The sequence below is a fragment of the Amycolatopsis orientalis DSM 43388 genome, from assembly GCF_000411975.1.
Taxonomy (GTDB): Bacteria; Actinomycetota; Actinomycetes; order Mycobacteriales; family Pseudonocardiaceae; genus Amycolatopsis; species Amycolatopsis orientalis_D.
Window position 1 is genome coordinate 1 of record NZ_ASXG01000114.1, and the last position, 50,125, is coordinate 50,125.

Annotated in this window: 40 protein-coding genes, 1 tRNA gene and 2 pseudogenes; 17 read left to right on the top strand and 26 right to left on the bottom strand. The window is 69.3% G+C overall.

What is annotated here, in order from left to right; genetic code table 11:
• The 5 genes and pseudogenes from L942_RS21935 to L942_RS21955 all read left to right on the top strand — a co-directional run.
• Positions 1-802: pseudogene (locus L942_RS21935) on the top strand (cell division protein FtsK); the annotation flags it as partial.
• 235 nt (positions 803-1,037) lie between these two features.
• On the top strand, positions 1,038-1,409 hold the full coding sequence (locus tag L942_RS21940) for a hypothetical protein (RefSeq protein ID WP_037363504.1): 372 nt from the start codon (positions 1,038-1,040) through the stop codon (positions 1,407-1,409).
• Positions 1,409-2,791 (top strand): DUF3631 domain-containing protein, encoded by a 1,383-nt coding sequence (locus L942_RS21945; protein ID WP_037363506.1) that lies wholly within the window; start codon positions 1,409-1,411, stop codon positions 2,789-2,791. Before L942_RS21940 ends, L942_RS21945 begins: the two co-directional genes overlap by 1 nt.
• A gap of 188 nt (positions 2,792-2,979) precedes the next feature.
• The gene (locus L942_RS21950; protein ID WP_037363507.1) at positions 2,980-3,213 is read left to right on the top strand and encodes a helix-turn-helix domain-containing protein; all 234 of its coding nucleotides are present in this window, start codon (positions 2,980-2,982) and stop codon (positions 3,211-3,213) included.
• Positions 3,197-4,384, top strand: a complete 1,188-nt coding sequence (locus L942_RS21955) for a site-specific integrase (RefSeq protein ID WP_037363509.1) — start codon at positions 3,197-3,199, stop codon at positions 4,382-4,384. The genes L942_RS21950 and L942_RS21955 overlap by 17 nt, the downstream gene beginning before the upstream one ends.
• Positions 4,385-4,456: 72 nt before the next feature.
• Here the strand turns inward: L942_RS21955 and L942_RS21960 are convergent.
• From L942_RS21960 to dnaA, 9 genes are all read right to left on the bottom strand, one after another.
• A tRNA-Ile gene (locus L942_RS21960) sits at positions 4,457-4,530 on the bottom strand.
• 50 nt (positions 4,531-4,580) lie between these two features.
• Positions 4,581-5,231, bottom strand: a complete 651-nt coding sequence (locus L942_RS21965) for a DUF3566 domain-containing protein (RefSeq protein ID WP_037363511.1) — start codon at positions 5,229-5,231, stop codon at positions 4,581-4,583.
• Positions 5,232-5,266: 35 nt separating this feature from the next.
• Positions 5,267-7,867, bottom strand: a complete 2,601-nt coding sequence (gene gyrA / locus L942_RS21970; protein ID WP_037363513.1) for a DNA gyrase subunit A — start codon at positions 7,865-7,867, stop codon at positions 5,267-5,269.
• Between the two features lie 50 nt (positions 7,868-7,917).
• The gene (gene gyrB, locus L942_RS21975; RefSeq protein ID WP_037363516.1) at positions 7,918-9,885 is read right to left on the bottom strand and encodes a DNA topoisomerase (ATP-hydrolyzing) subunit B; all 1,968 of its coding nucleotides are present in this window, start codon (positions 9,883-9,885) and stop codon (positions 7,918-7,920) included.
• Positions 9,886-10,082: 197 nt separating this feature from the next.
• Positions 10,083-10,718, bottom strand: a complete 636-nt coding sequence (locus tag L942_RS21980) for a DciA family protein (RefSeq protein WP_037363517.1) — start codon at positions 10,716-10,718, stop codon at positions 10,083-10,085.
• 109 nt (positions 10,719-10,827) lie between these two features.
• Positions 10,828-11,982: a DNA replication/repair protein RecF gene (gene recF, locus L942_RS21985; protein WP_037363519.1), complete on the bottom strand. Its 1,155-nt coding sequence runs from the start codon at positions 11,980-11,982 to the stop codon at positions 10,828-10,830.
• 18 nt (positions 11,983-12,000) lie between these two features.
• Positions 12,001-12,891 (bottom strand): phosphogluconate dehydrogenase (NAD(+)-dependent, decarboxylating), encoded by an 891-nt coding sequence (gnd, locus tag L942_RS21990; RefSeq protein ID WP_037363521.1) that lies wholly within the window; start codon positions 12,889-12,891, stop codon positions 12,001-12,003.
• A gap of 49 nt (positions 12,892-12,940) precedes the next feature.
• On the bottom strand, positions 12,941-14,074 hold the full coding sequence (gene dnaN / locus L942_RS21995) for a DNA polymerase III subunit beta (protein ID WP_037363523.1): 1,134 nt from the start codon (positions 14,072-14,074) through the stop codon (positions 12,941-12,943).
• 909 nt (positions 14,075-14,983) lie between these two features.
• Entirely contained in the window at positions 14,984-16,663 is a 1,680-nt protein-coding gene (gene dnaA / locus L942_RS22000) for a chromosomal replication initiator protein DnaA (protein ID WP_037363525.1), read from the bottom strand.
• A 599-nt stretch (positions 16,664-17,262) separates the two neighbouring features.
• Here dnaA and rpmH point away from each other — a divergent pair.
• The 5 genes from rpmH to L942_RS22025 are packed head-to-tail and all read left to right on the top strand — an operon-like array spanning position 17,263 to position 19,917.
• A complete protein-coding gene (rpmH, locus tag L942_RS22005; RefSeq protein ID WP_037363527.1) occupies positions 17,263-17,406 on the top strand; it encodes a 50S ribosomal protein L34 in 144 nt (47 codons plus the stop codon).
• A 22-nt stretch (positions 17,407-17,428) separates the two neighbouring features.
• On the top strand, positions 17,429-17,860 hold the full coding sequence (gene rnpA / locus L942_RS22010; protein WP_043831387.1) for a ribonuclease P protein component: 432 nt from the start codon (positions 17,429-17,431) through the stop codon (positions 17,858-17,860).
• A gap of 6 nt (positions 17,861-17,866) precedes the next feature.
• Positions 17,867-18,193, top strand: coding sequence for a membrane protein insertion efficiency factor YidD (yidD, locus tag L942_RS22015; protein WP_037363529.1), 327 nt, complete (start codon positions 17,867-17,869; stop codon positions 18,191-18,193).
• Between the two features lie 4 nt (positions 18,194-18,197).
• A complete protein-coding gene (gene yidC, locus L942_RS22020) occupies positions 18,198-19,349 on the top strand; it encodes a membrane protein insertase YidC (RefSeq protein ID WP_037363530.1) in 1,152 nt (383 codons plus the stop codon).
• A gap of 28 nt (positions 19,350-19,377) precedes the next feature.
• Positions 19,378-19,917, top strand: coding sequence for a Jag family protein (locus L942_RS22025; RefSeq protein WP_037363532.1), 540 nt, complete (start codon positions 19,378-19,380; stop codon positions 19,915-19,917).
• 410 nt (positions 19,918-20,327) lie between these two features.
• On the opposite strand, the pseudogene L942_RS45505 reads toward L942_RS22025, so the two are convergent.
• A pseudogene (locus tag L942_RS45505) lies at positions 20,328-20,471 on the bottom strand (IS30 family transposase); the annotation flags it as partial.
• 328 nt (positions 20,472-20,799) lie between these two features.
• On the opposite strand from L942_RS45505, the gene rsmG reads away from it, so the two are divergent.
• The 3 genes from rsmG (at position 20,800) to L942_RS22040 (ending at position 23,502) form a co-directional block, all read left to right on the top strand.
• A complete protein-coding gene (gene rsmG, locus L942_RS22030; protein WP_037363534.1) occupies positions 20,800-21,480 on the top strand; it encodes a 16S rRNA (guanine(527)-N(7))-methyltransferase RsmG in 681 nt (226 codons plus the stop codon).
• Between the two features lie 85 nt (positions 21,481-21,565).
• Positions 21,566-22,489 (top strand): ParA family protein, encoded by a 924-nt coding sequence (locus L942_RS22035; protein ID WP_037363536.1) that lies wholly within the window; start codon positions 21,566-21,568, stop codon positions 22,487-22,489.
• The gene (locus tag L942_RS22040) at positions 22,486-23,502 is read left to right on the top strand and encodes a ParB/RepB/Spo0J family partition protein (protein WP_037363538.1); all 1,017 of its coding nucleotides are present in this window, start codon (positions 22,486-22,488) and stop codon (positions 23,500-23,502) included. The genes L942_RS22035 and L942_RS22040 overlap by 4 nt, the downstream gene beginning before the upstream one ends.
• 131 nt (positions 23,503-23,633) lie before the next feature.
• Here L942_RS22040 and L942_RS22045 read toward each other — a convergent pair whose 3' ends face one another.
• Positions 23,634-24,584, bottom strand: coding sequence for a D-alanine--D-alanine ligase family protein (locus tag L942_RS22045; protein WP_037363542.1), 951 nt, complete (start codon positions 24,582-24,584; stop codon positions 23,634-23,636).
• A 30-nt stretch (positions 24,585-24,614) separates the two neighbouring features.
• Positions 24,615-25,934 carry an aminotransferase-like domain-containing protein gene (locus L942_RS22050; protein ID WP_037363544.1) on the bottom strand — a complete coding sequence of 440 codons (1,320 nt, stop codon included), beginning with the start codon at positions 25,932-25,934 and terminating at the stop codon, positions 24,615-24,617.
• A gap of 183 nt (positions 25,935-26,117) precedes the next feature.
• Between L942_RS22050 and L942_RS22055 the strand changes: the two genes are divergently transcribed.
• Positions 26,118-26,762: a GNAT family N-acetyltransferase gene (locus L942_RS22055; protein WP_106964977.1), complete on the top strand. Its 645-nt coding sequence runs from the start codon at positions 26,118-26,120 to the stop codon at positions 26,760-26,762.
• An 800-nt stretch (positions 26,763-27,562) separates the two neighbouring features.
• Here the strand turns inward: L942_RS22055 and L942_RS22060 are convergent.
• The 9 genes from L942_RS22060 to L942_RS22100 all read right to left on the bottom strand — a co-directional run bounded on the left by L942_RS22060 (position 27,563) and on the right by L942_RS22100 (position 38,717).
• Entirely contained in the window at positions 27,563-28,711 is a 1,149-nt protein-coding gene (locus L942_RS22060; RefSeq protein WP_037363547.1) for an N-acetylmuramoyl-L-alanine amidase, read from the bottom strand.
• A 267-nt stretch (positions 28,712-28,978) separates the two neighbouring features.
• Positions 28,979-29,302: a thioredoxin gene (gene trxA, locus L942_RS22065; RefSeq protein WP_009085330.1), complete on the bottom strand. Its 324-nt coding sequence runs from the start codon at positions 29,300-29,302 to the stop codon at positions 28,979-28,981.
• Positions 29,303-29,330: 28 nt separating this feature from the next.
• Entirely contained in the window at positions 29,331-30,323 is a 993-nt protein-coding gene (gene trxB, locus L942_RS22070) for a thioredoxin-disulfide reductase (RefSeq protein ID WP_037363553.1), read from the bottom strand.
• 95 nt (positions 30,324-30,418) lie between these two features.
• Positions 30,419-31,216, bottom strand: a complete 798-nt coding sequence (locus tag L942_RS22075) for a hypothetical protein (protein WP_037363556.1) — start codon at positions 31,214-31,216, stop codon at positions 30,419-30,421.
• Positions 31,213-31,878, bottom strand: a complete 666-nt coding sequence (sigM, locus tag L942_RS22080; RefSeq protein ID WP_037363559.1) for an RNA polymerase sigma factor SigM — start codon at positions 31,876-31,878, stop codon at positions 31,213-31,215. The genes L942_RS22075 and sigM overlap by 4 nt, the downstream gene beginning before the upstream one ends.
• 31 nt (positions 31,879-31,909) lie before the next feature.
• Positions 31,910-33,511 (bottom strand): protein kinase family protein, encoded by a 1,602-nt coding sequence (locus L942_RS22085; RefSeq protein WP_037363560.1) that lies wholly within the window; start codon positions 33,509-33,511, stop codon positions 31,910-31,912.
• A 79-nt stretch (positions 33,512-33,590) separates the two neighbouring features.
• Complete coding sequence (gene murJ / locus L942_RS22090; RefSeq protein WP_440201335.1) at positions 33,591-35,393, bottom strand: murein biosynthesis integral membrane protein MurJ; 1,803 nt, start codon at positions 35,391-35,393, stop codon at positions 33,591-33,593.
• A gap of 637 nt (positions 35,394-36,030) precedes the next feature.
• Positions 36,031-38,196 (bottom strand): DUF6049 family protein, encoded by a 2,166-nt coding sequence (locus L942_RS22095; RefSeq protein ID WP_037363561.1) that lies wholly within the window; start codon positions 38,194-38,196, stop codon positions 36,031-36,033.
• A 14-nt stretch (positions 38,197-38,210) separates the two neighbouring features.
• Complete coding sequence (locus tag L942_RS22100; protein WP_037363565.1) at positions 38,211-38,717, bottom strand: NUDIX hydrolase; 507 nt, start codon at positions 38,715-38,717, stop codon at positions 38,211-38,213.
• 101 nt (positions 38,718-38,818) lie between these two features.
• On the opposite strand from L942_RS22100, the gene L942_RS22105 reads away from it, so the two are divergent.
• From L942_RS22105 to L942_RS22115, 3 genes are all read left to right on the top strand, one after another.
• Positions 38,819-40,264, top strand: coding sequence for a CCA tRNA nucleotidyltransferase (locus tag L942_RS22105; protein WP_037363568.1), 1,446 nt, complete (start codon positions 38,819-38,821; stop codon positions 40,262-40,264).
• 110 nt (positions 40,265-40,374) lie between these two features.
• Positions 40,375-41,700 (top strand): sensor histidine kinase, encoded by a 1,326-nt coding sequence (locus L942_RS22110; protein ID WP_037363571.1) that lies wholly within the window; start codon positions 40,375-40,377, stop codon positions 41,698-41,700.
• Positions 41,685-42,518: a hypothetical protein gene (locus tag L942_RS22115; RefSeq protein WP_037363573.1), complete on the top strand. Its 834-nt coding sequence runs from the start codon at positions 41,685-41,687 to the stop codon at positions 42,516-42,518. Before L942_RS22110 ends, L942_RS22115 begins: the two co-directional genes overlap by 16 nt.
• On the opposite strand, the gene L942_RS22120 is transcribed toward L942_RS22115, so the two are convergent.
• The 5 genes from L942_RS22120 to L942_RS22140 form a co-directional block, all read right to left on the bottom strand.
• Positions 42,504-44,396: a TNT domain-containing protein gene (locus L942_RS22120; protein WP_037363575.1), complete on the bottom strand. Its 1,893-nt coding sequence runs from the start codon at positions 44,394-44,396 to the stop codon at positions 42,504-42,506. The two genes, L942_RS22115 and L942_RS22120, sit on opposite strands and share 15 nt — an antisense overlap.
• A gap of 124 nt (positions 44,397-44,520) precedes the next feature.
• Positions 44,521-46,749, bottom strand: coding sequence for an ADP-ribosylglycohydrolase family protein (locus L942_RS22125; protein WP_037363577.1), 2,229 nt, complete (start codon positions 46,747-46,749; stop codon positions 44,521-44,523).
• The gene (locus L942_RS22130; protein ID WP_037363592.1) at positions 46,750-48,120 is read right to left on the bottom strand and encodes a TNT domain-containing protein; all 1,371 of its coding nucleotides are present in this window, start codon (positions 48,118-48,120) and stop codon (positions 46,750-46,752) included.
• A gap of 20 nt (positions 48,121-48,140) precedes the next feature.
• A complete protein-coding gene (locus L942_RS22135; protein WP_037363580.1) occupies positions 48,141-48,443 on the bottom strand; it encodes a hypothetical protein in 303 nt (100 codons plus the stop codon).
• 80 nt (positions 48,444-48,523) lie between these two features.
• The gene (locus tag L942_RS22140) at positions 48,524-49,837 is read right to left on the bottom strand and encodes an MFS transporter (RefSeq protein ID WP_081655167.1); all 1,314 of its coding nucleotides are present in this window, start codon (positions 49,835-49,837) and stop codon (positions 48,524-48,526) included.
• Positions 49,838-50,125 lie beyond the last annotated feature (288 nt).

Consider the following 50,125-nt stretch of genomic DNA (forward strand, 5'->3'; position numbering starts at 1 on the left):
CCGCAACCTGCCGGAGTCGGTGTGCCCGGACAACAAGGTCACCCCGGAACTGGCCGCCCGCAAAGACTTGCGGCTCGCGCCGATCGTCGTGGCGGTGGACGAGTGCCAGGTCTGGTTCGAGCACAAGGAATACGGCGAGGAACTGGAGTCCATCTGCACCGACCTGGTCAAGCGCGGCCCCGCCTTGGGCATCATCACCATCCTGGCCACCCAGCGCCCGGACGCGAAGTCGCTGCCCACCGGGATTTCCGCCAACGCCATCCTGCGCTACTGCCTGAAAGTCCAGGGACAGACCGAAAACGACATGGTCCTCGGAACCTCGCAGTACAAGAACGGCGTCCGGGCAACGATGTTCGCCCGCACCGACCTCGGCATCGGCTACCTCGCCGGTGAAGGCGACGACGCCAAGATCGTGAAGTCGGTCTACAAAGACGCCACCGACACCAAGAAAATCATCGCCGGAGCCCGCGCCCGCCGCGAAGCGATCGGCAACATCACCGGCTACGCCGCCGGGGAAGAGGTCGACGTCGAAGCCGCCCGCCTCGACCCGCTCGCCGACACCCTCGCGGTGTTCCAGCGCGGCGAGGACAAGCTGTGGTCCGACGTCATCGTCGGCCGCCTGGCCGACCTCCGGCCCAGCCAGTACGGCGGCTGGACCGCGCAGAACCTCGCCACCGCGCTCAAGCCCAAGGGCGTCAAACCGAAACAGGTGTGGGCCACCGACCCCGAGACGGGCAAGGGAGCCAACCGCAACGGCTACACCCGCGACGCCCTCACCGACGCCAAGAACAACGGACAGTAACCGAACGGAGTGGCTAGGGGCGGGCCGCGCTCTAGATCCGAGCCCCTCTAGACCTAGACCCCGCCCCTAGACACCCGCAACCATTCTGACCAGGACTCTAGCGGCCTAGACCGCCCCCGCGCCGACCAGCGGAAACACCCGCAAACCCCGGCTAGCCGCCGACACCGCCCGGCCCTAGCCCTGGCCGAACGCACCCAAAAACAGGCACGCAGAGTCACGACCCAAGAGGTGCACCTTGACCACCCACGCCACCCGCGGCCCGGCCCACGGACCGGCCCGCCCGCCGGTCACCATCCCGTTCGCCGACTACCGCGCCCTCGTCGCCGACGCCGCCGCCTGGCGCCAACTGACCACCAGCCCGCACGTCGCCGAACTCCTCGCCGAATGGGTCGAGTGGGACCGCCGCCGCACCACCCGCCAGACCTCCAACGCCGTCTCCGCCGCCGGGAACTGGCGCGCCAACGCCGCCACCCCGACCTACGCCGAACTCGCCCGCCGCCGCGCGACCTTCACCCGCCCCGCCCTCACCCCGCAGCAGATCCGCGCCACCGCCGCCGCGTCCTGGGCGCGGGTCGACGCCTGGACGACACAAGGAAAGGCAGCCTAATGACCACAGTGGACAGCACCGTGTCCGCGATCGACGCGGCGATCGGTGCTCCCGGCGCTGCCGACGGTGGCGGCTCGTGCTGTCAGTGCGGCCGTTCGCTGGACGGGTCGCCGTCGGACGACTTCTGTTCGGAGAACTGTCAGAACATTTGGCGCGCTGCCAACGCAACGGTGTTGCCTGGGCACGAGGTTCTGGATCGAGTGCGGGACTTCATCCTACGGTTTAACGCCTTCCCATCCGAGCACTGCGCGCCGATGCTGGCGCTCTGGTACGCCCACACTCACGCCGCGGACCACTTCTATGTCACGCCGCGGCTGATCCTGTCCAGCGTCGAACCTGGCAGCGGCAAGACCCGCGTCCTCGAAGTCGCACAGCACCTCGTGCGCGCACCGGAAATGACGATCTCCGCGACCACGGCCGCGCTGTTCCGCATGGTCAATGACGGCCCGATCACCATCCTGTTCGATGAGGTGGACACGATCTTCAACCCGAAGAACGGCGGCAACAACGAAGACCTTCGCGGTCTGCTCAACGCTGGATACAAGCGCTCAGCCACGATCGCCCGATGCGTCGGCGATGCCCGTGCGATGAAGGTCCAACGGTTCCCGGTGTACGCGCCCGCTGCGCTTGCCGGCATTGCCGGAAACATGCCCGACACCATCACCACCCGCGCGATCACGATCCACATGCAGCGCCGCCGCGAGGATGAGGAGGTCGAAGAATTCTGGGAGGAGGACGTAGAAGCCGAGGCCACCCCGCTGCGCGAACAGCTCGAAACCTGGATCGGCAGCGTCACAGACAAAATCAGCCGTGGCCGACCAGAGATGCCCGACGGTGTGCGGGACCGGTCGGCGGAGATCTGGCGGCCTCTCATTGCGATCGCTGATGCTGCCGGTGACCACTGGCCTGCCACCGCACGCGCTGCCTGCTCACATTTCGTTGCCGCAGCCAGCGTCGACCGCAAAGGTGGCGGCCTGCGCATCCGCCTGCTCTCCGACCTGCGCGATCTCTTCGCGGCCCGTGGCGTGCGAGAACTGCCGTCAGCGGAAATTGTGACCGCGCTTTGCCAGCTGGACGAAGCACCGTGGGGAGACCTCGACGGGCACGGCAAAACCCTCGATTCCCGCCGCCTGGCCAAGGAACTCGAGCCGTATGGCGTGAAGTCGAAGAACGTTCGAATGCCCGGTGGCAAGGTGCCCAAGGGATACCACATCGACGGAGAAGGTGGGCTCGCTGATGCCTGGAGCCGCTACCTGCCCGCCCCCGCTACATCCGCTACAAGCGCTACAGCGCAGGTCACGGGCGTAGCGGCGGCGCGGTCTGTAGCGGACACGAGCGCTACAGCCGCTAGCAGCAGCTCGCCAGCAGCCGAACCGTTGTAGCGGACACGAGCGCTACAACCCGCGTCGCCGCTACGCCTCTGACCAGGCAAGTAGCGCTTGTAGCGGATGTAGCGGACAACCCCAGCCAGCCGCGGTAGCGGTTCCTCCGCAGTCCAAAACCAGGGAGATCCCGTGTTCATCGTGCTCCACCACTGCCACCGCACTCTTCACGACGCGAAAGGCACCCGATGGACGCCAACGTTTCGCCTCTGCCAGTTCCAGCACGGCACCTGTACACCATTCCGGAAGCAATGCAGCTGCTCTCGATGAGCCGATCGGTCGTCTACGAGCAAATGCGCGCCGGACGCCTTCTCTCGGTGAAGCAAGGCCGGGCGCGACTTATCCCAGCAAAAGCAATCCAGCAGTACGTAGAACAGCTCATCGAGGAAGCGGAGGTGGTCGGCTATGACCGCGCGGCGTAGTCGAGGGGATGGCGGCCTTTACTGGTCCGAAAGTCGGCAACGCTGGATTGCTGAGCTGACAGTCGGGTACAAGCCGAATGGGAAGCGGATTGTCCGCAAGAGCAGCGGCAAAACCAAGACTGAGGCGAAAGCTGCGCTCGATGACCTCATCGAGCGCATGAAGGAAGGCACTGCGGCCGCTAGCAGCGGACCGACGGTAGAGGCGGCGGTAAGGGACTGGCTACGGCACGGCCTGAACGGCAGGAGCCCGGCAACAGTGGACAAGCTGACCAACCTCGCTGAAACGCATGTTATCCCATCGCTTGGCGCGCGCCTCCTGGTCGATCCGAAGAACCGGAACGAGCTTACGCCAGACGATATTGACGCATTCTTAGAGGAGAAGGCAGAGATCCTCGCTACGCGCACGCTTGGGGATCTCCGTGCGATAGTGCGCCGCGCGATCCACCGCGCCGCGAAGCGAAACAAAGGAATCCGCAATGTCGTGCTGCTCTGTGATGATCTGCCAGTCGGGCGCGAGGGACGGAAGTCTAAGTCTCTGACCTACGTGCAAGCTGAGGCAGTTCTCAACGCGGCAGAAGAGGAGCGGTCAACCTACGGCGAATACACGGTGGTCTCCCTGCTCACCGGTGCACGAACCGAAGAGGCGCGCCCGCTTCACTGGCCGGAGGTGGACCTGGCAGGTAAGCCTCTCGCTGAACCGCCAGTTCCCCCACACATCAACGTGTGGCGATCGGTGCGCGTCGGCGGTGACACGAAGACCGCCAAATCCCGCCGGTCGCTCGCTCTGCCGGGGCGAGCGATCGACGCGCTGGAACGCCAGAAACGTCGCCAGGACCTACAACGGCGGATCGCTCGCGATCGCTGGAAGGAACACGGGATCGTCTTCGCCTCGGACGTCGGGACAGAGCTGGACGCAGCCAACGTGCGGCGAGGATTCCGGCGAGTCCTCAAGCGTGCGGGCCTGAACCCGGAGGACTGGACACCTCGCGAGTTGCGTCACAGCTTCGTCTCGCTGCTGTCCGATAGTGGTCTGAGCATCGAGGACATTTCGCGCCTTGTCGGCCACTCGGACACCAAGGTGACTGAGCTGGTCTACCGCCACCAGTTGCGACCAGTCATCCAGCACGGCGCGAAGGCGATGGACGCGATTTTCCCCGCCGCCGCGGAGTGACAGTCACTCAGTTAGTCACTCGGTCACGAAAAAGGCCGGTTCGCATTGCTGCGAACCGGCCTTTGACCTGGGTGGGCCCACCAGGACTTGAACCTGGGACCTCTTCGTTATCAGCGAAGCGCTCTAACCGCCTGAGCTATGGGCCCGTCGAACGAGGAGAACTCTACCGGACCCCTCATCCGCCCTTGCAACCGGGTTACTCTCGCTCCGAGAGCGTGACCTCCAGGCCGCCCGCGAGGTCGGCCGACACGTTGTAGATGAACGCGCTCACCGTGGCCAGCGCGGACACCAGCACGATGTTGATCGCCCCGAGAATGGCCGCGATGCCGAACACGCGCCCGGCGCTGATCAGCGGTTCCGCGGACGCGTTCGCGCCCTCGCCGCCGACCAGGGACGAGTACGTGCCGTTCAGCTTGTCCCACACGCCCATGCCGTCGAGCACCGTGTAGAGCACGCCGACCGCGACGAGCCAGACGAAGAACATCGCGACCCCGAGGACCAGCGCCAGCTTCAGCACCGACCACGGATCGAACCGCTTGATCTGCAGGCTCGCCCGCCGCGGGCCCCGGCCGGGGCGGCGCAGCGCGCTCGGCGTCGGCCGGGTGCGGCCCGCGGGCGGCACCTCAGCCGCCGGCGACGGGGCTTCGCCGCCGAAGAGCCGGGGCGCCGCCGACCCGGTCACCGGGTAGTCGTTCTCGGCCGCGGCGGGTTCGGCAGCCGCGGTGGGCACGTCCTCGGTCGCGATCCGCGCCGTGGCCATGGCCTCGGAGTCGCCGCCGCCGTCCTTGGCGGTGCGCTGCCAGGGCGGGTTGGCCGACGCGTCGTCGGCCTTGTCGGATGGTGCCACGTTGAGTCAGTCCTTACCCGTGCGTGGGGCGCCGATCACTGCTCCGGCGCCGTGCCGTCTTCTGCTGTGGGCTCCTCTGGCGTAGCCTCGGCCGCTTCCTCCGAAACCGTCTCGGAAGCCGAAACTTCCGAACCCTCGGGTGCTTCGGCGGAGTCCTCGCCACCATTGGCGACGTCCGACCCCTCGTCCGCGTTGCGTGCGACCGCGAGAAGGGTGGTTCCGTCACCCAGGTTCATCAGCCGAACGCCCTTGGTCTGCCTGCCCGCCTTGCGCACGTCCCGCGCCGGCGTGCGGATGACCCCGCCGCTGGACGTGATGGCGAACAGCTCGTCGTCCTCGTCGACGATGAGTGCCCCCACCAGCCTGCCACGTTTGCTGTCGTGCTGAATGGTGAGCACGCCCTTGCCACCGCGGCCCTGTACCGGATAGTCCTCGATCGGCGTCCGCTTCGCATACGCGCCGTCCGTGGCGACCAGAAGGAATTTGTCCGGTTTGACCACGCTGATGCCGAGCAGCTCGTCGCCCTCGTTGAACCGCATGCCCAGCACGCCCGAGGTCGGCCGGCCCATCGGGCGCAGCGCCTCGTCGGTCGCGTGGAAGCGGATCGACTGCCCGCCCGCGGACACCAGCAGCAGGTCGTCCTCGGCCGCGGCCAGCACCGCGCCCACCAGCTCGTCGCCCTCGCGCAGGTTGATCGCGATGAGCCCGCCCGCGCGGTTGGAGTCGAAGTCGGTGAGCTTCGTCTTCTTCACCAGGCCGCGCTTCGTGGCGAGCACCAGGTACGGCGCGACCTCGTAGTTCGGGATCTCGATGACCTGGGCGATCTGCTCGTCCGGCTGGAACGCGAGCAGGTTCGCCACGTGCTGGCCGCGCGCGTTGCGGTTGGCCTCGGGCAGGTCGTAGGCCTTCGCCCGGTACACCCGGCCCTTGTTCGTGAAGAACAGGATCCAGTCGTGCGTGGAGCACACGAAGAAGTGCTGGACGATGTCGTCCTGCTTCAGCGTCGCGCCCTGCACGCCCTTGCCGCCGCGCTTCTGCGAGCGGTACAGGTCGGTTTTCGTCCGCTTGGCGTAGCCCGTGCGGGTGATGGTGACGACGACGTCTTCCTGTGCGATCAGGTCCTCGACCGAGACATCGCCGTCGAACGGGATGATCTGGGTGCGCCGGTCGTCGCCGTACTTGTCGACGATCTCCATCAGCTCGTCGCGGATGATCGCGCGCTGCCGCTCGGGCTTCTCGAGGATGTCCTTGAGGTCGGCGATCTCCAGCTCGATCTCGGCCAGGGTGTCGATGATCCGCTGCCGTTCCAGCGCGGCCAGCCGGCGCAGCTGCATGTCCAGGATCGCGGTGGCCTGGATCTCGTCGATCTCGAGCAGTTCCATCAGGCCGGGCCGGGCCTCGTCGGCCGAGGGCGACCGCCGGATCAGGGCGATCACCTCGTCCAGCATGTCGAGCGCCTTGACCAGACCGCGCAGGATGTGGGCCCGTTCCTCGGCCTTGCGCAGCCGGAACCGGGTCCGCCGCACGATCACGTCGACCTGGTGCTTCACGTAGTGCCGGATGATCTGGTCGAGCCGCAGCGTGCGCGGCACGTCGTCGACCAGCGCCAGCATGTTGACGCCGAAGTTCTGCTGCAGCTGGGTGTGCTTGTAGAGGTTGTTCAGCACCACCTTCGCCACCGCGTCGCGCTTGAGCGTGATGACGATCCGCATGCCGGACCGGCTGTTGGTCTCGTCCGCGATGTCGGCGATGCCGGTGATCTTGCCGTCGCGCACGAGGTGCGCGATGTTCTCGACCAGGTTGTCCGGGTTCACCTGATAGGGCAGCTCGGACACGACCAGGATGGTGCGGCCCTTCGCGTCCTCTTCCACCTCGACGACCGCGCGCATCCGGATCGAACCGCGGCCGGTGCGGTAGGCGTCCTCGATGCCGGACGTGCCGAGGATCATCGCCTTGGTCGGGAAGTCCGGGCCCTTGATCCGCACGAGCAGCGCGGCCAGCAGTTCGTCATCGGTCGCGTCCGGGTTCTCCAGCGCCCACACGACGCCTTCGGAGACCTCGCGCAGGTTGTGCGGCGGGATGTTCGTCGCCATCCCGACCGCGATCCCGGAACCACCGTTGACCAGCAGGTTCGGGAACCGCGACGGCAGCACGTCGGGCTCCTGGGTGCGCCCGTCGTAGTTGTCGCGGAAATCGACGGTGTCCTCTTCGATGTCCGCGAGCATCTGCATCGCGAGCGGCGCGAGCCGGGACTCGGTGTACCGCATCGCGGCCGCGGGGTCGTTGCCCGACGAGCCGAAGTTGCCCTGTCCGTCGATCAGCGGATAGCGCAGCGACCACGGCTGGGCGAGCCGCACGAGCGCGTCGTAGATCGCCGAGTCGCCGTGCGGGTGGTAGTTGCCCATGACGTCGCCGACGACGCGGGAGCACTTGTTGTACCCGCGGTCCGGGCGGAACCCGGAGTCGAACATCGAGTACAGGATCCGGCGCGCCACCGGCTTGAGGCCGTCGCGCACGTCCGGCAGCGCCCGCGACACGATGACGCTCATCGCGTAGTCGATGTAGGAGCGCTGCATCTCCTGCTGGATGTCGACCGGTTCGATCCGGTCGTGTTCCGGCGGCAAGGTTTCCGTCATGGGGTCCTTCTCGGTGAGCAGTCCTGGGGAAGCGGATTAGCGGGGGACGCCTACACGTCCAGGAAGCGCACGTCCTTGGCGTTGCGCGTGATGAACGAGCGGCGCGCTTCCACGTCCTCGCCCATCAGCACGGAGAACAGCTCGTCGGCCTGCGCGGCGTCGTCGAGGGTGACCTGCCCGAGCAGCCGGTTCGCCGGGTCCATCGTGGTCTCCCACAGCTCCTCGGCGTTCATCTCGCCGAGACCCTTGTACCGCTGGATCGCGTCGTCCTTCGGAAGGCGGCGGCCCGCCTCGACGCCGGCCTGGATGACCGCGTCGCGTTCCTTGTCCGAGTACGCGTACTCCGGCTCCGACCTCGGCCACTTGATCTTGTACAGCGGCGGCCGCGACAGGAACACGTGGCCGTGCTCGATCAGCGGCGTCATGAACCGGAACAGCAGGGTGAGCAGCAGCGTGGTGATGTGCTGGCCGTCGACGTCGGCGTCGGCCATCAGCACGATCTTGTGGTAGCGCAGCTTCGAGATGTCGAAATCGTCGTGGATGCCGGTGCCGAGCGCGGTGATCAGCGACTGGACCTCGGTGTTTTTGAGGACGCGGTCGATCCGGGCCTTCTCGACGTTGATGATCTTGCCGCGGATCGGCAGGATCGCCTGGTACATCGAGTCGCGGCCTTCCTTGGCCGAACCGCCCGCCGAGTCGCCCTCCACGATGTAGAGCTCGCATTCGCCGGGGTCGTTCGAGCGGCAGTCCTTGAGCTTGCCCGGCAGACCGCCGATCTCCAGCGCGCCCTTGCGCCGCACCAGGTCGCGCGCCTTGCGGGCAGCGAGCCGGGCCTGCGCCGACGAGATCGACTTGTTGATGATCGTCTTGGCTTCGCTCGGGTTGCGCTCGAACCAGTCGGCGAGCCATTCGTTCGACTGCTGCTGCACGAACGTCTTGGCCTCGCTGTTGCCCAGCTTGGTCTTGGTCTGGCCCTCGAACTGCGGCTCGGCCAGCTTGATCGACACGATCGCGGCGAGGCCCTCGCGCACGTCGTCGCCGGTCAGGTTGGCGTCCTTCTCCTTGAGCAGCTTCTTCTCGCGCGCGTACGCGTTGACCACGCGGGTGAGCGCGGCGCGGAAGCCCTCTTCGTGCGTGCCGCCCTCGTGCGTGTTGATCGTGTTGGCGAAGGTGTACACCGACGGGGTGAACCCGGTGTTCCACTGCATCGCGACCTCGACCTCGAGGCCGGAGCCCTTGGCGTCGAAGGAGATGACGCTCTCGTGGATCGGGTCCTTGCTGCCGTTGATGTGCTTGACGAAGTCCTCGAGCCCGCCCGGGTAGCAGTAGACGACTTCCTTGACCCGGGCCTGCTTGCCGGCGGCGTCCTCTTCGGTCTCCTCGTCGGTGACGCGCTCGTCGCGCAGCGACAGGGTGAGGCCCTTGTTGAGGAACGCCATCTCCTGCAGGCGGCGCGAGATGGTCTCGAAGTTGTAGGTGGTGGTCTCGAAGATCTCGCCGTCGGCCCAGAACGTGATGGTGGTGCCGGTGTCGGTGGCCGGGCCGAGGTCCTCGAGCGGCCCCGGGACCTGGTTGAGGTACTCCTGGCGCCAGCTGCGGCCGCCGACCTTGATCTCGGCGAGCAGCTTCGTCGACAGCGCGTTCACCACGGAGACGCCGACGCCGTGCAGACCGCCGGACACCGCGTAGGAGTCGCTGTCGAACTTGCCGCCCGCGTGCAGGATGGTGAGCACGACCTCGAGGGTCGGTTTCTGTTCCTTCGGGTGGATGTCGACCGGGATGCCGCGGCCGTCGTCGACGACCCGCACCCCGCCGTCCGCGAGCAGGGTAACCTCGACCTTGGTGGCGTACCCCGCCATCGCCTCGTCCACGGAGTTGTCCACCACTTCCTGGACCAGGTGGTGGAGGCCGCGCTCACCGGTGGAACCGATGTACATGCCGGGGCGCTTGCGAACTGCTTCGAGGCCTTCGAGCACGGTGATGGACGACGCGTTGTACTCGCTCTTGTTCTCGGTCACCGGCGTTGTTTCTCCTCGTCTCGCCCGAGCGGACGTCCGCTACTACAACAGTGTACTTGGCCGCACGCGCTCACATGCGGCTAGGACACCGCTGAGCCGGTCGCAGAGGGACGAAATCACCCTCAGTTGAGTCATCTCGTATCCGCAGCCGCGCGGCCCGGTTCTCGGGGAACTCATCCGGCGGAGCGCAACCCCCGTCAGCCGTACGTGTCACGCGGCCCGCGGCCGGGCACGTGCCGAGGCCCTTTCCGCCAGCTCGGAGCGGTCGGGCCCTGGATCCGCATCCGCTTGACCACGCCGTTCCCGACGCCCGCGGCGATCTTCGCCAGCAATTTGCCCTGCAGCAACCGCAACTGCGTGGCCCACGCGGTGGAACTCGCGCGGACGGTCAGCTCGCCGTCTTTGAGCGCCACCGGCTGGGCGTGTTCGGCGACGTCCTCGCCGACCAGCCGGGCCCACTGCCCGAACACGCGCGCGTTGGTCATCGTGTCCTGCCAGCCGCTGTCGGAGATCAGCCGCGAGACGAGCCGGCCGAGCGGCTGCGGGTCGCGCGGATCCGCGCCGGGCCCCGACCAGCGCCGGCGCGCCCGGTTCTGTCCGCCGCCCCCGGTGATCCGGCCGCGCCGGAGGTTCGGCGGGGCGCCGCGTTCGCGGGCCTTCGCCTTCGCCGCTTCGAGCGCGGCGTGCGCGAGGTCGCGGCCGCTCGGTTTGTCCCCAGCGGGCGTCTCGTTCGGCCCAGTGGAACTGTCACTCTCAGTGGTGCCACGCGCGGGATTTCGTGGGTTAACCCACGCTTCCGAGGTGTCAAGACCGCCATCCGGCCGGTTCGTCACGCGCGGCGATAACGCGGCTCCGGGTTTATCCACACTGTCCACAGGTTTGTCCCCAGATCGGTGGGCAACCCGCGTGACCCCGGTCACCCCGCGTGGTCGTTGTGGCTGTTCAGACACGGTTCACCTCCCCGTCGGCCACCGTGAACCTCGCCCCGGCGAGCTCCTCGGGCACGTCCTCGGCCACCGCCGCGGTGATGAGCACCTGCTCGGCGCCCGCGGCGACCTCGGCCAGCCGGGCCCGGCGCTTGCGGTCGAGCTCGGCGAACACATCGTCCAGCAAAAGCACCGGTTCGCCCGCTTCGGCACGCAGAAGCTCGTAACTTCCGAGCCGCAACGCGAGCGCGAACGACCACGACTCGCCGTGGCTCGCGTATCCCTTCGCCGGCGCATCGCCGAGGATCAGCTCCAGCTCGTCCCGATGGGGTCCGACGAGACTGATCCCTCGCTCCAGTTCCTGCCGCCGCGTGTCGGCCAACGCCTTCAACAACAGCTCGCGCAGCACCTCTGCCTCGGCACGCTCTCCGCCCGGCACGCCGTATGAAGGCGGAAGCGCTTCGCCGAGCGAAGACTTGTACGCGATCTTCGCCGGGCGAGAGTCGGGCGCGACTCCCATATAAGCGTCAGCGGTGTACGGCGCGAGGTCCGCGATGAGGTTCAACCGTGCCGCCAGCAACTGCGCGCCAGCCACCGAGAGATGGTCGTCCCACACGTCGAGCGTCGACAGCGCGTACGGATCTTCGCGACCAGTACGGCGTTTGCCCGCGGTCTTGAGAAGCGCGTTGCGCTGCTTAAGCACCTTCTCGTAGTCCGCGCGCACGCCGGCATACCGAGGTGCGCGAAGCACGAGCAGTTCGTCCATGAACCGACGGCGTTCGCTCGGGTCGCCGCGCACCAGCGCGAGGTCCTCCGGAGAGAACAGCACCGTACGCAGAATTCCAAGCACGTCGCGCGGCTTGCCGACCGCACCACGATTCACCCGAGCCCGGTTGGCGCGGCCGGGCGTGATCTCGAGCTCGACCGTCAGCTCGCGGTCCTCGTTGACGACCGCGACCCGGATCAGCGCGCGCTCACAGCCGTGGCGGACAAGCGGGGCGTCCGTGGCGACCCGATGCGAACCGAGGGTCGCCACGTAGCCGATCGCTTCGAGCAGGTTCGTCTTCCCCCGGCCGTTCTGGCCGACGAGCACGACCGGCCCCGGTTCGAGGGCGAGGTCGGCCAGCGGCCAGGACCGGAAGTCGGTGACCTGGAGATGTCGCAGATACACGGGCGGGGACCGCGGGAGCTAGCTCCCGGCCTTCTTCACCGCGTGGCCGCCGAACTGGTTGCGCAGCGCGGCGACGGCGCGCATCGCGGCGGAGTCCTTCTGCCGCGAGGAGAACCGGGCGAACAGCGCGGCCGACAGCACCGGAGCGGGCACCGCGTGGTTGACCGCTTCCTCCAGCGTCCAGCGGCCCTCGCCGGAGTCCTCGACGTAACCTTCCAGGTCGTCCAGCTCCGGGTCCTCGTCCAGCGCGCGCACCAGCAGGTCGAGCAGCCACGAGCGGACCACGGTGCCGCGCTGCCAGCCCTTGATCACGGCGGGCACGTCTTCGACGATCTTCGACGCTTCGAGCAGTTCGAAGCCCTCGGCGTAGGCCTGCATGATGCCGTACTCGATGCCGTTGTGGATCATCTTCGCGTAGTGCCCGGCGCCGACCGAGCCGGCGCGCGAGAAGCCTTCCTCGCGCGGACCCTCCGGACGCAGCGCGTCGAAGATCGGCATCGCGCGCTGGACGTCGGACGCCGCGCCGCCGACCATCAGGCCGTAGCCGTTGTCCTTGCCCCACACGCCGCCGGAGACGCCGCAGTCGAGGTAGCCGACGCCGTGCGAAGCGAGCAGATCGGCGTTCAGCTTGTCGTCGGTGAACTTCGAGTTCCCGCCGTCGATCACCAGGTCGCCCTCGGACAGCAGCTGCCCGAGCTCGGTCACGGTCTGCCGGGTCGGTTCCCCGGCCGGGACCATGATCCACACGATCCGCGGACTGGACAGCTGGGAAACCATGTCTTCGAGCGAGGTCGAGTCGCTGACGTCGGGGTTGCGGTCGTAGCCGACCACCTCGTGCCCGGCGGCGCGCAGCCGCTCGCGCATGTTGAAGCCCATCTTGCCCAGGCCGACGAGACCCAGCTGAACCATGAGATCCCCTTTGGATTGGATCGGTTTTCCTCGGTTGGACGCGCGCCGCTCAGCCCGGCAGCCGGACCGGCATGAGCAGGTAGAGATATCCGGGGACGACGTTGCCCTCGGCGTCGGCCGGCTTGATCAGCGCCGGCCGGTTGGGCGTGGTGAACGTCAGCTCGGCCCGGTCGCTGTGCAGCGCGCCGAGCCCGTCGACGAGATAGCCCGGGTTGAACGCGATGGTGACCGGTTCGCCCTCGTAGTCGACCTGCAGTTCCTCTTCGGCGCTGCCCTCGTCGTCGCCGCCCGCGGACAGCCGCAGCGAGCCGTCGCCGAACTCGAGCCGCACCTGGGTGCCGCGCTCGGCGACCAGCGACACGCGCTTGATCGACTCGGTCAGCGCGCCGACCTCGATGACCGCACGCGAGGTGTGGTTGGCGGGCAGCAGCTGACGGTACGGCGGGAACTCGGCGTCGAGCAGCCGGGTGGTCGTGTAGCGGCCGGCCCCGGACAGGCCGAGCAGACCGTCGCCGGAAGCAAGCGCGAGCTGCACGGTGGTGCCCGCGCCGCCGAGTGTCTTGGCGGCCTCGGCGAGCGTGCGGGCCGGGACGAGCACCGCGGCGTCGGACAAGCCCTCGGCCGGCTTCCAGGTGAACTCGCGCATGGCGAGCCGGAACCGGTCGGTGGCGACGAGGGTGAGCGTCTCGCCGGAGATCTCCAGCCGCATGCCGGTGAGCATGGGGAGCGTGTCGTCCTTGCCGGCCGCGGTGGCGACCTGCGTGACCGCCTGGCCGAAGACGTCGCCGGTGAGCTCGCCCGCGTGCGCGGGCTGGGACGGCAGCTGCGGGTAGTCCTCGACCGGCATGGTCGGGAGGCTGAACCGGGCGCTGCCGCACGTGATGGTGGCGCGGGCGCCGTCGACGGAGATCTCGACCGGCTGCGCGGGCAGCGCCTTGGTGATGTCGGCGAGGAGACGGCCGGAGACGAGCAGCCGCCCGCCGTCGGCGATGGTCGCGGGCACGCCGACCGTGGCCGAGACCTCGTAGTCGAAGCCGGAGACCGTGAGCGCGTCGGACTCCCCGTCCGCGCCCGCGTCGAGGAGGACGCCGCCCAGGACCGGCACCGGAGGCCGGGAGGGGAGGCTTCTGGCCACCCACGCGACGGCGTCGGCGAGCCCGTCGCGCTCGACGCGGATCTTCATGCGCGCTTCCTTTCGACAGCCGAGCCCCTCGGCTCGTGAAGGGGTCGCCGGGTACCGGTCGTGAGCACCGCGCGCGACCGGGTCCCCGCCGGTCCGGTCCGCCCCGCGCGGGAACGGACCAGCTGCAGACATCCACGTTAGGCCGTCGCCGGGGGCGCCGTCACCTCGGCCTCCCCTTCACTTTGTCGACAAGGCGACACGGATCTCGGGTTGTCCCCAGTTTCGTCCTCCGCCTGTTTTTGTTCTGTTCTTTCTTAGAAGAGATGAAAAACCAGTAGCAGTAATAGGGGGTGTGGATTGTGTGGACAGCACTCGTTCCCGCTGGTCGTGGCGTGCGGCGGCCTGTGGGCAGTCCTGGTGGCGGATCGGTGGATGGTTCGGGCGGTCCGTGGATGGTTTCGGGCGTCCCCCGATCAATCCACAGTTGCCCCCAGTTGTCCCCAAGGTTGTCCCCAGGTTGGGAGCGAGTTGTACCCAGCCTCTGGGGGCAGCCGGAGCGGCCGGGATCGCCCTGCTGAGTGACGACCCACAGTTGTGGATCGCCTGTGGGCAACCTGGGGAATCCGCGTGGACAACCCTGGGGACAACCTGTGGATTCGGTGTGGGCGGCATGTGGAGCGAATCCGGGTCGCCGCAGCTCCCAGATCTGTTGGCACTATGGGCAAACTGCACACACCCTGGGGAAAACCCCTTGTGTATCAATAAGTTTGGGAAATTCTCTGTACACAGGCTGTGGACGTCTGTGGATGGGCAGAACGGCGTACGCGCCTTCACTCGCACAGCCGTACGTACGCACGCTTCGTGCGCGAAGCCAGGCGTAGCAACGAAAAAGGGGACGCCACGGCGGTCCGTGGCGTCCCCTGAAGAAACGGCAGTGTCTACAAGCGAGTGTCTAAACGCGGCAGCCGGCTACTGCCGAGCGCGCTGTTTGATCCGCGACGTCAGCTCCTGCACCTGGTCGTAAATGCGCCGGCGCTCGGCCATTTCCTTGCGGATTTTCTTGTCCGCGTGCATGACCGTCGTGTGGTCGCGGCCGCCGAACGTCTGGCCGATCTTCGGCAGCGACATCTCGGTCAGCTCGCGGCAGAGGTACATCGCGATCTGGCGGGCCGTGGCGAGCGCCTTCGTCTTGCCGGGCCCGCACAGCTCGTCGAGCGTCACGTCGAAGAACTCCGCGGTGACGCCCATGATGGTCGGCGCGGTGATCTCCGGCGTGTGCGAATCCGGGATCAGGTCGCGCAGCACGATCTCGGCGAGCCCGACTTCCACCGGCTGCTGGTTGAGCGACGCGAACGCGGTGACGCGGATCAGCGCGCCCTCCAATTCGCGGATGTTCGCCTCGACCCGCGACGCGATGAACTCCAGCACCTCGCCGGGCACCGCGAGCCGGTCCTGTGCCGCCTTCTTGCGCAGGATCGCGATCCGGGTCTCCAGCTCAGGAGGCTGGATGTCGGTGATCAAGCCCCATTCGAACCGCGTCCGCAGCCGGTCCTCCAGCGTCTCCAGCCGCTTGGGCGGCCGGTCGGAGCTGACCACGATCTGCTTGTTCGCGTTGTGCAGCGTGTTGAAGGTGTGGAAGAACTCCTCCTGGGTGCCTTCCTTGCCCTCCAGGAACTGGATGTCGTCCACGAGCAGGATGTCGATGTCGCGGTAGCGCCGCTGGAAGGCGACCTTGCGGTCGTCGCGCAGCGAGTTGATGAAGTCGTTCGTGAACTCTTCGGTCGAGACGTAGCGAACGCGCATGCCGGGGAACAGCCGTTGCGCGTAGTGCCCGACGGCGTGCAGCAGGTGCGTCTTGCCGAGTCCGGACTCGCCCCAGATGAACAACGGGTTGTACGCGCGGGCGGGCGCCTCGGCGACGGCGACCGCGGCGGCGTGCGCGAAGCGGTTGGAGGCGCCGATCACGAAGGTGTCGAAGTTGTACTTCTCGTTCAGCTTCGTCTTCGACGTCTGCGGCTGCGCGGGAGCGGTGTAGGGCTGCCCCGCGATCGGCTGCCCGGCGAACCGGGGCCAGATCTCGTTGGCGGTGGCGAGCGCTTCGCCCTCTTCGTCGACTTCCTCGTCCGGGTCCTCGACGTCGTCCAGGTTCGGCGGCACCGGCTGTTGCGGAGGAGGCGGCGGCGGGTCGACGCGCGCGGGCGGCAGACCGGCCGCCTCGACCTGCGGACGGCGCGGCGGCGGCATCGGCTTCGGGCGCTCCGGCCGCACGTGGTCGGCCTGGCCGTTCTCCGTGTGCGGGCTCGGCTGCGGCACCGGCTCCGGCCGCGGAACATCGTTTTCCACCCGGGCGGGTGACGTCGCATAGCGGGGGGCGGGCGCGACCGGTTCGGTGCTGTCGACCTTCACCGCTAGCGACACCGGACGGCCGAGCCGCCGGGACAGCGCTTCGGTGATCGAGGTGCGCAGCGCGCGTTCGATGGCTTCCTTCGCGAAATCGCTCGGCGCGGCGAGCAGCGCGGTGCCGTCGAGGAGGCCGATCGGACGGGTCACCCGCATCCAGGCTCGTTGCTGCGGGGAGAGGGTGCCGTCGGACAGCTCCCGCACCACCTGCTCCCAGATGACGCCCAGATTGTGCTGGTGCTCCGACACCGGTCTGACTCCCCTCCCCTCGTCGGCGTGCACGCTCGGACCACCCCGAGCACGTCCGGGAAGCTCGTCTCGAGCACGCGGTCCGGACTCACCCGCGCGACGGCACAGCGATATCCACAAAGTTGTCCACAGCTGTGCACTAATGTACGGCCGTCCGCAGCCACGCCCCCTGCGGGCTCGGCGTACTCCCCGGGCGCCTCCCACACCCCCCGGCGCCGGCTAGGCAGCGTCAGTCCTGCTCGGAGGTCGAGAGAGGCACGCTAACAAGCCCTGCTCGATGCCACAAGACGTGGTGCTGCGCAAGCATTTCACGGTGTACGGCGTGTTGCCATTCGGTGCCGCGCCGTGCCGGAAGGCAGTCTCGCGCGTCGGTCGCCGAGGGTGGCGGAGGGGCGCCTGCACGGTCCCCGACCGGGGTGCGTACCCTCGTAAGGTCTCCCGTATGCGACGGGTGCGTTTCGCGTGCCTACGTATGTCGTCGCTCGTCGTGACGAGGCCACCCGGTGGTAGGAGACAGCACGAACTTCCGTGCGACCCGCACGACACGCCGGGCGCCGGGGAATCCGCCGTCGCCCGACGGCCGAGACACAGGAGAAGCAGTGAGCAAGGGCAAGCGCACCTTCCAGCCGAACAACCGTCGTCGCGCGAAGACCCACGGTTTCCGCCTGCGCATGCGGACCCGTGCGGGCCGGGCGATCCTCGCGGCGCGTCGTCGCAAGGGCCGCGCCGAGCTGTCCGCCTGATCCGGCTCCGCGCAACCGCGTCGTGCTGCCCGCTGGCGCACGTCTGCGGCGGAGCGAGGACTTCCGGGTCGTCCTCCGCCGGGGCTCCCGAGCCGGCAGGCGCCGCCTCGTCGTCCATGCGTTGACCACGGACCCGTCCGTGGCCGCCTCGTTCGCGGCCAGGGCGGGTTTTGTGGTGAGCAAGGCCGTCGGGAACTCAGTGGTGCGCCACCGGGTGACCCGGCGGTTGCGGCACCTGGTTTCCGCGCGTCTCGGAACACTGCCCGCGGGCAGCTCGTTGGTGGTACGGGCATTGCCTCCGGCCGCGTCCGCGTCGAGCGCCGAGCTCGGCGCGGATCTCGACGCCGCGTTGCGTCGGCTCGGACTCGCGCCGTCCGGCCGTCCGGCCGGGGCCGATGCTCCCCGGCAGCCGCGTCAGCAGGGCGCGGCACCCGACCACGGATCAGCGGTGTAAACGGCCATGGACGCCACCTCCGAGCACAACACCACCGAAGCACCCGAGAATGAGCTGCCGCCCCGGCCGGGACCGGTCGCGTGGGTGCTGCTCCTTCCCGTGCGGTTCTACCGCAAGGCGATCTCGCCCTTTCTTCCTCCGGCTTGCCGGTTCTACCCGAGCTGCAGCGCGTACGCAGTCGAAGCCCTGACCCGCCACGGCGCGGCCAGAGGCTCCTACCTCGCGCTGCGCCGGCTGCTTCGCTGCGGCCCGTGGACCCCGCCTGGCCGCGACCCGGTGCCCGAGAAGTTCTCGTGGCGACACCGCACGCCTGAAACACCGATCGAGGAGTAGCTCAGTGCTCGATTTCATCTACTACCCCGTGTCCTTCATCTTGTGGTGTTGGCACAAGGTCTTCGGGTTCGTCTTCGGGGAAGCGACCGCGATCTCGTGGATCCTCGGCATCATCTTCCTGACGTTCACCATCCGCGGCATCATGTTCAAGCCGTTCGTGAACCAGGTCCGGTCTATGAAGAAGATGCAAGACTTCGCGCCGGAAATGAAGAAGATCCAGAAGAAGTACGCGAACGACCGGCAGCGCCAGGCGCAGGAGATGCAGAAGCTCCAGCGCGAGCACGGCGTCAACCCGCTCGGCAGTTGCCTTCCGATGGTCCTTCAGATCCCGGTCTTCATCGGCCTGAACCACGTCCTGCGCGCGTTCACCATGCCGCCGGCCGGCGGCGGCCCCAAGACCGAGAACTACTTCTTCAACGAGCACGACGTCAACTCGTACGTGAGCGCCAAGCTCTTCGGCGTCAACATGGGCGAGGCGGTCAACAACGGCGTCGGCGCCGTCGCCGGGCACGTCGCGAACGGCGGCTGGCACTGGGAGGTCCTCCCGGTCGCGCTGCCGCTGATGATCATCGCGTCGATCGCCACGCACCTCACCGCGCGGCACTCGGTCTCCCGGCAGAACGCGTCGGCCGCGGGCACCCCGCAGACCGCGATCATGAACAAGCTCACCATGTACGTCTTCCCGCTCGGTGTGCTCGTGTTCGGTGCGTTCTTCCCGCTCGGCCTGCTCTTCTACTGGCTGGCGAACAACGGCTGGACGCTCATGCAGCAGCGCCTCGTCTACACGAAGATCGACAAGGAAGAGGCCGCCCGCAAGGCGGAGGCCGCCGAGAAGCGCGCGTCGCTCGGCCCGAAGCCGGGCCAGAAGCCGACCGCGCCGAAGGTCGGCCAGAAGCCGGTGCAGCAGAAGAAGAACCAGCAGCAGAGCCAGTCGGGCAAGGTGACCAAGGCGGGTTCGGCGCACGGCTTCGCGCAGACCGCGGCTTCCGGCGGCAAGTCCGGCGGCGTCACTTCGTCGCAGAAGAAGGCGGCCGAACCGGCGGCGGAGAGCGCGCCGGAGAACACGTCGAACCAGAACGGATCGAAGGAGAACGGCACCGGGGTGCCCGGGCTCCTCAAGGACTCGAACAGGAAGTCGGGCCGGAAGCGTCGCTGACGCTTCGGGTTCGGAGAGGAGACGAAAGATGTCGGAGACGGTCGACACGATCGACGCCGATCGGGAAGAGACGAGCGCACCGGCCGAGCCGAAGGCGAGCAGTGACGACGCTCTCGTGCAAGAGGGCGACATCGCCGGCGACTACCTCGAGCGTCTGCTGGACCTGCTCGACTACGACGGCGACATCGACCTGGACGTCGAAGCGGGCCGCGCCATCGTCAGCATCGACGGCGGCGACGACCTGGAGAAGCTGGTCGGCCCCCGCGGCACGGTGCTCGAAGCGCTGCAGGAGCTGACCCGCCTCGCGGTCCAGCAGGAGACCGGCTCGCGCAGCCGGCTGATGCTGGACATCGCGGGCTGGCGCGCGGACCGCCGCGAGGAGCTCCGCGAGCTCGGCCGGTCCACCGCCGAGTCGGTGTTGTCGAGCGGCGAGCGGGTTCGCCTGCAGCCGATGAGCCCGTTCGAACGCAAGGTCGTCCACGACGCGGTCGCGACGGTCAAGGGCGTCACGAGCGAGAGCGAGGGCGAGGACCCGAAGCGGCGCGTGGTGATCTTCCCCGAGGACTGAGCCCCTCGGAGCACTCGGACGCGTTGAGCACTGAGCCGAAGCGGCCCACCGGATCTGTCCGGTGGGCCGCTTCTTTTGTGCGTGCTTCTTACTCCGGTGCGGCAGGCGGGACGAGGTGACTCCCCTGGCTGCTGCGATCGTCCTCGCGAAGCAGTCCGGTGCGGAGCGGTCGCCGAACCTCACTGCCGGGTGTGACCCGATGCTGCCGCGCCGTCTGCATCCGTGGGCGAGGTCCGCGGCGCTCGCTGATGGCGGCTCGAACGTCGGCAGGGCGCTTGGTGGTGGAGTTGGCCTCCAGGAGCGAATTACAAGCGTGGCGTTTCACGTGAAACTGGCGCCGGCTCGAGTCCCTCGACGCCCGACGGAGGTATGGCAGGACAGGTCGGTGCCTGTGGGTTAGCACTGGCGTAGCAGGCCGTTGGGTTCTCCCGGCGCAGCGCGCCCCGGCCCTGCGCGTACAGCGACTGGCAGCTCGTCTCGTGCGATGCCCGCACCTTCGGGTCGGGAAAGTCGAGTACCAGTCTCGCCGAGACCTGCCGCGGCGACGATTTCCGGGTCAGCCCCGGCTGGGCCCTATCCCGCACCGTCCGCGCAACCACCGGTACTTCCGCGCCTTGGCCGTCACAACCGGCTCCTTCAACCAGACGGCGTTGCACCCACCCCCGCCCCACTCTCGCGGCCTACCCGGGATGGCGTTTCACGTGAAACCCGCCGCCTGCTCCCCTAGCGACACACGTTCCACGTGAAACGACCTGTGGATCGCTCGGCGACTCGAGTGGAGTTGTCCACAGTTGCGGTCTGTCGGCTCGATTTGGCGTCGGCATCAGGGACAATCAAGTGAGCGCGTTTCACGTGAAACGCGCGGAGCGAGGAGTGGAAGTAGTGAGCTTGGACGGCGCCACCGGGACGGTCCGGACCGCGGCGGTGGAGGTGTTCGGGGAGCGCGTCGAACAAGCCGCCGGGTATGTGGAGCTGCTGGCGACTCATGGGGTCGAGCGAGGGCTGATCGGACCCCGCGAGGTGGACCGGCTGTGGGAGCGGCACGTACTGAACTCCGCGGTCATCGGCGAGCAGATCCCGTCCGGGGCGCGCGTGGTCGATGTCGGGTCGGGGGCTGGGCTTCCGGGAGTACCGCTGGCGATCGCCCGACCGGACCTCGATATCGTGCTCTTGGAACCCATGGCTCGCCGGGTTGACTGGTTGGCCGAGGTCGCCGAGAAGCTGGAACTCCCGATCACCATCGTCCGTGGACGCGCCGAGGAGCGGTCCGTACGCGAGCAGCTGAGTGACGCAGACGTCGTCACCGCCCGCGCGGTCGCCCCTCTCGCTCGGCTCGCGGGCTGGTGCCTTCCCCTGGTTCGTCCCGAAGGTCGGCTGGTTGCCCTCAAGGGCGCCAGCGCCGCCGAAGAGATCTCCCGTGACCGCGACGCGGTGCGCAAGGCCGGTGGGGCCGAACCACAGATCGCGGAATGCGGGAAGGCAGTACTCGAAGTCCCCAGCACGGTGGTCCTGATCCGTCGCCTGCCGCCGAAGCCGAACCGGCCACGCGGCAGACGGAGCTAGCGAACGACAACAGCCGCGCCGTTCCACGTGAAACATCGCGCTGTGAACGCCCCGAATCGTCTACCAGGAGGAGGTGTCGAGACCGGTGAATCCCCCGCCGTCCGACTCCGCGGAGGCCAGCCAGGAGATGGGCTGGACACCGATCGCTGAAGAAGCCGTTCGCGCCGCGAGCGTGCTCCACCCGAAGGAAGGGGTGCTCCCCCGACCGGCTCGCCGCCGGGTGCTCACCGTCGCGAACCAGAAGGGCGGGGTCGGCAAGACGACGAGCACCGTCAACCTGGCCGCGGCGCTCGCCGTGCACGGGCTGAAAACGTTGGTGATCGACCTCGATCCGCAGGGCAACGCCAGCACCGCGCTCGACATCGACCACCGTTCCGGGACGCCCTCGATCTACGAGGTGCTCATCGGCGAGGTCTCGATCGCCGAGGCCGCGGCGCAGAGCGAGCAGTCCCCCAACCTCTACTGTGTGCCCGCGACGATCGACCTAGCCGGTGCCGAGATTGAGCTCGTCTCCATGGCGAACCGGGAGACGCGGCTCAAGGAGGCGCTGTCGTCCGGAGCGCTCGACGAGATCGGCGTCGACTACGTCTTCATCGACTGCCCGCCGTCGCTCGGTCTCCTCACTGTCAACGCGATGGTGGCAGCGCAGGAAGTGCTCATCCCGATCCAGTGCGAGTACTACGCACTGGAGGGGCTCGGGCAGCTCCTCAGCAACATCGAACTCGTGCAGCAGCATCTGAACCGCGAACTCAGCGTGTCGACGATTCTGCTCACCATGTACGACGGCCGCACCAAACTCGCCGACCAGGTGACCAACGAGGTCCGGAACCACTTCGGCGACACGGTGCTGAAGACCGTCATCCCGCGCAGCGTGAAGGTGTCCGAGGCACCCGGCTACGGCCAGACCGTCCTCGCCTACGACCCGGGTTCACGTGGTGCCATGAGCTATCTCGACGCGGCGAAGGAGATCGCCGAGCGGGGCGTGAAGGAGAGGAGCAGCACCACATGACTGAGCGCAGAGGAGGACTCGGCCGCGGATTGGCGGCCCTGATCCCGACCGGACCGGCGACGCCCCCTCCGTCCGCGACCGAGGCCAGCACGCCTGCGGAGAAAGCGGTACGCGAGGACAAGGGCTGGTTCGCGGCGAACGGTGCGGCGGGTCAGCCGGTCGCGGGCGGCGAGGTCGCCGGCGCGGTGTACCGCGAGATCCCGGTCAGCTCGGTCAAGCCGAACCCGAAGCAGCCTCGGCAGGTTTTCGACGAGGAAGCGCTCGCTGAACTCGAGCATTCGATCCGCGAGTTCGGGCTCATGCAGCCGATCGTCGTCCGCGAACTTGGCGACAATGAGTACGAACTCGTCATGGGCGAGCGTCGGCTGCGGGCCTCGCAGCAGGCGGAGCTCGAGGTGATTCCGGCGATCGTGCGGCAGACCGCCGACGAGTCGATGCTGCGGGACGCGCTCCTGGAGAACATCCACCGGGTGCAGCTGAATCCGCTCGAAGAGGCGGCGGCTTACCAGCAGCTGCTCGACGAGTTCGCGGTGACGCACGAGGAACTGGCCGGGCGCATCGGCCGCAGCCGCCCGGTCATCACGAACACGATCCGGTTGCTGAAGCTCCCCCTCCCCGTACAGCGACGGGTGGCCGCGGGCGTGTTGTCCGCCGGGCACGCGCGAGCGCTGCTGTCGCTGGAGGATCCGGAAAGCCAGGAGGAACTGGCGGCTCGGATCGTCGCCGAGGGCATGTCGGTGCGTGCCACCGAGGAAGCCGTCACGCTGAAGAAGAGCGAGAAGCCGGCGAAGCCGAAGGCCGCGCCCCGCAAGCCGATTCAGGCACCCGGATTGCAGGAACTCGCGAACCGGCTGTCCGATCGGTTCGACACCCGGGTGAAGGTCGACCTCGGCCGGCGCAAGGGGCGCATCGTTCTCGAGTTCGGCTCGGTGGACGATCTTGAACGGATCGTCGGGATCATCGACGCGAATTCCGGGGAAAAATCGGCGAATCAGAGCGACGAAACCGATTAGGGATCACCCAGGGGCGTTTCGTCACGGTGATGATTGCGGATCGAGGCGGCCACGGTCACGCGGAGTGGCCGCCGGAATCGACCGGCGCGGGGAAGGGCGGCGGACCGTCGCCCGCCCCCGGCCGCCTGGTTTCAGTTCGCGCGGGCGACGGCGCGCGCGACGAGATCCGCGAAAACTGACCCGAGGGTGGTGCCGGCGGCTTCGACCGCCATCGGCACCGTCGACGTTTCGGTGAGACCCGGCGAGAGGTTCACTTCGAGGAAGTGGACTCCCCCGTCCGGAGTGATCACCGCGTCGGTGCGCGAGATGTCGCGCAGCCCGAGCCACCGGTGCGCGCCGACGGCGAGTTCGCCGACCGCCTTCGCGGCTTCGTCGGAAATCCGCGCCGGGGTGAAGAAATCGGTGAGACCCGCGGTGTAGCGGGCGGTGTAGTCGTAGACGCCGCTCTCCGGCACGATCTCCACCGCGGGCAGGGCCTCGGCCCCGTTCTCCCCTTCGATGACCGTGACGGCCACTTCAACGCCGTCTACGAACCGTTCCGCGAGCACGGTGTCTCCGTAGGCGAAGCAGCCGACCATCGCCGCGGGCAGCTCGGACGCCTCCCGCACCACCTGGGTGCCGAGCGCCGACCCGCCCTGATCCGGCTTGAGGATCAACGGCAGGCCGAGCCGCTCGACCATCGCGTCGAGCACCGACTGGGCACCCAGCTCGCGGAAAGTGCTGTGCGGCAACACAATCCAGTCCGGCGTCGAGAAACCGGCCTGCTGCACGAACGCTTTCGCGGTCGGCTTGTCCCAAGCCCGGCGGCAGCCCTGCGAGTGGGTGCCGACGAACGGCACGTCGAGCATTTCCAGCACGGTCTGCACCGAGCCGTTCTCGCCCTCACCGCCGTGCAGGGCGACGACAACCGCGTCCGGACGCTGCGTGCGCAGCCGCTCCAGCAGCCCGGCGTCGGTGTCCCACTCCTCCACCGTGAGGCCCTCGGCCCGCAGCGCGGCGGACAGTCTGCGCCCGGAGCGAAGCGAGACGTCGCGTTCGTGGGAAAGCCCGCCGGCGAGCACGGCAACGGTACGGTCGACCACCGTGGGAACTCCTTAGTGTTGCTGGGCCGGTCAGACCGTGTCCGGAGACGGGGTCTCGGGCCCCGGGATGGTGCGTGCCTTCACGCTACCGAAGGTGCGGCTGAGGTCCATTTCGGACTCGAGGACCGCGGCGAGCCGGCGCACGCCCTCGCGGATGCGTTCCGGCGTCGGATAGCAGTACGACAACCGCATCTGGCGGGAGCCGAACCCGTCGGCGTAGAAACCGGTGCCGGACGCGTACGCGACCCGAGCGGTGACCGCACGCGGCAACATCGCTTTGGTGTCAACGCCTTCCGGCACGGTGACCCACACGTAGAAGCCGCCGTCGGGGTTGGTCCAGGAGCAGCCGGGCGGCAGATACTGTTGCAGCGCCGACAACATCGCGTCGCGGCGTTCGCGGTAGTTCTCCCGGAACTTCTTGACCTGACCCTTCCAGTCGTGCGTCGCGAGATAGCGCGAGACGATCATCTGGTTGAAGGTCGGTGGGCACAGCGTCGCGGATTCCGCTGCCAGCACAAGCTTTTCGCGCACGGCGTGCGGCGCGAGCACCCAGCCGACGCGCAGCCCGGAGGCGAACGTCTTCGAGAACGAGCCGAGGTACACGACGTTGTCCGGGTCGAGCGAGCGCAGCGCCGGGTAGGTCTGGCCGTCGAAACCGAGCAGGCCGTACGGGTTGTCCTCGATGATCAGGACGCCGTGCTCGCGGCAGATCTCGACGATCTCCGGACGTCGTTCGACCGACAGCGTCACGCCGGCCGGGTTGTGGAAATTCGGGATGGTGTAAAGGAATTTGACCCGCTGCCCGGCTTTTTCGGCCTGGCGCAAGGCTTCTCGCAACCCTTCGGGCACGAGACCGTGCTCGTCCATCGCGACGTGCACGACGTTCGCCTGATACGCGGAAAAGGATCCGAGCGCGCCGACGTACGACGGACCTTCGGCGATCACGACGTCGCCCGGATCGCAGAAAAGCCGGGTCACCATGTCGAGGCCCATCTGGGAACCGACGGTGACCACGACGTCGTCGGGGTGCGCCTTGATCCCTTCGAGAGCCATGATTTCGCAGATTTGGTCACGCAGCGCGGGAATCCCGTGCGCGGAACCGTATTGCAGGGCGACGAGGCCCTCCTCGGCGATGATCTCGCCGACCTGAGCCGAGAGCGTGTCGAGCGGCAGCGCGGCCAGGTTCGGCATGCCGCCGGCGAGCGAGACGACCTCCGGCCGGCTTGCCACTGCGAAAAGCGCGCGGATCTCGGATGCGGTCATCCCGGCGGTACGTGCCGCGTACCGGTCGAGGTGCGGGTCGAGATTGTTGCGGCCGGTCTGCGGCTTGGCGGGGCGGTTCTCGGTCATCGGACACCTGAGGGCTCGGTGGGTACCTGCTGGTAGATCCATCGAGTGTAACCGCGGCCTCTTCCGGCTCCCCGCTCTTCCGGCGCTTGTCACATCGGCCTATCCTCGGGGTGGTTCTTCCGGTGCTGCCTGCGCTCTTGCGGGTGGAACGGCCGGAGTTGCGGGGTCCAGGGAGGTTTTCAGGTGTCACGTCGCGTGGTGGGCGTCACCTTGGACAATCTCGAGCACCTGCCCAAGAGCTGCCGGCAGTGCGTGTACTGGGAGCTCGCGCCGCATCTGAAGGCACAGGCCGAGGAGTACGGCTCCACCGAGGTCGAGAAGGAAGCCTGGGTGTCCAGCGTGCTGCTGGAATGGGGTTCCTGCGGCCGCATCGTCTACAGCGACACCTTGCCGGTCGGCTTCGTGCTCTACGCCCCGCCGAACGCGGTGCCCCGTGCGCTCGCCTTCCCGACGTCGCCGCCCAGCGCGGACGCCGTCCTGCTCACCGCATTCCAGGTGCTGCCGGAATTCCGCGGCGGCGGCCTCGGCCGGATGCTGGTGCAGGCCGTCGCGAAGGACCTGACCAAACGCGGCGTCCGCGCGATCGAATCCTTCGGCGACGCTACTCCCGACGACGAGGACCCGCTGGGCCAGCACTCCTGCGTGCTGCCCGCCGCGTTCCTGCAGAGCGTCGGCTTCAAAACGGTGCGCCCGCACCCGAAGTACCCGCGGCTGCGCCTCGAACTGCGCTCGGCGATCACCTGGAAAGAAGACGTCGAAGCCGCACTGGAGCGTCTGCTGGGCCAGGTGACGATCACGACCGCGGAACCGAGCCTCGGCCGAGCCTGACTTTCTCCTCCCTCACCGCGACGGAGATCAGCCAGAATGACCTTGCTGGCAACCACCCTGAACGAGCCGTCTGACTAGCGCGCCGCGTTCCGCAGTGTCCAGCTCTGCTTCGGCCCGATGGTTACTTTGCGTGTCATTGCCGCGCTTCCCGCCCAGCTTCCCCGGGCCGCCCAGACCTCCGCAACCCGCCCATTTCAGCCCGGCGACCATCGACTTGAACGGCATCGTTCGAGGTCAACCCAGTCGCATTCCCCGCTGACGGATCTTGCACCTGGAGGCCGCTGGACCGCACCCGCCAAGCCTCATACCACCTCCGATTCGCTCGGGAAACACCCACTCCCGGTACCTGTGCACAACTGTGGAAGAGTCCCCGAGTTATCCACAGATTGCAGATAGAGGCCGTGGAAAAGCTGTGGATGGATAGAATGGATCTGGGGACGCCCCCCGGGAAGGGTGGGGGCTGCCCCAAGGTGTGGTGGGTGTGGCGGCGGTGGGGCGCAAGTTCTTGTGGCGCCGGTTAAGCGGTGTTGGGGCTCCGGTTGTTTGGCGTTGAGGCCGCGGGTGGGCGGTGGCGGGAGTCGTGCGGAGGGTCGGCCGGGAGAGCGGCGGCTCTTGGTGACTGTGGGTAGTGATCGGCTGGGGTGAGGTCGGGTCAGCACGGGTAACCGCGGAGCGCGGGCGGAGAGGCGCGGTGGCGGCTCGGGGCGCGCTGAGCGGGGCCCTGGGTGGAAATCCGGCGGGGAAGTCCGAGCAGGGCTAATCAGGGGCGAAGCGGGGGTGTGAGGCCGAGGAGGAAGGGGCTATTCGGCTTTGGCCAGTTCGTGGGCCAGGACGTCGGCGAAGGTGAAGGTGCCGGTGGGCTGGTCGCCTTCGCCCAGGAGGTAGAGGCGCTTCACCGCGATGAGGATGCCCTCGGCCACGACGTCGCGGAAGGCGGGGTCGGCCAGGCGGGCGGCGTCGTCCGGGTTGGTCAGGTAGCCGATTTCCACGCGGACGGCGGGGCAGCGCGTGCGGGTGAAGATCTCCCACGTCTTGTAGTGCGTGCGGCAGTCCAGCAGGCCGGTACGGGCGGCGACCTCGCGCTGGATGAAACCGGCCAGCAGCTCGCCGACGGTTGACGTCGTGCCGTTTCCGGTGCCGAAGTGGAAGCTCGCCACGCCTTGCGCGCGCGGCGACGGGTTGCCGTCATTGTGCAGCGACAGGAACAGGTCCGCGCCGGCGTCGTTGGCGAACCGGGCGCGTTCGAAATCCGTCGGGCTGTGGTTCGGGCCCCGGCTGATCAGGGCCTCCATGCCGGTGGCCTGCATCCGGCCTTCGAGCCGGCGCGCCAGGTCCCAGGCGATGTCCGCCTCGCGCAGGCCGCCGGCGACGACGCCGAGGTCCTCGCCACCGTGGCCCGGGTCGATCACGATGCGCTTGCCGCGCAGTCGCGGGCCCGCCTGGCGCACCTGCTCCTGCTCGCGCAGGAAGACCGGGCGGCCGCCGCGGGCGCGCGGCGACGACAGGCGGTGCAGTTCGCGGATGGTGGCCGGACCGCAGATGCCGTCCGACGTCAGCCGCATGTCGCGCTGGAACGTGCGCAGGGCGCGCTCGGTCTGCGGGCCGAAGTAGCCGTCCGGGCGGCCCGCGTCGAAGCCCAGTTCGGTGAGCCGCTCCTGAAGAGTGAAAACGTCGTCGCCGTGCACCGGCGACGACAAAAGGTACTGGAGCGGGCGGCTCCCGAGGTGATAGCTGGCGCCCTTGAGCGCCTGGTACGTCGCAGGGCCCACGACACCGTCGGTGATGAGCCCGCGGCGCTGCTGGAACGCGCGCACGGCCTGCTCCACCGCGACGTCGAACGTGTTGTACCGCTCGGTCCCCGCCACCGGCGGGAGCAGATCCATCCCGGCAAGGATCGACCTGATCTCGGCGACGTCGGGACCGGCGTCACCGCGGCGGAGTACCCGCATGCACTCCTCGCTCTTCCTCAGGCACCGAAACCGGCTCGATGCGAAACAGAAACCCGGGTAGGGGTGTACCCAGGCACCTATTGTGCCCTGTGAACTCTCGGTAAGGACGCAGGCCCGGTCGGTGCGCCACCGGAGGGTGGGTCGCCAGGCGGCGGACACGCCGAGTGCACCTGGGCGCACACCCCCGTGCGGGTGGTTCCCCGACATGCGAGAACCCGGACCGGCGCGTCGATCGCCGCTGGCCCGGGTTCTCAGCAGGTGGACCGCTCAGAGCACGTCGGCGAGATCGGACAGCAGCGCGGCCTTCGGCTTCGCGCCCACGATCTGCTTCACCGGCTTGCCGCCCTGGAACAGGATCAGCGTCGGAATCGACATCACCTGGTAGTCACGCGCCGTGTTCGGGTTCTCGTCGATGTCGAGCTTCGCGACGGTGATCTTGTCGCCGTTTTCCTTCGCGATCTCCTCGAGCACCGGGGCGACCATCTTGCACGGACCGCACCAGGTCGCCCAGAAGTCGACGAGAACGGGCTTCTCGCTGGTGAGGACGTCGTCCACGAACGACTTGTCGGTCACCTTCACGGGTTCGGACATCGCTTGCTCCTTTAACTCGGTGGAAAAGTCAGTGCTCGCCGGCGCCGTAGCCGCCGCCGACCAGTTCCGGTGCTTCGTTCGCTTCGGCCTCGCCGTGCTCCGCGAGCCATCGTTCCGCGTCGATCGCCGCGCTGCAGCCGGAGCCGGCCGCGGTGATCGCCTGCCGGTAGGTGCGGTCCACCAGGTCGCCGGCGGCGAACACCCCGGGCAGGTTCGTGTAGGACGTGCGGCCCTGGGTCAGCACGTAGCCGTCCTCGTCCACGTCCACCTGGCCGCGCACCAGCTCGCTGCGCGGATCGTGGCCGATCGCGACGAAGAACCCGGTCACGTCGAGCGTCTTCTCCTCACCGGTCTTCGTGTCGCGCACCTTCAGGCCGGACACCGTCCCGTCGCCCTCGACCCCGGTGATCTGCGAGTTCAGCTGCCACTTGATCTTGTCGTTCGCGCGAGCGCGCTCGAGCATGATCTTCGACGCCCGGAACTCGTCGCGGCGGTGCACGATCGTGACGGACTTGGCGAACTTCGTCAGGAAGGTCGCCTCCTCCATCGCCGAGTCGCCGCCGCCGGCCACCGCGATGTCGTGGTCGCGGAAGAAGAAACCGTCACAGGTCGCACAGGCGGACACGCCGCGGCCGAGCAGCTCCTGCTCGCCCGGCACCTTCAGGTACCGCGCGGCGGCGCCCATGGCGAGAATGACCGCGCGGGCGGCGTAGCGCTTGCCGTTCGCGACGACGTACTTCACGTCGCCGGTCAGCTCAAGCGACTCGACGTCCTCCGCGCGCAGCTCGGCGCCGAACCGTTCGGCCTGCTTGCGCATCTCCTCCATCAGGTCCGGGCCCTGGATCCCGTCGCGGAAGCCCGGGAAGTTCTCGACCTCGGTGGTGGTCATTAGCGCGCCGCCGAACTGCGTGCCCTCGAACACCAGCGGTTCGAGCTGCGCACGCGCCGCGTAGACCGCTGCGGTGTAACCGGCAGGACCCGACCCGACGACGATCAGGTTCCTGATTTCCTCGGCAGCCACCCGTCAACCCTCCGCTCGTAGTGACCTGTGCTCCAGGCTCAACACGATCGTAGGTGGAGGTGTTCCCGGCGGTGACGGCCGCTACGTCCGGGCCGCTACTTCTTGCCGACCACCTTGTCGAACAGCTTGTCCGGGTTCCCCGGCCCGCAGTCCGCGCCGAACGCGACCAGCCGGAACTGCGCGAGCTTGCCGGTGGTGTAAATCGCCATCACGCCCGGTTTGCCCTCCACGGTCACCGGCCGCACGCCTTCCGGCCGCACCGCCGGATCCATCCCGGCTGCTTCGACGCACGCGTCGAACCTCTTGACGTCCTGCAGCGGGCCGTAATTCCGGACACCGAGGCCGCCGCCCAGCAGAGCTTCCGCACCGCTGCCGTCGCTGCCGACGGTCGGGCCGCCTGTCGCGGACGGCGCGGGCGCGGCGACGCCGGACGTGTCCGTCTTCGTCGCACCGGGAACGTTCAGCGTGATCGCTACCGCGGCGGCCGCGGCGGCGGTCAGGATCCCGGCGCCCCAGCCGAGCTGCCGGTTCCGCCGCTTCCGCGCCGCCGACAGGTCGACCACGGGCGCGACCGGCTGTTCCGCAGGCGCCGGTGCCGCCGCCGGAAACGTCGCCTCCTGCCGGGCCGCCGACTCCGCGGCGAGCGCGGCGTCGAGCCGGGCCACGAACACGGCGGGCATCGGTGGGGCCGGTTCCGCGGCGAGCGCGGACAGGTCGGCGGTGGTCGCCTCGAGGGCCTCGATGATCGCGCGCGCCTCCGGATCCGCGTGGACCCGCGGCCACAGCTGCGCTGCCTCCTGCTCGTCGAGGACCCCGGCGTGGAGGTCGGCGAGCAGGTCGACAGACCAGGGCGGCCCGATGGTTCCGCCTGCCCCCCGGCTCTCGTCCGTCATCGTCCCTCCCCGTTCCCCGGCGAGCGCTGGGCCCGCCCGGCACTCCGGGACCCCTCCGAAGTGGCGTGCTTGCGTTTGCTTTCGTTAGTTGGGACGTCGCCACCCCCGTCCGGGTTCCGCAGATGCCCGAGAACCTTCGCGAGTTTTCCCCGCCCGCGCGCACAGCGGCTCTTGACCGTGCCCTCGGCGATGCCGAGCATCTTCGCGGTTTCGGCCACCGAATAGCCCTCGACGTCGACGAGCAGGATCGGCGCGCGCTGGTCTTCGGGCAGCTCGTCGAGCGCCTTGCGGACCAGCAGGCTGGTTTCCTTCTCCGCCATCGAATCGCCGGGCGCGGCCGGTTCGTTGAACTCCCCGGTCTCCGGCAGCGGCACGGTCGGCCGGGCCTGCTTCCGCCGGATCCGGTCGAGGCACGCGTTGACCACGATCCGGTGCAGCCAGGTCGTGACCTGCGACTCCGCGCGGAACTTGCCCGCCGCGCGGAAGGCCGAGATGAACGCCTCCTGCAGCGCGTCCGCCGCCTCTTCCGGATCGCGCAGCGTGCGCAGCGCTACCGCCCACATACGGTCTCGATGCCGCCGGACCAGTTCACTGAACGCATGCGGATCGCCCGCGGCGTGCGCCGCGATCAGATCCGCATCCGTGGGAGCTGCAGCCGTCACCCGGCAGAGCCTACTGAGTCGCGATCGCAGGTCACGCCGCAGGCAGGAAGCTCAGCTCTCCGATCTGGCTCAGGAAGCCATTGCCGCCGTTATCGCCCAGCTGGGTGATCCAGACGATGAAGTACTGGCTTTGCGTCGGCTGCTGCAGCGTGATCGTGGTGTCCGGCCCGTTCAGGTCGCCGCCTCCGACCACCTTGGTGTCGTCGAGCTGCGGGTTCTTGCTGTCCGCCGACCGGATCTCGACCTTCGTGCCCGGACTGTCCGCGCTGATCTTCACCTGCGCGAGGTTCACCGGGTTGTCAAACGAGACCGCGATGCCGACGCCGGGCTTCAGCGCGGGCAACTGCTGCTGGTACTGGTCGGTTTTCCAGACCGTGCCCGGGTCGCCGTCGATGGTGTTCTTCACCCGGCCGGGGTTGTCGCCCGAGCCTTCCGGGTTGTAGAGCGAGGCCGACTTCGGAGCCACCGGGTCGCCGACCTTCGGGCCGGCGGGCTGCTGGTTCGCCGGCGGCGGCGCCGGGTTGCCCGGTTTCGCCGGGGCCGAACTGCTCGGCGGGGCCGCGACGTTGATCGCCGGACCGGTGGGCTTGCCGTCGCCCTGGAACAGGTTGATCAGCATCAGCCCGCCCCACGCGAGGATCACCACGGTGGCGACCACCAGCACGGTGACGCCGAAGGCCAGCTTGCGCCGCCGCGCGACGTCCTTGACCGGCTTCTTCGTGGTCCAGATCGTGCCGTCGGGATCCGCCGCCGGGTCTTCCTTGCCGACGGCGTTGATCAGCTGGGTGCGTTCCTCCTGTTCGGCGACCTGGCCGAGCACGCGCAGGATGGCCGAGCTGGTGCGGATCCCGCCGCTGCCGCCGTCCTCGATCGTGCGCACGGCCAGCGAGGACAGCTCCGGCGGCACCGCGGGCACCAGCGACCGCGGCGGCACGACGTGCCCCTGCGGGGTCAGCGGGGCCGCGGGGATCGCGGGCGGTCCGCCGGGCAGCGCCCAGCGTCCGGTGAGCAGCAGATACAGCACCGCGCCGAGCGCCTTGACGTCGTCGCGGAGCGTGGCTTCCGGCAGCGGGCCGGGGAAGGCGAGCTTGAGCGCGCCGCCTGGGGTGAGCCGCAGCCGCTGCGGGTGGTCGAGACCGAGGACGAGGCCGTTCTGGTGGGCGTGGTCGACCGCTTCGGCGAGCGCCTGCACCATCCGCGCGGCCGCGGCGGGGGCCACCGGGCGCTGCGCGACCAGGTCCACCAGGTCGCTGCCCTTGGTCCATTCCGCCACCACGACGCCGAGCAGGCCCTCGCTGGAGGTGACCCCGCTGCCGAGGCTGAGCACGTCGAGCACCCGGGCGACGCCGCCGTGCCCGAACTTGGACGCGTGCGCGGCTCGTTCCAGGGTGCGCCGGGCCTGCCGGGCCGCCTCCGGATCGGCCGGATCGCCGACCAGCAGCGTCAATGCGACGTCTCGTTTGAGCTGCCCGTCCCGCGCTCGCCACAGGTGCGCCGCGGCCCGCTCGTCTACGCCGAACTGGGCAAGCAGGCGATACCGGCCGTCCCCTACGACGCGTCCGGGCGCGAGCGATCCGCCCCGGGCGCGAATGCCCGCGGCGTCCCCCGCCTGCTCGCTTCGTCTCGTGTCCACGCTCTCTCCCGCTTCGCTCCCGGCACCGAGGGTACCCGGATCATCAGCCGTAGAAGCGTCGTGAGTCGTGAATCAATCGTTACCCGCGCTTGATCAATCGGGTGAATCTCGATGTTACGGGCTTCAGCTCCTCGACCTTCAGCGCCATGAGCACGCCGAACGAGACCACGATCCCGACGATTCCCTGCAGGATGAGCTTGATCCAGGCGTGCGGAACCGGACCGATGGACGAGGGCACGATCAGCCCGACGACCCACGCCGCGGCGACCCCGAGGACGCTCGACACGACCGTGAACAGGATCACCCCGATCACCCGCTTGCTGCGCAGGTTGCCGAGCGTCACCCACAGCCAGATCTGGCCGAGCATCGCGCCGATCACATAGGTCAGCGCGTTCACCATCATCACGCCGAGGACGATGTTCTCCGGGTTCAGCAGAACCGGGCACAGGAACAGCAGCGGCACCTTGACCACGGTCATCACGATCATGATCAGCGTCGGCGTCCGCGCGTCCTTCATCGCGTAGAACACGCGCATCTGGAGCATCACCAGCGCGTACGGCAGCAGCGCGAACGCCGTGATCGCCAGCGCCTGGCCCATCCGCTCGGCGCCCTCGAGCGAGCCCTTGCCCAGCGCGAACAGCGCGACCCCCATCGATGAGCCGACGATCGTCATCACCGCGGAGATCGGGACGAGGGTCACCGTCGAGATCCGCGAAGCGTAGGACAGGTCGCTGACCAGCTTCTTCGTGTCCCCGTCGGCCGCGGCGCGGCTCATTCTCGGCATGATCGCGGTGAGCAGCGAGACGCCGAGCACCCCGTACGGCAGCTGGAACAGCAACCAGGCGTAGTTGTAGGCGGTGACCCCGCCCGAGGTGCCCTTGGTGAGCACGCGAGTGGTGATCGTCAGGCCGACCTGGCTGACCGCGACGTAGCCGACGACCCACAGGGCCAGGCCGCCGAACTCCTTCATCCGGCTGTCCAGGCCCCAGCGCCAGCGCGGGCGGAAGCCCGAGCGCAGCAGCGGCGGGATCAGCATCAGCGCCTGCGCGGCGATGCCGCCGGTCACGCCGAGGCCGAGCGTGAGCACCTTCGGATCGGTGATCGACGGATTGCCGGTGTCGATCGAACCGGGCATCAGCCACACCACGAGGATGGTGAAGATGACCACCAGGTTGTTGATCACCGGCGCCCAGGCGGTCGGCCCGAACACGTGCTTGGCGTTCAACATCGCCGAGACCAGCGCGAACACGCCGTAGAAGAAGATCTCCGGCAGCAGCAGGTAGGCGAACGCGGTGGTCAGGCCCGCGCTCGCGTTGCCGGACGAATCGATGTACAGCGAGGTGAACGCCGGTGCCGCGATCACCGCGATCACGGTGCCGATGAACAGCACTGTGATGCCGGTGGTCAGCAGCCGTTGCGCGTAGGCCTGCCCGTGATCCGGATCGTCCTGCGAACGCACCAGCAGCGGCACCACCACACTGGTGAGCACGCCGCCGAGCAGCAGCTCGAAGATGATGTTGGGCATCGTGTTCGCGACGTTGAACGAGTCGGTCGCGATCCCGTTGCCGATCGCCGCGACCAGCAGCACCTTCCACAGGAACCCGGTGATCCGGCTGATCAGCGACGCGATCGCCATCCGGCCGGACGCCTTGGCGACCGAGGGGCCCTCGTCCTTGGGCCGCTCGGGCGCTTCCGCCGGACGCGCGAGCGGCGCGTCCTTGATCCGCGGCATGACCTGGGTGGCCAGCGCGTCGTACGGGCGCAGCACGTCCGGGTCGGCGGTCGGCCAGCGCGAGGGGGCCGCCAGCGGGACGCCCGCGGTGCGCGGGATGAACCGGGTGGCTTCCGGGTCCCGCATCGCCTCTTCCTGCCACGGCCGGATCGGCGTGCCGGGACGCGGGCCGCGGCCGCGGTGCACCGGCGGCTGCGGGCCGGGTGCGTTCGCCGGCGGCGGGGTGGGCTGCGGAAGCTGGCCGCGGTTCGGCGGCTGGTTGGCCGGCGGAAGCGGCTGCGGCCCCGACGGTGGGAGTTGCTGCGGTCCGGACGGCGGCCCGGACGGCCGCGGCGGGGGCGGCCGGCGCACCGGCGGCATGGCTGCCCTGGTCGGAGCCGGGCGCTGCTGGCCGTTCGGCGGCGGGACGCGGCGCGGGGCCCGGTCCCGGGGATCGCGGGGTTCGCCGCCGCGCGGTTCGATCCTGCGCGGCTGTGCGCGATCGGCGGGCGGACGGTCGTCCGGCAGCGGCATCCGGCGAGTGCCGTTGGGCGGCGGCTGCCTGCGGTCGGCGGGCGGCGGCGGAGGAGGAGGCTGGCGACGGGCGTCCCGCACCGCGCGGCGAGGCTGGTCGTCCCGCCTCGGCGCCGCGCCGTCCCTCCGGGGACGCCCCGCGCGCTCGGGTGGTTGACCCGGCTCTTTGTCCAACGCGTGCCCAATCCTCGGCGGTCCCCTGCTCCCTGCCATTGTGGCAGCGCCGACCCAGGGTAATCGGGAACGGCCGCGAGCACCCGCCCCCTTCCGGATGTCAGGCCGCGCCGCCTCGGCTTTCCTTGACTCGCCGGTAGATCCGCCGGGACGCCAGCAGCAACAGCGCGCAACCAGCGACGACGGTGATGATGATGGTGATCGGGCCGTATTCGGTCGAGGTCAGCTCGAACCGCGCGGTCGCGCCGAGATCTGTGCCCGAAGGGGTGGTCAAGGACACATCGACCGACAGGTGCCCGGCCCGCAGCGCCTCGATCTGCACGTAGCGGGTCTGCCCGCCCTTCGCCGGGAACAGCAGCTCCTTGTTCGTCTGCTCCGGCCGGATGCCCATGGTGTTCTTGAGCGCGATCTGCGCCGTGATGCCGACCGGCAGGTCGTTGTGCACGTACACCGGCAGCGGCGAGGAGCCGGACGCGAGCGCAATCGTTTGCTTCGGCTGTTCGACGGTCACCTGGTCGCGGATCGCGGCGAGTTCCGCGGTCGCGTTCGCCGAAGCGGACGGCACCGACGCCGACGGGCCGAACGCGGTCGAACTGCCGCGCACCAGCGCGTCGCGCACCGGACCGATGATCGCCTTCGGCTCGACCCGGTTCCGGGGGTCGATCTGCATCGCCGACAGCAGGCTGGCGACGTCCTGGTCGAGGCCGGACAGCTGGTCGGCGACCGCCGCGCCGCCGTCCGACCGGGTGTTGTCGACCAGCGAGGCGCTGCCTTCGGGGGCGCTCCCCAGCAGGTCGTCGAGCGTCGAACCGGCCGTCACGCCCGCGTTCGTGAGCTTGCCGAGCCCGGACAGGAAGGCGTTCAGCTCGTCGGTGGTGGCGTCCCAGCGTCGCGGCGGAGCGACGAGCAGCGACCCGCTGGTGGCTCCCTCGGCGCGGCCGAGCCCGGCCTCGAACGCGATCGCGGCGAGCCCGTTCTGCGTGGAGACCGCGCGCTGCGACGCCCCGCTGTAGGTAGTCGGCGTCTGCGCGCTCGGCGTGAATCCGGTGAGCCCGGCGGTAGCCATCGAGTTGGTCGGCTGCGCGCGCAGGCCGTCGGAAAGCGTCGCCGCGCCGGTGACGGTCTCGTCGTCGCCGCCCGCGCGCAGCTTCGCGCCGTCGGTCAGCACGGTCTGGAAGCCGCCCGACGAGATGGCCGAGAGCGCCTTCTCGTCCGGCGTCCCGCCCGGCCACAACACGCCGGTCTTCGACTCGACGCCGAGCACCTCGCGGATCGTGGCGGTGCCGTTCAGGGCAGTGGTCATGAGGCCGGCGTCGGGGTTGCCGTCGGCACCGCGGATCTTGCCCAGCGTGGTGAGGTCGGCGTCGGCGAACGGCAGCGGGACCACACACCGGCCGGTGACCAGCGCGCGCAGCGCCGCGAGCCAGTTCGACGCGGCGTCCGCGCCCTTGCCCGCGACCCCGCCGCTGACCCGGTAGCCGTTTCGCATCGCGTCGACGGTGCGCAACAGGTCGGGATCGAGGGCGAAGCACAGCGAACCGCCGATCTTCGGGTTCGTCTCCTGCGCCGCGCGCGCGGCCGAGACCAGGGAATACAGCCGTCCGCCCGGGCTCAGTTCGTCGGCGAGCGAGTCGTCGGTGAGCGTCATCGGCACGCCGAACGGCGCGGTCTGGATATGCGGCGTGCTGTCGGTGATCGGCCACAGCACGGCCAGTTTCGAATGCCGCGGCGTCGCCTGGTTGTTCGCGTGGCCCGGCGTCGACAGCACCGGCATGAGCAAGCTCACCGCGGCGAGCCGGGCCGGACCGCCGTACTCCGGCGTGCCGTTCACGTTCACCAGCAGCGGGTATACGCCCGGCCGGAGCGCCGCGCCGCGCGGCCCGGTGAGCGGCACCGTGATGTTCATCCGCGCGCTCTGCCCCGGCTCCAGCTCCTCGGCGAGCGACGTGAAATCGGTGAGCGGGGTGTCCTGCACCGGATTCCCGGCGAGCACCGAGTCCATCGCGCGCGGGCTGGCGAGGCGTTCGCCGATCTGCAGCCGGGCCATCGGCTTGACGATCCGCCGGGACCCGGTGTTGGTCACCGTCCCGGTCACCGTGATCGCCTGGTCCGAGCTGGTGATCAAGCGCGGGGCGAGCTGGCCGAGGTCGAGCCGCAGCCGGGCCGGTTCCGGCGACGGATTCTCCTGCGCGTCCGCCGGCGCACCGAACAACGCGGTGGCGGCGACGATCAGCAAGGACAGCAAGAAGGCGGCGGGCCGCTTCACTCGGGTGCTCCCTCTCAGCCGCGCTCGTCGGGCGCGAAAAGTTCTGCTGCCCCGCGAACCAGCTTGCGCTCGTCCGCGTAGGCGAGGGTGGTCTCCAGCTCGGCCAGCGGAACCCAGGCGACCTCGGTCACCTCGACGTCCTCGTCCGACAGTTCGCCGCCGGTGGCTTCGAGCAGGAAATGGTGCACGGTCTTGTGCACCCGGCGCTGCTGCGCGACGAACCAGTAGTCGATGGTGCCCAGCGGCTGCAGCACGCGCGCGGAGATGCCGGTTTCCTCCTTCACCTCGCGCACCGCGGTCTGCTCCACCGTCTCCCCGTCCTCGATGTGGCCCTTCGGCAACGACCACAGCAGTCTGCCGTGCCGGTCGAGCCGCCCGATCAGCACCGCGTGTTCTCGCTCCGGGTCGACGACCAGTCCGCCCGCCGAGGTCTCGTCGACCGTGGTCAGCCGCCTGCCGCGGTGCCGCCGTCGCCGCCGGCGCGGCGTCGGCGGTCCGGCGCGACCGGCAGATCCAGACATGCTGCGATGCTAGAGCAAACGGTCGCCCGGGTACTCTGGCTCTCCGTGTCCGTGTCCGGCGGCGCCGGCAGCGTTGGCGCCATTTTCGTGGTGGGATTCGAGTGAACAACCTGGTCGCCCAGCAGAACGCGGTGACGGAACTGATGCGAGTGTCCCCGCTGGCCGACGAGCTGGCCGAGCGCTTCGCGCGCGCTGGCCACAGCTTGTACCTGGTCGGCGGCAGCGTGCGCGACGCGCTGCTCGGGAGGCTGTCGAACGACCTCGACTTCACCACCGACGCGCGCCCGGACCGGGTGCTGCAGATCGTGAGCGAATGGGGCGACGCGGTCTGGGACGTCGGCATCGCGTTCGGCACCGTCGGCGTCACCAAGAACGGCACCACGCTGGAGATCACCACGTTCCGCGCGGACAGCTACGACCGCGTCGGCCGCAATCCCGAGGTCACCTTCGGCGACACCATCGAGGGCGACCTGCTGCGCCGCGATTTCACCGTCAACGCGATGGCGATCGACCTGGTCGGGAAGACGTTCATCGACCCGCACGACGGCATGGACGCGCTCCGGCTGAAGGTGCTCGACACCCCGGCGCTGCCGCAGGAGTCGTTCGCCGACGACCCGCTGCGGATGATGCGCGCGGCCCGGTTCTCCGCGCAGCTCGGCTTCACCGCCGCGCCGCGCGTAGTCGAGGCGATGACGTCGATGGCCAGTGAGATCGACCGGATCACCGCCGAGCGGGTGCAGACCGAACTGTCGAAGCTGATGCTCGCCCCCGACCCGCGGCCGGGCCTGGAACTGCTGGTCGACACCGGGCTGGCCGACCGGGTGCTGCCCGAGCTGCCCGGCATGCGGCTGGCGATCGACGAGCACCACCAGCACAAGGACGTCTACCAGCATTCGCTGACCGTGCTCGCGCAGGCGATCGCGCTGGAGAAAACGCACGAGCCGACCAGCGAACCGGACCTCGTGCTGCGGTTGGCCGCGCTGCTGCACGACATCGGCAAGCCGGCCACGCGGGAGTTCCAGCCCGGCGGCGGCGTGAGCTTCCACCACCACGAGGTGGTCGGCGCCCGGATGGCCCGCAAACGTTTGCGGGCGTTGAAGTACTCCAAGGAAATCGTCGAGCAGGTTTCCCAGCTCGTGTTCCTCCACCTGCGGTTTCACGGGTACGGCGGCGGCGAGTGGACCGATTCGGCGGTCCGCCGCTACGTCACCGACGCCGGCGACCTGCTGACCCGGCTGCACAAGCTCGTCCGCGCCGATTCGACGACGCGCAACAAGCGCAAGGCGGCCGCGCTGCAGGCGACCTACGACGATCTCGAGGCCCGCATCGCGCGGATCAAGGAGCAGGAGGACCTCGACCGCGTCCGGCCGGACCTCGACGGCAACGAGATCATGCGGCTGCTCGGCCTCTCGCCGGGCCCGGAGGTCGGCCGGGCCTGGAAGTTCCTCAAGGAGCTGCGGCTGGACCGCGGTCCGCTGGAGCACGACGAGGCGGTCGCCGAACTGAAGAAGTGGGCGGCGGCGGAAGGCCTCGGTTCGGCCGACTAGTCCTGGGAAGTGAATTCAGGATCGCGGGTTCACCACGATCCCCCTTTGGACTCTGGATCATCGCCCGGCCAGCCGAGATACTCCCTTTCTTGAACCGAACAGGGGGATCGATGACTCGGCAGCAGGAGGGGGACCGGCGCGGAGCCAGCTTTCTCGTGATGTTGCTGCGGCGCGGCACGCCGGCGCTGGCCACCGCGACCACCGGGCTGACCGACGAGATCGCCGATCCGACGCCGGTGCGCGCGCTGCAGCGGATCTCGCGGATGGCCGGCCCGGTCGACGACCGGCACCACGACGGATTGCTGCTGCGGGCGGCCCGGTACGTGGTGCTGGTCCCGCTCGTCTACCGGCTGCTGGTGGTGCCGTCGACGTTCGCCTCGTACGCGGTCAGGCACGGGGCGGCCGGGCTGGCGTCGGTCGCGATCGTCACCGTGTGCTCGGTCGCGCTGAGTGCGTTCGGCCTGTTCTGGATGATGCGCCGGGCCCCGTTCCGCAGCGACCTCGCGGGTCGGCTGCTGCTGGTCGACCTCGTGGCCACGCTCACGTTCGAGATGTTCATCGGCGCGACGGTGTCGCCCGCGGTGTTCCACGACGCGGTCGGCGTCGCGGACAAGCACCTGTTCGGCAGCGTCGCCCTGCTCACGCTCGCGGTCGGCATCCCCTCCGGGTTCGGGCTGGCGGTGCTCAGCCTGCCGGTGCGGCTGCTGTCGGACGTGCTCAACCACGGCACGGTCGATTTCGCGCAGGCCGCGTCGCTGTATCCGACGATGTTCGGGGTCCTGTTCACCGCGGTCGGCGCGCTGATCCTGCTCGGCCTCGGCATCCGGCTCGCGCTGGCGTACGGGATCCGCAACGGGCGGCTCGCCGAACGCGCGCGGCAGCACCGGATGCTGCACGACACGGTGCTGCAGACGCTGGAAGCGATCGCGCTCGGCGGTCCCGGGGATCCGGATCAGCGGCTGGTCGAAGTGCAGCGGCTGGCTCGCGCGCAGGCGATCGAGCTGCGGCAGACCATCGAGACGGCCGCGGCGCAGCGGGCGGAAGAAGGCGCGCGGCCGCTTGGCGAGAAGCTCGCGGCGCTGGCCGCGGAAATGGCCCGGGACGGTTTGCGCGCGCAGCTGGTGATCGCCGAACTCGACGACGACACGCTGTCCGAGGTCCGGCAGATCGCGATCCGCGACGCGGTGCGGGAAGCGATGCGCAACACGATGAAGCACGCGGAGACGGACAAGGTCGTGGTGCGCGTCGAGGAACGCAACGGCGGGATCGCGGTGATCACCCGCGACCACGGCACCGGCTTCAGCCCGGACGAGCGGCCGGCCGGGTTCGGGATCAGCGAGTCGATCACCGCGCGGCTGGCCGAGGTCGGCGGGACGTCACTGGTCGAATCGAGTCCGGGAAGCGGAACGAGGGTGACGGTGTGGGTGCCGCTGTGAGCGGGGTGGCCGGTGCGCTGGCGGCGTATCGGGACGGTGATGCCGAACGAGCCGGTGCGCTTGCCGCCGAGGCCGGGACGCCGTTGGGTGCGGAGCTGGCGACGTATCTCGCAGCCGGGCCGAGCGGTCCGGTGTATAACCAGCCGGCCGCGTTCACCGCGTTCATTCGCGGCGGCGGGAATGTCGAGTTGTACCGGCGGTTGAGCGAAGAACTGGCGGCGCGGTACGACTCCTGGCGTCCGGCCGCGTTGCTGGATCTCGGCTGCGGCGACGGGCTGGCGATTGAACCGGCGTTGAAGCGGGCCTCGTTCCGGCCGGAGCGGATCGACCTGGTGGAGCCGTCGGAAGCGCTGCTCGCCGACGTCGAGGTTCCTGGTGCGCGGCGGTTTTCGTTGACCGCGCAGGACTTTCTCGCCGCCGATGGTTCCACGTGGAACCTCACGCAGTCGACGTTCGCGCTGCAGTCGATCGAACCTTCCGTCCGGGCCGGGGTGCTGAACGCGTTGCGGCCGCGGACCGAACGGTTGGTACTGGCTGAATTCGACGTGCCGGACACCGCCGATCTGGAGTCGCTCGCGCAGCGGTACGAACGCGGCGTCGCTGAGTACGGCGAGCAGGCTTCCCTGGTGGCACAAGGGTTTCTGCTGCCGGTGTTGCTCGGCGTCGCGGCGGGGACGGCGCGGACGAACTGGGAACATCCGGCGGCGCAATGGACCCGGCAGCTCGAAGCCGCCGGGTTCGCCGACGTGACAATGGAACCGCTCGCGGACTACTGGTGGTCGCCCGCCGTGCTGATCACGGCTTCACAGCCGGGATAGCGCTCCCTGCTCGACGTGCTGCGCGATCGGCCGCGGCAGCAGGTACGCCGTCGCTCCGCCGGGCTGCGGACCCCACGGCGCGGTGACCCCGGTGAGCACCCGGAGCGTGCGCTGCACGCGGTACTCGTGCCGGTCGCGTTCGCGGTCCGGCGTCAGCGAGGTTTCGAGGAACCGCACCGAATTCGCGTGCACGAGGTTCCCGATCTCGGGGCCGAACCGGACCACCGTCGTGCCGGCGGGCAGCGCGACGATCCGCTTGCCGCGGAAGAATGACAGCGGCGGCTCGCCGCGCATCGGCAGGATCGGCCAGTCCGCGGGTTGATCGGATTCGTCCGGGGCCTGCGGCGGCAGCATCAGCAGCGTGCCGAGGAGGAACCGGGCCGCGTCGGCGAGGGTGGCGAACGCGACCGGCTCCACAGCCGGCGGACGTGACACCTCCCAGCGGTTTTCCGCGCGGCGCAAGGTCCAGATGCCCTCGGCGGGCACCTCGTCCGCGCCGAGCCGGTACGCCGACGACGGCACGCCGTGCTCGACGAGCCGTTGCTGCAGCAGCGTCAGCGTCTCGGCCGCGCGCAGCCCGCGGATCGGCTCGCCGCGGACCGCGCGGGCCAGCGAACTGTCGTCCGGGAGGTCGGCCTCGGTCCGCCCCGGACGCGGTTTGCCGAGCACGTCGGCCTCCGCGGTCGCGCGCACCAGGTCGCGCACGATCGGCGGCCGGAACCCGGCGGCACGGATGTGCTCGACCAGCTCGGGCTCCGGCGGAACGCCGTATTTGCGCAGGTAGTGGGGCACGGCGGCGGGCCAGATCCAGGTGCCGTCGGTGTGGAAGGCCTGCGGTACGTCCGGTGGCGCGCCGGGCGCGAAGATGTCCGGCTGCGGCACCGGCCGGTGCAGTACGACGGGCGAGCGGAACAGGTAGTCGAGCACGCCGCGGACCTGGTCCGGCGGCACCGGCGGCCGGTTCACCACGGGACGCTCGCCCTCGTTGTGCGCGTCGACCGGCCGCGCCTGGCGGAAGCCGATGCTCAGCGGCAGCCCGGCTTTCGCACCGAGCCAATCCGGCAAATGCTTGTCCGGCCTGGGGAAACGGGTCAGCTCCACGACATAGGACTCGCGCGCGGGCTCGCCGGCGTCGTTGGGCGGCAGCCGCCAGTCCGGCTCCTGGTCGGCGTCGAAGTCGAAATCGAACTGCGAATCGGCGTCGAGCGTGAAGGTGCCTTGGAACCACGTGCCGGTCTCCGGCTGGTACATCGCGGCGCGCAGCTGGGAGAACAGCGTGCTCAGCTGCGGCGTGCCGGGAAGCGAGACCGAAACCGGACCGTTCTCGTCGCCGACCGCGCGGACCTCCAGCTCGGCGTAGTCGCCGACCTGCCGGAACTGCGCGGCGACCCGCGTCCAGCCGCCGGGCACCTGGCGCAGCGTGCGGCCGATCGCGCGCAGGATCCGGGTCTGGTCGCCGCCGTCGACCTCGGCCTTCGGCTCGCCGTAGTCATGCCGGGTCAGCCACAGCCCGCTCAGCTGCTTGCCGGGGACGGTCACCGAGAAGTCGGTGAGCCCGAGCTGCGCGGCGCGCAACGGATCGTGCCGCGTCCAGCGCAGCGTCAGATTCGGCTGGTCGCCTGGCGCGACCTCGAACAGTTCGTCGTCGTATTCGACGTAGGTGCGTAGGTCGAAGGTCGCGGGCACCTCGTTCGCGAGCACGACCCGAGCCGGTTTGCCCTCGTGCTCGCGGTCGAAGTCCTCGGGTGCTTCCTCGTCGCCGATGACCGTCAGCAGCAGCGTGCCGTCGGTGGTGGAGCGCTGTGCCGCGAAAGTCCGATTGTCGAGCGTCGCGTACAGGCCGTCTGGGCGTTCTCCCGATTCCACCCGGTACCGCACGTCTGGTTCCTCCCCAAAGTCCCCCGTGTAGCCGCAACGAACTTAGCCGACCGTGTCACGACCCGACCATCGGTCACCGGAGACGGGAGAAGATGCGCCCACAAATACCTGCTCGGGTGACCGATCAGTGCCGTGGGTAGCGCTGCACCCAGGCGTCACCGAGTGCGTTCCGCGCCGAATGGCGGTCGAAATGCCACAGCGCGTCGGTCGCCACCTGTTCGATCAGGTGGTGCAATTCGAGCTGTTCGACCCACTTCCGGGGCAGGCCGGGAACGCCTACCCGGGCACCGAGCAGCGCCCCGGTCAACGCGCCGGTGAGCGCGCTGCGGCCGGAGTGGTTCACCGCGCGCAGCAGGGCCTGTTCCGGGTAGTTCTCGAATCCGGAAAGCGCGGCGAACGAGCGGCCGAGGACGGAAAGCGTGCTGTGCCCGTCGCCGATCAGCTCCGGCATCCGCAGGTCGGGCAGGCCGTGCTCGCCGAAGAACGGCACCGCCTCGGCCACCAGGTCGCGCATCGGCGCCCACTCCGGGCCGGGATGCTCGTCGAGCACCTCGCGGGACAGATTCCACACCGGATAGCTGAACGAATCCTTCGTGAGCGCCTTTTCGAACACCCACGCCAGGTAGCTCGCGGCGGCCACGTCGTCCGGCTGGTGCGTCACACCGGACAGATCGCGCACGACCTGGCTGATGCCGCCGCTGAACCCGGTGCCCGGACCCGCCGCGGTCAGCACCGCGGGCAGCGCGCCGAGCAGCGCGGCCGGGCCGGACATCGGCGCGGCTTGCGGATCGCCGGTGACCAGCGCGTGGTATGCGTTGAGCTCGGCGTCGTCGATGGCGCGGCGAGCGTGCAGTTCGGGCACTTTGACGAGGAAACCGTCGGCGTTCTGGATCGCCGCGCCCTGCGTGTGCAGCCAGCGGCCCAGTGCGCCGCGGACCACGCTGGGGAACAGTTTTTCGACGTCGCGGGACTCCGGCTGCTCGCGATGCGGGCTGCGGATGACCGCCTCGGTGAGGAACAGGAGCCGCTGCGTCATCGAGCCGATCCGGCCCGGCTGGTCGAACGCGAGCGGCAGGTCGCGCACGCCGTCCGGACCGTAAGTGGAGACGATTTCGTCCAGCCGCATCCGGTCGACGGCCGATCCGAGCGCCTCGCCGAGCGCGAAGCCGACCCACGCGCCGACGACCCGCTGCCAGCCGTACCGGAAGTTCTCCAGGCTCACCTCGGGGTACTTGCCGAACGTGTCGAGCCTCGGGACGATCCGGCCGTCGTTGTCCCACGACGGCACCAGACCGTTCGCGCGCAAGTCATTCGGCCGCGACCGGCTCGGTTCCGGCTGTTCGAACCGGCGCAGCCACGACCGGCCGAGGACAGTCCGGCGGCATTCGTCCGCGGTCAGCTCGAAACCGTGCCGCCGCGCGCGTTCCGCGGCTGCCTTCGGCACGTCCACCGGCTTGTCCAGCCCGATCCGCGCGGCGGTTTCGACGGCGAACTTCTCCAGGTCTTCTTCGATTTCCGGGCAGCGGCCGTTCTCGTCGACCCGGGGTTCCTGCCGGGGAAACCGCTTCGCGATCGCGGTCAGCTCCGCGCCGGCGACGTCCTCGAAGGTCGCCGGACCGCCGTTGATCACCAGGTTCGGCGGGTGTTCGAACTCGGCGAGGGTCGCCAAGTCGACTCGCCACCAGGCGTGCTCGCGGGCGGGCAGATGCCGGGTCGAGCTGAAGACGCGCAGCTCGTTGCGTTCTTCGGAGAAGTAGAAGCGGTCGGTCGCGCCGGTTTTGAGGTCGAACGGCACGAACACTTCGCAGCGCAGCAGGCCGATCAGCAGCTGCTCACGCGACAGCCAGCCGACGCTCGCGAAGGCGAGGAGGGTTTCCAGCGGGTTTTCCGGCTTCGGGTAGCCGCGGCGGATGGGGCCGGCCTTGTACTCCGGGTTCTCCCGTTCGTCGCCGGTCTGGTGCCCGTCGTTGTCGACCTTCACCCAGCCCGCGACCGCGGGAAGCGGCACCCCGAGTTCGCCCAGCCCGGCCTTCGCGTACTCCGGGTCGACGACCTCGCGCCAGCTCTCCTGGCCCGGGTACGCGACCGGGGTGCTGAGCCCGCCCGGATGCGGGTGCGCCTGGCGCAGTTCGCCGTCCGGCTCGCGCACGAGCACCGACGGGGCGGGGAACAGCTCTTTGTCCGGACGGCCGTCGTCGAGGAACGCGACGGTGTTGTAGGGGATCGACCAGCCTTCGGGGACCCGCAGCACGCGGTCGTGGTCGACCCGGAGGCCGCCCGGCCCGGAGACCTCGGGGCCGTGCACGGCGCGCAACCACTTCCCGACCTTCTCCACCGCTTCCGCCGCTTCCACCTACTCGATCCTCTCCAGGCTTCCGTCGGACTCGTGTTCCGCGATCGGCTTGGGCAAGACGTACGCCACCGCGCCCCCGGGCAGGTTCGCCCAGGGCACCGTCACCCCGGTGATCACTTGGAGTGACCGTCGAAGGCGAAAAGTGCTGCTCATGCGCTCCCGTTCGAGTGGCAGGGACGTCGTCGCGAACCGTACCGCCTGGTGGTGGACCAGGTTGCCGGGTTCTTCGCCGAATCGCAGAACGACGGTACCTTCCGCCAACCGAGTGAGTCTCTTGTTCCGCAGCAGCGTGAGGGGAGGGTCACCCGGCACGGGCTGGATCGGCCAGTCGGCGACTTCCCGCGCCGTTTCCAGCGGGGTTTCGCGGCCGCCGGTCGCACGGGCGGGATGCAGCAGGAGAGCGCCGAGCAGCTGGTGAGCGGCGTCTTCGAGCCGGGCGAAGGTCTGTTCGCGACCGTCTGGCGCGGCTACTGCCCAACCGGATTTGGCCTGATAGAGGCTCCATTTCCCGGCCTCCCGGCCGCCGATGCAGCGCACGCTGGGCCACCCGCCGAAGGAATCGAGCCGGTGGCCGAGGTGGGTGAGGAGTTCGGCGTCGGAGAGGACCGGGTCGGGGTTGGTCTCCCGCTCGGCGGCGACGTCGGCCGCGGTGCGCTGGACGTCGTCCGGGGTCGGTCGCGGACGCGGTTCTCCGGCGAGATCGGCTTCCGCGGTGCGGCGCACCAGAGGTTCGACGTATGGCGGGTGGAAGCCCAGGTCGCGGATGTGCTGGAGCAGTTCGGGATCGGGGGCCGTCCGGTGTTCGCGCAGCTGCTCGGCCACCTCGACCGGCCAGATCCAGGTGCCGTCGGTGCGGTGCGTTGTGCCGACCTCCGCCTCGCGTTCGAGGTAGCGCAGCACGAGCGGCAGTTCTCGTTCCGGCAGCGGTTCGCCGGTTCCGGGGGCCGCGTGCCGGAACACGACGCCGAGCGGGAGGCCGACGTGCAGCCGCCACCAGTCGGGAAGGTGCTCGTCGTCGCGGGGGAAGGTGGCGAGTTCGGCGAGGTAGGCGGACGAATCGGGCGGCGTCGTCCACGGGGGCTCGTCGTCGGTGAAGTAGTCGAAGTCGAACGCGCCGTCCGGGGTGAGCACGTAGCGCGCCTGAATCCAGGTGCCCCGGCCCTCTTCGTACATCTCGGCACGCAACGCGGTGAGCCGCTGGACGATCTCCGGGCTGGCGACGGTGTTGCGCGCCTGCACCTCGAAATGGTCGCCGAGCTGGGCGAACCCGATTCCGGCTGCCGCGTCCGGATCGGCCCGGTGCTCCCGGATCAACCGGCCGATCTCGACGAGCGCCTCCTGCCGGGCACTCGTTGGTTCCACGTGAATCATTTCGTCCGGAGCGGACGACATCAGGAACCGCGACGGCGGTTCTGCGGAACGGTTCCGCGCGGACGGACGCGGCGCGGGGTCGGCCGAGGGGCGGGCATCGAGGCGAGGTGCTGCGGTTCGGGAGCGTCGGCCAGGTGCTGCACGAGCGCCTGCACGGTGGACGCGAGCTGTGCGGGCGTGGTCCGCTCGAAGGCGTCCGGGGCGAATTCGAGCCGGCCGAGCGTGCCGGCCGGTCCGGCGGTCGCGCGGACGAGCCCGTCGGGCGAGGTCAGGACAGCTGGAGCGGCGTCGAGACGGGCACGGTCGTCGCCGATGGTGCTCACGGTGGCCCCCCGTGTCGGTTGCGCGGGCCGAGCTTAACTCGACCGGGTCACAAGTCACCCTAATGCCAGACAGTGAGTTACTACCCCCGTTTGGACGCAACGGTTTGCGGCAGCGAATCGCCGCGGCGTCGGCCGGCCAGCAGATACCCGGCCCCGCCCAGCAGGTAGAGCGCGGTCGCGGCCACCATCAGCTCGGGTGAGTACCCGTTGTCCTGGACGAAGACCGCCGCGAGCGAAACCGCCACCACCTGGGTGATGTTGAACAGCGTGTCGTAGAGCGCGAACACCCGCCCGCGAGCCTCGTCCGCGACGTCGAGCTGCACCGCCGAGTCGACGGACAGTTTCACCACCTGGCCAGTCCCCATGACCAGGAACGACGCGAGCAGCGCCAGCGGCAGCACCATCGGCAACCCGAGCGCGGCCTGCGCGATCGCGGAGACCAGCAACGAGCCCAGCACCGCTCGCGTCCGCCCGAGCGACCGGATCAGCCGAGCCGTCACCAGCCCGGCGACGAGGATGCCCGCGCCCGCGCATCCGACCAGCTGTCCGAGCCCGGGCAGGCCGGCGCGGAAGATGCCGTCGTCAGTGAAGTAGTTGCGCATCAGCAACACACTGAGCAGCAACGAAATCCCGTACGCCGCTCGATGCGCGAACAACGCGACGAACCCAGCCGTGACGCGGGGCGCCCGCCACGCGTGCCGGGCTCCGTCCGCCAGCCCGCGCGCGACCGCGACCACGGGATTTGTCGGCTCGTCGACCACCGTCGGCCCCAGCGCTCCCTTCGCGAACCGATGTGCGAGAAAGGCCGAAAGCAAGGCCCCGACGGCAGCGAACGCCGTGGTCTCCGCCGACCCGACGTCGCCAGACCCGAACACCGCCCGCAACCCGATCGCACACCCACCGCCGACGACCGCCATCGCCGATCCAAGCGTCGCCACCACCGCATTCGCGGCAACCACCGCCCGAGACTCCACCACATGCGGCAACGCGGCCGACAACCCCGACCCGATGAAGCGGCTGATCCCCTCCGCGAGCAACGCGAGCGAAAACAACCCGATCCCGCCCACCCCGGTGCCGACCGCGAGAACCGACGCCACGATCGCCGCCGCTCGCAAGAGATTCGCGAACACCAGCACCCGCCGCCGATCCCACCGATCGAGCAACGCCCCAGCGAACGGCCCCACCAGCGAATACGGCAGCAGCAAGGTCGCGAACCCCTCCGCGATGGCCACCGGATCCGCCGCCCGCTCGGGATTGAACAAAACGGCCCCAGCCAGCCCGGCTCGAAAGACCCCGTCCCCCCACTGCGCCGCGAACCGCGCGAACAACAACCGCCGAAACAACGGATCCCGACCCAGCCCGCGCGCGATGCCCCGCTCCCCCACCACCTTCACCAGGCAACTCTACCGACCCACCCCGACAAAACCCCCGAATCTGAGACACCCCAACAACCCGCCCGCAACCAACCGAACCCGGCGCGAACCAACGCCGCACCCCCAGAGGCGCTGAGGCACTGAGGCAGCCAACGACGGCCCCGCCCCGCTACCTCGCGACCGCGCCGAGGTAGCTGCAGCCAGAAGAGACTCGGCCTCGCGACCTTGGTGCCCCGCGCCGCGGCGGGGGCGTGTCAGCGATCTTGTGGGTTGACGGTGTGATCGCCTTGTCAGTGCTGCGCGTCGAGC

Coding starts and splice junctions, on each gene's coding strand:
- L942_RS21945 (WP_037363506.1), top strand. CDS start 1,409: ATGACCACAGTGGACAGCACCGTGTCCGCGATCGACGCGGCGATCGGT.
- L942_RS21950 (WP_037363507.1), top strand. CDS start 2,980: ATGGACGCCAACGTTTCGCCTCTGCCAGTTCCAGCACGGCACCTGTAC.
- L942_RS21955 (WP_037363509.1), top strand. CDS start 3,197: ATGACCGCGCGGCGTAGTCGAGGGGATGGCGGCCTTTACTGGTCCGAA.
- gyrA (WP_037363513.1), bottom strand. CDS start 7,867: ATGACGGAAACCTTGCCGCCGGAACACGACCGGATCGAACCGGTCGAC.
- gnd (WP_037363521.1), bottom strand. CDS start 12,891: ATGGTTCAGCTGGGTCTCGTCGGCCTGGGCAAGATGGGCTTCAACATG.
- dnaN (WP_037363523.1), bottom strand. CDS start 14,074: ATGAAGATCCGCGTCGAGCGCGACGGGCTCGCCGACGCCGTCGCGTGG.
- yidD (WP_037363529.1), top strand. CDS start 17,867: ATGGACGCCACCTCCGAGCACAACACCACCGAAGCACCCGAGAATGAG.
- L942_RS22025 (WP_037363532.1), top strand. CDS start 19,378: ATGTCGGAGACGGTCGACACGATCGACGCCGATCGGGAAGAGACGAGC.
- L942_RS22040 (WP_037363538.1), top strand. CDS start 22,486: ATGACTGAGCGCAGAGGAGGACTCGGCCGCGGATTGGCGGCCCTGATC.
- L942_RS22050 (WP_037363544.1), bottom strand. CDS start 25,934: ATGACCGAGAACCGCCCCGCCAAGCCGCAGACCGGCCGCAACAATCTC.
- L942_RS22060 (WP_037363547.1), bottom strand. CDS start 28,711: ATGCGGGTACTCCGCCGCGGTGACGCCGGTCCCGACGTCGCCGAGATC.
- trxA (WP_009085330.1), bottom strand. CDS start 29,302: ATGTCCGAACCCGTGAAGGTGACCGACAAGTCGTTCGTGGACGACGTC.
- L942_RS22075 (WP_037363556.1), bottom strand. CDS start 31,216: ATGACGGACGAGAGCCGGGGGGCAGGCGGAACCATCGGGCCGCCCTGG.
- L942_RS22100 (WP_037363565.1), bottom strand. CDS start 38,717: ATGTCTGGATCTGCCGGTCGCGCCGGACCGCCGACGCCGCGCCGGCGG.
- L942_RS22110 (WP_037363571.1), top strand. CDS start 40,375: ATGACTCGGCAGCAGGAGGGGGACCGGCGCGGAGCCAGCTTTCTCGTG.
- L942_RS22130 (WP_037363592.1), bottom strand. CDS start 48,120: ATGATTCACGTGGAACCAACGAGTGCCCGGCAGGAGGCGCTCGTCGAG.